Source organism: Microbacterium pumilum (genome assembly GCF_039530225.1).
GTDB lineage: Bacteria > Actinomycetota > Actinomycetes > Actinomycetales > Microbacteriaceae > Microbacterium > Microbacterium pumilum.
Genome location: NZ_BAAAOH010000001.1, coordinates 2,919,095 through 2,976,765 on the forward strand (window position 1 = coordinate 2,919,095; position 57,671 = coordinate 2,976,765).

Consider the following 57,671-nt stretch of genomic DNA (forward strand, 5'->3'; position numbering starts at 1 on the left):
GCCGTATTGCACGAGAGCCTTCTCATCGAGCTTGCCCGCCGCGTCCTTGACAGCCTTCTTGGCAGCGGCCTCGGCGGTATACAGCCTCGTGACGTGCGTCAGCGCGGCGATCTCCTCCGCCTCGGCATTCTCCGCCTTGGCGATTTGTAGGCGCTTCTTCGCAGTGGCCGCACTGATCTTGTCGTCCTCGACAGCCTCCCACAGCAGGCCATCCTCGACGGCGTGCTCCGCGGTGTACTCCTCGATCGACTGTGTGACGGCTCGGAGGCCTGCAATGAGGTTGTCCACCTCGGCCCTCTCACCGGCGAAGTATCGGGCGACGACCAGGTTCGGCGGGATGAGGTCCATGACCCATCTCTTGGCGTTGGTGCCAGTGCCGAAGCTCAGATGGGAGTCCTCATACTTGGTCTTGTTGTTCTTGTCCTTCCACGTGCGCGCGGCCCGGGGCTTGGCCGCGGCATCCCATCCATCGCCGACGATGAGGGCGACGTCGTCGTGCATCGAGGTGTTCCAGTAGCTCATGAATTGCTCGTAGACGGCGTACTCATCGAGCAAGCGGTGCGAGCGGAACGCTTCGAGCAGTGACTCGCCCAGCTCGAAGGCGAGATCGTTCGGCCGCGTCGTGCCCCCAACCCCTTCGAGCACCGCGCGTCTGGCCTGCCACCAGTCATCGACCTGGCCCGACGTGTCTGCGTTGATAGTTGGGTACTTCGTGGAGCCCAGCACGGCCGACTCGATGCTGCTCGCACCGTCGATCAGTTCCGAGTAGCCCTCGCGCAGGGGCTCGAAGAGTTCCTCGCGCAGGCCAGGGAAGGCGTCCCAGTAGAGCTCAAGGTCATCGAGATCACGCTCCGGGATGCCGCCCTGAAGGTGGGCACGCAGGTCCTGAATGTCCTCCGGCTCGGAGGAATCGATGTAGCGCGGGAGGTTGAGGTTGAAGTCGTTCTTTGGGTCTTCTATCTCGCTGTTCGCCACGAAGCGGGAGAATCGGGCGATGTCCGCCTCGCGCACGTAGGCGTCAACGATCTTGTGCATGTCACGCGGGCGCAGGCGATTCTTCGCACCGTCCTTCTCGAACCCCTTCGACGCATCGATCATGAAGATGCCGGCACGGTTAGCGGCATCTTTCTTGTCGAGCACGATGAGGCAAGCGGGGATGCCGGTGCCGTAGAAGAGGTTCGCGGGTAAGCCGACGATCGCCTTGATGTAGCCGCGCTTGATGAGGGCCTTGCGGATCGTTGCCTCGGCGTTGCCTCGGAAAAGCACGCCGTGGGGCATGACGGTGACGCCACGGGCAGTGGACTTGAGTGACTTCACCATATGCAGCAGGAAGGCGTAGTCGCCGTTCTTGTCGGGCGGGCTGGCGAACCCATCGAACCGGCCGTAGTCCTTCTCCCAACCATTCGTCCACGTCTTGACGGAGAACGGCGGGTTGGCAACGAGGTAGTCGAACGTCATCAATTGCTCGCCGACACGGAACTGCGGCTTGGTGAGCGTGTTCTCCTGGCGGATGTCATGCGTCTCATTGCCGTGGAGGATCATATTCATCCTGGCCAGCGCCCAGGTCGCGTTGTCGTTCTCCTGGCCGTAGATCGTCAGGCCATTCGGGGCGGCGTCGGCGGCCTTGATCAGCAATGAACCCGAGCCGCACGTCGGGTCGTAAAGGGTCGTCCCCTTCGGCGTGTTCGCTGGGATCTGGAGCAGTTCCGCCATGACGCGCGACACCTCGGCAGGCGTGTAGAACTGGCCCTTGCTCTTGCCGGCCTGTGTAGCGAAGTGGCGCATCAGGTACTCGTAGGCGTCTCCGAGGAGATCATCACCTTCGGCCCGGGAGCCAGTGAAGTCCATGCCCTGGAAGATCGCGATGAGGTTGGAAACCTTGTCGACGAGGTCCTTGCCGGAACCGAGCTTGGTCGGGTCGTCAAAGTCGGCGTTGTTGACGACGCCCTGAAGGTTGTTCGCGTCGGCCAACTTGCGGATCGCAACATTGACCTTGTCGCCGATGTCCGACTTGCCCTTGAGCGAGATCAGGTAGTCAAAGGACGCGTCCTCTGGAACCTCGATGAGGGCGAACGGATCGCCCTTCGCCTTGTCGGACACGTACTTCACGAAGAGCATCGTGAGGACGTAGTCCTTGTACTGACTCGCATCCATCGAGCCGCGCAGCTCATCGGCGCTGCTCCACAGCGAGCTGTAGAGATCGGACTTCTTCATTGCCATTAGAGCGCGCCCATCCCGTAGGTCCCGACCGCTGGCCCTCCGGCCACTCGCTTCGACGTGCTCATTTGGTTCCTGAACCCCCATGGCTGACGGCGCGTCCCGGCGGCGCACAGTCCTTCAAACCTACCGAGGAGCACCGACGGGACGCGTCGGCCTCGCATATCGGTTCGCGCGCCAGCGCCTCTGCAATCTTGACGAGGGGAAGCCAACCAGGGTTCTGGCGCAAATCGGACGCGCCCGAGCAGCGCCCAAATGAGGGTCCTTGCGCGGGCGGACAGGAAGCTCGGCGCCGAATTCGGCGTTCGTGCACTCGTTCCGCACGTTTGACCAGTGCAATGACATGAACGGTGAGCGGGCGGCTACCGCGCCGCGACCGCGGGCTGACGCTGGCGCGTTGAGGCTGACTTCTTAGCCGACCGACAGCGATCTGGTCGAGGCCACACCCGCGCCGCGGTAGCGCCGCTCAATAGCCCGCACGCGCGCCAGCCGCACGACAGTGATCGGACCGTTCACAACGAACTTGATCGCGTTCCACAGGCACACCAGTACCAGCAAGTTGATCCAACCAGGCGCTCCTCCGGCCGCCCACTGCGCGAGCGATGCGGCGATCACGACGTAGACGACCGCGAGGAGCATGGCAGGAACGCCCCATTTCAGCCCGCGGCGGGTGTGCGTCGCGCGGATCAGGATGTTCGTCGGCATGGTCCGCTGGAAGAACGCGCAGATGCGACTCACGAAGGCGATCAGCAGTTGGAACATCGGCCTGCCCTCCTTCAGGCGTGGGCTTGCGGTTGCGCTCAGGGTAGGCCCGCCCTTCACGCGCCGATAGGACCACGGGCTACAGGCTGTTGACAACGCGCGTGCGCGCAGGTGCCCGCTGTGGCTGTGCAGGAGCTTCGGTCCGCGACAGCCAGATGGGGCGATCGCGCTCCATGGCTGCGGCCGCGGCATCCATCCGCTGATTCGGCGAGGTGGCGCGAGCGCCGAGCGCGTCATCCTCGAAAACGCTGTACCGGTCACGGTACGCAGCAACGATGCGCGCCTGCTGCCGCCAAAGACCCGCTCGCGCCGGATCGACAGGGACGCGCCCGAGCGGAGTGATCCACCTCTCCCCCGACGCCACCGCGGAATCAACGAGCGCCGACGCTCGCTCCTCGATGAGACGCGCTCGTTCCTCGAGGGCACGCCGCATCTCGGCATCCATCTCCCCCATCGCCGCTGGAATGAGACCGGCGATCAAGCGGCTTCCACTTCCCTGCGAACTGCCGCTCAGCGGCTGCGCGAGAACGCGCTCAAGGCGCCCGTGGAGCACGGCCGCGGCATCCTGAGCATCTTCGAATCCACGCGCGGCGGCGATCCGCGGAAGAAGCGCCTCGACGTTGTGACCGAGCGCTTCGGCGCGTCGAAGGCCCGCGGCCAGTGCCCCGAAGGCGTCCGACGCGATTGCCGCTTCGGCCAGTTCTGCAGGCAGCCCGCACGCGTGGATGAGGCCTGTCCACCGTGGCCGCTGAGCGGACGCCGCGATCGTGTCGTACTCGGCAGCGAGCTGCGCGATCGACCCCCAGCTCTCCTGCTCGGCGGCGATCGTCTCGTGGGCCGACTGCTCGGCGCCGACGTGGCCGAGCACGCCTGCGAGGATGTCGCGAGCTGAGGCATCCGGGCGCTCACCGGGGTGCCGAGCAGAGTGGTTGGCGTCGGGGCGCGCCACGACCACATACGCCGTGTTCGAGACTCTCCCCCGCGTCATCGCGACGTACAGGTTCTCGCGCGTCGTTCCGGGCTCGACGACCGCGTGCGCGGTGTCGGTCGTGATCCCCTGCGCGCGATAGGCGGTCACCGCGTAGCCGAGGTCGACGTTCTCAGCCACGTACCTGGCCGGCAAGGTGAGCGGTCGGGCGCCGGCGCGGTCGGTGTTCAGCACACGCAGCGAGCCGTCGCGACGCACCGTGACGACCTTCCACCGCGCGCCGTTTCGCACCCAGTCACCTCCCGTCCGCAAGCGGCGGTCGTTCTTCCGGGTGATGACGACATCCCCGACGGATGCTGCGGACTCATCCCGCAGGGGTGCTTCGGCTGTGGCATCCACGACGCCCAGGAGGATCAGCTCAGCGCGTGCCCGTCTGTTGAGCGTGGCGACCGCCTCGCCCGTCTCGGCCACGAGCACTGACGACATCCCGGCTGCCATGTCTCGGAGCCATGCGCTGTACGCGGCGTCGGACATGGCGTCGGCGTCGCCACCGATGATCCGGTCGCGTGCGGCGTATGCGTCCAGCGCGTGCAGTCGGCCATTGCGGAGGTCGAGGGATGCCTGCTTCTCCCACGCGTTGCGGAAGCGATGGACATCGGCGAGCTCGGGAGCATCGGAGCGTGCTTCGACGAGCATCCGGAATGCGCCCCCGGCGTCGACCGACTGCACTTGTGCCCAGTCCCCCACCAGGAGCACTTTGGCGCCCTCGTGCGTAGCCAGCGCGCAGATGCGATCCAGCGTGAGCGTGCCGGCGAGGGATGCCTCGTCGATGATGACGAGCTGGCCAGCGCGCACCGCTGTGCGGCCTTGGCCGTGCTCATGTAACCACTTGGCGGTGTTCTCGGTGGCGATGCCAAGGTCGTTGGCGAGTTCGCGTGCGGCCGCTGCGGAAGGTGCGAGCCCGATGACCGAGCCGCGGCCGTGCTCGTGTTCCCATGCGAGGCGCAGCGCGTGCATCGCGGTCGTCTTGCCAGCGCCGGCAGGTCCGATTAGCACGTCGAGCGAACGCGCTGAGGTTGCGATCGATTGGAGTGCCGTGCGCTGATCCTCGCCGAGCACGATGCCGTGATTGCGGCGTGCACGCTCGGCATGCTCGAGGGTTGCAGCGCTGACCACCGGCGCGCCGGTCGCGTGCGACGCGAGCAGTCGCTCCTCGGCGTGCAGCAACGCGATCGATGAATAGCGCTCGGAGTTGCGCGGGCGAAACACGCTCGTACCGTCTGCACGTCGGAACTCGGCGGGTGAAACGGCGAGTTCGGGCGGCGTGAGCTGCACGGAACGACGCTCCGCGGCATCCGTGATCATGCCGACGATCGCCTCGCGGTCCTCGGTTGCGGCGAACCGCCACGCCATCGTTTGGCGCGCGGCTTCGGCGTAGAGGTTCCAGCGGGTCCACGTCGAGCGCCGCTCGCTGGCGGCCTCGACGACGCGCGCTGCGACCTGATTCAGGATGCCGGGCTGAACGTCCTGCGCGCGCAACGGCGTCGATGGGTCTTGGTGGGTCACCGTGTCACGCGCCCAGGTAGTGGCGTCACGCCCGAGCACGCGGCTGGCCCGCGAACGCCACTCGCTCGTGAGATCGACGAGCGATCGGAGTTGCTTCTCGGGACGCGTCGTGAGCGTCGCCTGCTGGCGAAGGCGGATGATCGTCACCTTCGACGGTGCGCGACCGTGTGTGGCGATGTACTCCTCGATGAGCCTGTCCTTCTCGATGTCGATGTGGCGCGAGCGCGATGAGAACTCGGTGACGAGCGACTCGGGCACGGTTGCGATTGCCCAGACCGGGTTGCGGTCGGCTTCGCGGTCGCGCCGCTCCCATCGGACGCCGAGTGCACGCGATAGATGATCGGCGAACACTGCGGTGTGCAACTCGGACAGCGCCACCGTCGCTGCATGCAAGGGTCGACCGTCGAGCGAGCGCCACTTGTCGTCGAACACGGTGCGCACCTTGTTGCTCACCACGACGTGCGTATGCAATTGCGGATCGCCCGCGCGGGAGTCGAAGTGATCGAAAGCTGCGGCGATGAGCCCTGTCACCTCGACCTGCGCGACTGCGCCGTCGCGGCCCGCTTCGCCGGCTCGGGTCGCGGCGAGCTCGCGCTCCATGAAGGCGAGCACTTCGTCGATCGCCTTGTGGTGCGCGGCGGCGATTGTGGCCTGGGTGTTGGCGTCGGCGACCGCCCAGAGGACGGAGGCCGACTTGGGCAGCGAGAAGGTGAAGTCGTAGCCGGCGACGGCGCGACGGCGAGTCGGTGTCGGCGTATCCGCGGCCGGACGGTCGGGGCCCGCCTCGGATGCCGCGTACTCGGGATAGGCCCGGCCGAGCGGTGCGCCGGTTCCGGGGTCTCGGCCCATCCCCAGGAGCAGCTCGAGTTGCGCCTCAGACACCCGCGATCCCGTGGCGATCCTGCCGTCGGCCAGTACTGGCAGCCCGCTGCCGACCCAGCGCCCAGGCGGCGTGCCGGCCTCGGCGTAGTAGCGAGTCAGCGGGGTGGAGAGCGGTCGGTCGCCGTCCGCCGCGGCGACGGTGCGGAGGAGGTACTTGTAGCCATCCCCCGCGCTCATCACCCGCATGGACACCGACACTCGACACCGCCTCTCCTCCGACAGAGAGGTGCGTCGCCGGGCCCGCCTGAGCACGCTCCTCCTTGATCTGCAAGACGTGTGGGCGCAGATGCGCTCAGTGGGCGGTCAAGCGGGTCCCAACATTCCGAGGGGGTGCTGCTCAAACGCGGCGCGGAGCGCGACTCGCAGATCGGTCCAGTCCGCTCTCGTCAACTAGGAGGCAGGAGGCATGCTGGGCATCACGGGAGACCGGCACCGACCGCCTGACAAGTTCGCGCAGGGTGAGAAGGCTAACGTCGCACACCTTCTTGATGTAAAGCTTGCTCACCCCGGTCTTTGTTGGCCGAGACTGCGGGTCGTACCCTCTGCACTGAAGCCTGAACTGCTGCGATGTCTATGCCTGTTGTGCGCGGGGCGATGCCGATCCAAATCGGCCGACCGCCGAGCGCGTCATCTGTTGCACACACCATCGCGCGTACGTCGGTCCGAAGAGGAGGCCGAGCAAGCTCCTGGGGTGCGGCGGACCGTAGTCGATTCGCACCGTGAGACGGCTTCCGGATGCCTGCGGTTCGATGTGGAACCCGAATTGATATGCGCCGATCACGATGAGCTTGACGTCCAAGGTCTGCCAGGTCTTCCCCTCCCCCGGGATGCGTTCGATGACGACTTCCTCGAGGTAGAGATCGAAGCCGAACGCTCGGCCCCGCATGATCACGTGCGAGCCGACTTCCTTTCCGCCGTCTGGTCCGAGGACGAGCTCCATGCGCCCACCGCCCATCATCGGCGAGCTGTTGCTTGAACTCATGTGGACCGCGAGGTTTCGGTGGTCATCGAGGAAATCGAATAGCTCTTGCGGTGCGCAGGCGATATTCGCGGTCTCCTCGGCGTGGTGTTGGAACGCGCCCGTTCGCCGATCGTTCGTCGTCATGGATGCCCTCTTATCCTTGTGCGGCTGAGCTCGGCCGCTCCAGTGCACGAGCGATCTGACCGAACTCCCCCGGGCTGATCTCGCCGCGTTGCAGGCGTTCCTCCGCGATCTGACGGGCCGAGTTCGGCGGGGTCGGTAACGCGCCCGATCGAGCGGAGAATCCTGTCGAGAAGAGACGGACGATGAGCACGATGAGTGCCGCAAGGACGAGGAGCAGAAGGACTGTTCCGACCCACATCCATCCCCACCCGAAGCCGCCGTACATCATGACGGGCCTCCTTCCTAACGCAGGTGTACGGAATCTCAGGATCATGTTGCTCCTGTGGTCACCGGATGGGGCGGGTCCAAGGTCCCGTGGTTAGCGTTGACAATTGCCAGGCATCGAACGCGGATCGCCCAGGTTCCGCAGTCACCTCAGCGGTGAGGCGTAACCGATGTTGCGGACTCTGCTGGGAGGCGAAGTCGTTTGAGGAGCAGCGCATTGACGGCGACGATGACGCTGGATCCCGACATGCTGATCGCCGCGATCTCCGGCGACAGCATGATTCCGAAGGCGGGGTAGAGCAAGCCCGCAGCGATCGGCAGCGCGATCGCGTTGTAACCGATCGCCCATCCGAGGTTCTGACGCATCTTCCGCAGCGTGCCACGTCCGATCCGGATAGCGACGGCAACGTCCATCGGGTCAGACCGCATCAGCACGACGTCGGCGGTCTCGATGGCGACGTCGGTGCCCGCGCCGATCGCAATGCCGAGGTCGGCCTGTGCAAGGGCGGGTGCGTCGTTGACGCCGTCACCGACCATCGCCACGGTCTTGCCGGTCTTCTGAAGCTCGGCGACCTTCGCGCTCTTGTCCTCCGGGAGCACTTCCGCGATGACGGTGTCAATGCCCAGCAGCGCGGCGATTCGCCGGGCCGTCGGCTCGTTGTCACCGGTGAGCATCGCTACCTCGACCCCCTGCTCGTGCAGCGCACGGATCGCGGCTTTGGCGGTGTCCCGCGGAGCGTCGGCGAGGGCAATGGTGCCGGCGATGCTCCCGTCAACGGCGAACAGGATCGCCGTGCGCCCGCCGCCTGCCAGGTCTTCCTGCGCGGCCCGGACCGGCGTGATGTCGATACCTTCGGCGGCCATCAGCCGGGCGTTGCCCAGCACGATCTGGTGCCCGTCTACCGTGGCGGTGGCGCCCTGACCGGTGACGTTGCGGAACGCGGAGGCCGTCAGTCGTGGGATGTTCCGCTCGTCCGCGTACGAGACGATCGCGCGGGCGAGCGGATGCTCGGACTCCCGTTCCGCGGCAGCGACAAGTGAAAGGAGCCGGATGTCGTCAGCCCCGAGCGGGAGGTAGTCGGTGACCTCGGGTTCGCCCTTTGTCAAAGTCCCGGTCTTGTCGAACACGACGGTGTTGACCTTCGCGGCGGCTTCAATACTTCCCGCATTCTTGAAGAGCACGCCTCGCTTGGCGCCCAGACCCGTACCGACCATGATGGCCGTCGGGGTCGCCAGTCCCAGCGCGTCCGGGCACGTGATCACGACCACGGTGATGGCGAACAGCATCGCGGTGGGAACGTCGGCGCCGGCGAGTAGCCAGCCGGCGAACGTTAGGGAGCCGCCGACGAGCGCGACGAGCACGAGCCAGAACGCGGCACGGTCGGCGAGCCGCTGCCCGGGCGCCTTGGAGTTCTGCGCCTCCTGCACGAGCTGCACGATCTGCGCCAGCGCAGTGTCCGCACCCACCTTCGTGGCCCGGACCCTGAGCGTCCCGATGGTATTCACGGTGGCTCCGATGACCGTCGATCCGACAATCTTCGTCACGGGCATGGATTCCCCGGTGACCATGGATTCATCGACCTCGGACTCACCGTCTTCCACCTCGCCGTCGGTGGGGATCTTGGCCCCCGGGCGAACGAGCATCACGTCGCCCGGCACCACCTCGGCGGTGGGCACCTCGATCTCCTCGCCGTCCCGGATGATGACCGCCCGCGCGGGCGCGAGTTCCAGCAGGGTGCGGATCGCGTCATTCGCCCCGCCGCGGGCGCGCATCTCCACCCAGTGACCGAGCAGAACGAAGGTGGCCAGCACGCTCGCGGCCTCAAAGAAAACCTCGCCGCCTCCGGTGAGCGTGACGATGACGCTGTACAGCCAGCCGGTGCCGACACCGACGGCGACGAGCACCATCATGTCCAGGGTGCGGGCGCGCAGGGCCCGCCACGCTCCGTCGAAGAAGATCCACGCGGAGTAGAAGATCACCGGCAGTGAGAGGATGAGGGAGAACATCGCGTCGCTCAGTCCGAATGGCGCCGGGACGGTGAATCCGAACACCTCGCGGCCGATCGGAGACCACAGGGTGATCGGCACCGACAGGACGGCGGCGACGAGGAAGCGGTTGCGCATGTCGCGGGTCATCTCCGCCATCGACATGCCGGCGTGGTGTCCGCCGTGCCCCATCACCTCCTGGGCGGTCCGCACCGAGGTGTCGCGCGCGTGATCATGGACCGCTGCCGGGTGGACATCGTGCACGTGGGCGTCATGATTCATCGACATCTCGGGAGCCGGGTGATCGTGCGTGTGACTTCCTATGGACTGACCATCAACCGGGTGCTGGTGCGTGCGGCTGGTCGGGGCAGTGTGCGTGGACCCTGAGTCATGATCACCGACGTCGGGGTGGGACTCGGTGGTGTGGGCGACGTGCTCGTGCGCGCCGGCCGCATGTGGCGCGTTCCCCTCCGCGGGCGAGTCGTCGTGCGTGAGCGTGGTCGCGCTCGACCCGTGGTGTGCGTCATGGTCGCGGGGGTGATGGTGGGCTTCTTGGTGTCCAGTGTGTTCAGGGTTGTGGCCGGCGCCGTGGGCGGCGGTGGTCGGTTCGGCGTCGGGGTCGCAGATGTGGTCGGGGACGGACTGGCCGGCGCAGTGGTAGCCGCACTCGATGACCCAGCGCCGCAGCTGGTCGACGGAGGTGCTGCTCGGGTCGTACGTGACGTTGGCGGTCTGTGACACGGGGTTCGCGTCGACGGCGACCACGCCGGGCTGCCGGGCGAGGCGGGACTCGACGACGGCCTTGGAGGAGGCTCGGAGGATGCCGGACACCTCGAGGACCACAGTGTTGGTGTTTTCAGTCATGGGTTCCCTCACGCTTCTATGTCGCGGGTGGCGTGGCCCGGGGGGCGTGCCGTCGGGGAGAAGGATCTTTCGCGGAGACGGCGAGGTTGCCGCCACCTCGGCGTCGCTGGTCGTCAGCGGCGGTGCGCGGGCACGGTGTGGGGCGGAGCGGGTGACCGGTCCGCCCCACACGGGTCAGAGTTGGTCGAGGAGGTCCTGCATGGTGGCGATCTCCGCGGTCTGATCCTCGACGATCTTGTGGGCGAGGGCGACCGCGTCCGGGTTCTGTCCCGATTCGATCTCCGTCTCGGCCATCTCGATGGCGCCCTGGTGATGCATGATCATCTGCTCCAGGAACAGGCGGCTCGCCTCGGGTCCCGAGGCGGCGTTCAGCGCGGCCATGTCGTCCTCGGACATCATCCGGTCGCCGTGGTCCATGCCGCCCATGGGGTCGCCGTCGTCGACGCCCCAGTCTTCCAGCCACCCCTGCATCATCTCGATCTCGGGCGCCTGAGCGTCTTTGATCTTGGTGGCGAGTTCGGCCACGTCGGGGTGGACGTCGTCCTTCGCGAGGATGGTGTCGGACATCTCGATCGCCTGCTGGTGGTGCGGGATCATCATGGTCACGAACATGGCGTCCGCGTCGTTGAAGTCGGCCGCTGCGGAGCTGCTCATCATGCCGGACTCGTGGTTCATCCCGGGCATGGTGGACTGCTGCGGCGCGCAGCCGGCAAGTACGAGCGCAGCCGCTACGGCGGTCGAGGCGATCGCGGTAGTGCGAATTCTGTTCATCGTGGGTCCTTATTCTTTTCAGTTCGAGCGGTGTGACTTGGTGCGTTGGCACGTCGAAGCAACCCCGGAAGCGTCCCCGGAGCTGCCTGGTCAGATCACGTTCGACTGATGGACAGGACGAGTAGGGATGGTGGGCGTGCGCGCGCCAGGGTTCGCGCCGCGCGTTCGATGCCGTGCCATGGGAGAAGTTCGCGCGCCTTGAGCCGGCCGACTGTGAGCGGGATCGACAACACCAGAAGCGTGATGAGGAAGCCGAGAACGCAGGCCATCGCGAGCATCGAGTGTTCCTCGGTCGGGGTACCGTGACCACGCTCGTGAGGAGCCGGGGCGGAGCCTTCCGCGTGTGAAGGCATCGAGGCATCCATGGAGGCCACCGCCGCGAGACTGGCGGTGCTGTGGCCGTGGCTTAGGTCACCTCCGCTCAGGGTGTGCATGGCGAGCAGCCCGGCGATGACCCCCACAGCCAGAGCGACCCCGAGGAGCGCGCGCACGAAGAAGGACCGGGGATGCGAGAGCTCGCGGACAGTCCGCATCAGCTGATCCTCCCTTCCTGCTTCAGACTAGACGCGCCGCGCGGCGCGCCCTCAACGGACGGTCACGCCACCACCGCATACCGGGCGGGATCTGCGTCCCATAGCGGCGGACAGTCCGCGCAACAGAACCAGTAGCGCGTGCCCTGATAGTCCCGGTAGAGACCCTTCGCCTCAGCCCGCTCGGGGTTCACCATGTTGCCTGGCATCACCGGGCACTCCACGAGCCGAACGGCTCCCGGTTCTGGGTCGTGGTGGTGGTGGTGCGCGCTGCCGGAGGGCGAGTGGTCATGCGAATGCGCGTGCCCCCGCCCTTCGGCATCCGGGTGGGCGTGCGAGTGGTCATACCCGTGGGCATGGTCATGGCTGCCCTCATGCTGGTGAGGGTGGTCGTGCTCATGGTTCGTCATGCCTTGCTCCTCGTCAGGATGAGACGGTCTGCCGGACGATCGGTGCCGCGGCCGGAACGCCCGGCAGTGGGCGGAAGCGACGCAGGCGGAGGCTATTCGTCACGACGAAGACCGAGGAGAACGCCATTGCCGCCGCAGCGACGATCGGGTTGAGCAGGGCGGCCATGGCGATCGGGATTGCGGCGACGTTGTAGGCGAACGCCCAGAACAGGTTGCCCTTGATCACGCCGAGCGTGCGGCGCGCCAGCCGGATCGCGTCCGGCACCAAAAGGAGATCCCCGGAGATGATCGTCAGGTCACTGGCGGTGATCGCGGCATCCGTGCCGGTGCCCATCGCGATGCCGAGGTCAGCCGCCGCCAGCGCGGCGGCATCGTTGACTCCGTCGCCGACCATCGCCACGACCCGACCCTGTTGCTGGAGTTCACGGATCGCCTCGAGCTTGCCCGCCGGCGTCATGCCCGAGCGGACATCGTCGATCCCGACCGAGGATGCGACCGCGTGCGCGGCACCGGCGTTGTCGCCGGTGAGCAGGATCGGGGTGAGACCGAGCCGGCGAAGGCGCGCGATGGCCTCGGCACTGTGCGGCTTCACCGTGTCCGCCACGCTGATCGCGCCACGTGCCAGCCCGTCCCACGCGACCACGATGACAGTCGCCCCGGCGGCCTCGTCGGCCGCGATCGCTTCGACTAGGTCTGCGGGGATCTCGATCGCCCATCGCTCGGCAAGCCACCGGGCACGTCCTGCGACCACAAGGCGACCGTCGACCACAGCCTGCACGCCTTGCCCGGGATGTGCGGCGAACTCTTCCGCGGTGAGTGGGGTGTCCACGGCGCCGGCGATGGCGCGGGCGATGGGATGCTCGGATCCGTGCTCCGCGGCGGCCGCGATGCGCAGCAGCTCCTCCCCGCTGACGCCTCCAGTGGGGCGGACGGCGCTGATGCTCATCACCCCATGTGTCACCGTGCCGGTCTTGTCCAGCACGATGGCGTCGACGCGGCGGGTCTGCTCCAGCACCTGAGGACCGCGGATGAGGATCCCCAACTGGGAGCCGCGACCTGTCCCGACCAGAAGCGCGGTCGGTGTCGCCAGCCCCAGCGCGCAGGGGCACGCAATGATCAGCGTGGTTACCGCCGCGGTGAATGCGATCTCCAGCGAAGCGCCGCTCAGCGCCCACGCCGCGAACGCGACCACCGCCAGACCGATCACGATCGGGACGAAGATCCCAGACACCCGATCGGCGAGCCGCTGCACTTGCGCCTTGCCGGTTTGTGCGTCCTCGACGAGCTTCGCGATACGCGCGAGTTCGGTGTCCGCCCCGGTGCGGGTGATCTGAATGAGGAGTCGCCCACCCGCGTTCACGGTCGCGCCGGCGACGGAGGCGCCCGGCGCGACCTCCACCGGGACGGACTCCCCTGTGAGCATGCTTTCGTCGACGGCGGACGCGCCCTCCAGCACGATGCCGTCCGACGGGATCTTCTCGCCCGGGCGCACCACCACGGTGTCGCCCACTGTGAGCTGGTCGACGGGGATGCGTCGTTCGACACCGTCGCGGAGGAGGGCGGCGTCCTTCGCTCCCAGTTCGAGAAGCGCGCGCAGCGCCTCGCCGGATTGCCGCTTGGCGCGCGTCTCCATGTACCGGCCGGCGAGGATGAACACTGTAACCAGCGCGGCGACCTCGAGGTACAGCTCGTGCCCGCCCGCCCGCGGAGTTCCGAAGAGCTGGAAGCTCATCGTCATTCCTGTCATGCCGGCGCCGCCGAAGAACAGCGCGTACAGGGACCAGCCGAAGGAAGCCAGTACTCCGACGCTGATCAGCGTGTCCATTGTCGCCGCGCCGTGCCGGGCGTTGATCGCCGCCGCCCGGTGGAACGGCCAGGCACCCCAGACCACGACCGGCGCGGTGAGGGTCAAGGCCAGCCACTGCCAGTTCGGGAACTGCAGCGCGGGGATCATCGACATCAGCGCGACCGGGATGGCAAGGATCGCCGAGATGACCAGTCGCTGCCGCAGAGATGTCAGCTCCGGATCTGCCGCGCGGACCGAATCATCCTCAAGGGGAGCGGGTGGCGCCGGGACAGCGGCAGCGTACCCGGCAGCCTCCACAGCGGCGACGAGATCCTCGACGCGCACCCCGTCGGAGCGCACGTGCGCGCGCTCGGTCGCGAAGTTGACCGTCGCCTCGACGCCCGGAAGCTTGTTCAGCTTCCGCTCGATCCGGGTGGCGCACGAAGCGCAGGTCATCCCAGTGATATCGAGTTCGACGTCGGCGGTGCTCATGAGCGTGCGGCGAGCGCGTACCCGGCCTCTTCGACGGCGGCACGCACCTGGTCGTCGTCCAGAACGGCGTCACTGGCGACCCGGACACGGGACAGGCCGCCTGAATTCAGGTCAACGTCCACCTCGGCGACGCCGGGAATGCCGGAGAGCTCCTCGGTCACGCTGCGCACGCAGTGGCCGCAGGTCATGCCCTCCACCAGGTAGTCGGTCGTCACGACGCCCGACTCGGTCGACTCCGGCGCAGACTGCGCAGAGGATTCGACGGTCGCGTGGCCGCCGGCCGGGGAGCAGCACGCGCAGCCGGCGTTCTTGTCGGTCAAGCCGAGGTCGCGGATCTCAAAAGCGGTCATCAGGATTTCCTTCCGGGCATGTTTTCAAAGCGAATCAGGAGCGAACGAGGCGTGCGATTGCATCGCTGGCCTCGCGGAGCTTCTCGTCAGCGACCGGTCCGCCGGAAGCTGTGGCCTCGGCGACGCAGTGCGTCAGGTGGTCTTCGAGCAAGGCGAGGGCGACAGACTCCAGTGCGCTTTTCGCCGCCGAAACCTGCGTGAGCACATCGATGCAGTACTTGTCCTCTTCGATCATCCGGGCGATACCGCGCACCTGCCCCTCCACTCGACGCAGCCGCTTCAGCAGTGCTTCCTTATCGTCGACATACCCGTGAACATGCATCGCTGGTACCTCCTGCCTCCCATAGTACCCCATGGGGGTATGGGGTAGCGCGGGAGTTCGGACATTCGGGGGATGGTCCGTACGACGAGTTCCTGGCGATGTCCCCGTCCGGTGTCGCGGCGTTCCTCCGAGGCATGGCCGAGATCGTCAAGACCGTGTCCTAGGTCAACTGGCGAGGCGCTCGTAGCGTGAATTCGTAGGGAAGTCGCCGCGGCAATCGTTCGCGGCGAGTTGAGGACGGAGTCCATTGTGTCTAGTAAGTCGGCTCTCATTGAAGCCCCGACCCCAGAGGCGAAGGGACATCGCGAAGCGGCCGTTTCGGGGCCGGCGCGGCGGGGACGCATCGGAGTCATCGTCTTCGGTTCCTTGACCCTCGGATTGGTGACTGCGGTTCTCCTCGTGTTGGTCCCGTTCGGACCAGCGACCCAGAGCGCGGTCATCGGATCCGTGCTGTGCGGGTTCGCGGTGGGTTGGGCGATGCTGGCCGTGCTCGCAGCGCGGTTCACCGATCAGCCGCAGCGATGGGCGTTCGTGCCCGCCGCGCTGATGGGGCTGAGCGGACTTCTCCTGGTGGTGTTCGGACCGGCAGTGCAACCGGCGGTCAACTGGATCCTTCCTGCCGCAATGCTCGCCGCGTCGATTTACATGATCGTGCGCGTCCGGCAGAACTTCAGCGGCTCGCGGGCCCGATGGGTGCTCTATCCCGTGATCGTGGCGCTGGGCCTAGCGTCGGTCGGAGCCGGATACCAGGCGATCGGCGAGGCGGTGGATGCGCAGGCGACCCCGATGCCCGGACAGCTGATCGATGTCGGCGGTCACCGTCTGCACCTGTACTGCGCCGGCTCGGGCGGCCCCACCGTGGTGCTGGAAGCGGGCGGCGGTGCAGCGGCCGCCGAACTCGAGCTGCTCCGCTCGGCGGTGGAACGCGACACCCGCGTGTGCGTCTACGACCGCGCCGGGCGCGGCTGGAGCGACTCCACCCCGACGCCCGCCCACGGCATCCAGATCGCGACCGACCTCCACACGCTGCTCGAGCGGGCAGAGGTGCCCGGACCGTACGTCCTCGCGGGCCATTCCTTCGGCGGGCTGTACGTGCAGATGTTCGCCGCGCAGTATCCGAGCGAGGTCGCCGGGATGGTGCTCATCGACTCCACTGCGCCCGACGCGACCTCCTCCGGCTACCAGCCGCACCCGTTCGTCATGGACCGTGTCTTCGCGCTGCTCTCCTCACCCGCCCAGCTCGGGTTGGGCCACCTGTTCGGCGGCACCGCGCGCGACCTGCTCAGCAGCATCAACGAGTACGCCGACGCCGCAGACGCCGTCCAGCACGCGGCATCCCTCACCGACTTCGGCGACAAGCCCCTGTTCGTTCTGACCGCCCGCGTCGGAAACGATGCAGGCTGGTTCACGGCGCAGGACCGGATGGCCGCCTTGTCGACCGACAGCGTGCACCGCATCGTTGAGAATGCCAGCCACCAGATGCTGGTCTCGGACGAAGAATCCGCCGCCGTGACGGCTCACGCGATTCTCGACGTAGTCGCCGCAGTCCGCAGCGGCGAGCCCCTCGCGAAGTGAGAGGAGTGCCGGCGCGCGCAGGTCGCGCGCCGGCACTCCCGGCAGTCGGGCTATCAGGCTGGCCCGAAATAGTGCCGGTGCTCGCCGGGGGTCGTGTTGAGCCGCCGGCGGAAGGCGCGGTTCATGGTCTCGGGGGTTCCGAAGCCGCACTCTCGGGCGATCTCCTCCATCCCGAGGAGGGTGGTCTCGAGGAGGCGGCACGCCGCCTCCATTCGCACCGCCTCGACGTGTTCGGCGGGTGTGATGCCGACCTCGGCCTTGAACAAACGACTGAACTGCCGTTCCGAATGGTGGGTGCGCTGTGCCATTGCCGGGATCGAGAGGTCGGCCGTGAGGTTGTCGGGGATCCACGTCAGCAGGTCGCGGATGGGTTCGTCGTTCGCGGACTGGGCAGCCAGCACCGCGGAGAACTGCCCCTGCCCGCCGGAGCGACGGAGGTAGACGACCAGGCGGCGGGCGACGGTCGCAGCCGCTTTGCGGCCGTGGTCGTCGGCGATGAGGGCGAGCGCGAGATCGATGCCCGCGGTGACGCCTGCGGAGGTCCAGACGTTACCGTCCTGCACATAGATCGCGTCCGGTTCCACCTCGACGCCCGGGAAGTCGCGCGCGAGGTCCGCGCATTCCGCCCAGTGCGTCGTGGCGCGCCTTCCGTCGAGGAGCCCCGCCGCCGCCAGGAGGAAGGCACCCGAGCAGACCGACGTCACCCGACGCGACCGAGCCGCGAGCCGACGAATGTTTTCGACCAGCTTTGTGTCAGCGGCCGCAACATCCATGTCTCTGCCCCCGGAGACCACGAGCGTGTCGATGTCTCCCGTGACCTGCTCGATCGGGTCGGTGTCGAACGCCAGTCCGCTCGTGGAGAGAACCGCTCCTCCGCCGACGCTGACCAGCTGCGTCGCGTATCGCGTGATCGGCAGGAACCGCGACGCGGTAGAGAACACCTCCAGCGGTCCCGTGACGTCGAGGATCTGCGCGGACGGGAACCCCACGATCACGATCCGCGGCTCGGCCTGGGGCGGTCTCCGGTGGCCGAGATCGTCAAGAGCGTGTCCTAGGTGGGTAGCCGGCTCCGTCATACCGTGAGATCACCCCCCGAAAGCAGGAATCGAGGCCTCGTGTATCCGCCATACTGCACCGGTTTCCGGTGGATGTCGCTTGTTATCGCGGTCGCGGTCACTGCGACGCTTATCGCATTCCGGCGTTGCGCGAGCAACGAGCGAATCGCCTACGCCATCGCGGCCGGCGCCGTGCGACGACGGGGCGAGTACGCACCATCCACTCTCTCCCCCGGCCAATCGAGTCCGAAGTGATCATCAGGACTGCCCGCGTATTCGGATGAATTGGGCGATGGGATGCGGGCGGGCAGGTCCGCCGGCACCCACTTCCGAGGCGGGTTCACGGCCGAGCCCGCGCGCCCTGACGCTGACGCTGCGAGCTAGAAGCTCTCGGCGTCGGATCCGGATTGGATGCTTCCAAGGACGAGAGCGGCGAGCCGTGGCGCGGCAGATGGAGTGGCTATTGATCCGGCGGCGCTAAGCGATCCCACAGCGTATGCGGCGAGCTCCTCGGGCGAGAGGTCGGCGCGCGCGCGGCCGCCCCTGACATCGTCAGCGATGATGTCTCGCAACAGTTCCCGTACTTCGCTCTCCGCCATAGCAAGCTGCCCCGCCCCATGAAGGGATCCGTCGTCGCTGTGACGGTGGCTCCGAATTCGCGCGTACGCGATGAGGACATTCTTCAAGCGAACTTCATCAGAGCTCTGGCTCGAGATGGCGTGCAGACGTTGCAGATGCCGGGAGATCTCCCGCTGCTGCCACGCAGCCAACGCGGCCGCGACGTCTGGGACGTATCGATAGAGCGTCGCGCGCCCCACTCCGCTCTTCTCCGCCAGAGCCGTCATAGTCAGGCCCGTCACGCCGTTGCGGTGGACGAGTTCCGCGGTCGCGTCGAGGATCGCATCCATAACTGCCGACCGATGACCGGCGATGGTTTCACTCCACAGCTTGGGCACGGGAGGATTCTAACGTTCGAGACAGTTTGACTCAATACGGACACTGTGTCTTAATAGCCGCATGTCCCGGAAGTCCCCGATCCCTCGCTGGGTCATCGTTCTTGGCGCCATCATCGTCGCGTTCAGCATCACGGTGCTGGCCCTGCATCTGACCGGGAGCGGCATGGCGGGCATGCACGGATGAGTTCGACAAGAGGGCGCACCCGGTCGGCGATCCGTGCGCTGCACGTAGTCACATCGATCAGCTGGACGGCCGCAGTGGCGGTGTTCCTCGTGATTGCCATCCTCGGCTGGTGCACCCCCGATACTCGGGTCCACGCCGGCATATATGCGGCCCTCGAAGTCACTCTTTGGGTCGTGATCGTTCCGAGTGCCGTCCTGTCATTCCTCACCGGCGTACTGACCTCGGTCCTTTCCCGCTGGGGATTGACGCGTCACTGGTGGGTCCTCTTCAAGCTCGTTCTCACCACGGGCGCGACAGCGTTGCTTTTCGTTCACACGAGAGTTGTGGATGCCGCGGCCGACGCCGCGGTAGGGGTGGGCCATGACATGGAAGCACTTGAGCTTCAACTCGTTATCGACTCGGCTGCTGCGCTCGGCTTGCTAGCACTCATCGGTGGGCTGGGCTACATCAAGCCGCGCGGGATCACACCCTGGTCGGAGAGCTCGAGAGCGGACTGACTTCGCCCACTCCGGGGGTGCGAACTCGAAGTGCCGAGTCAGTCGCGGCACGCCCTATCGGCGCAGTCGCGGAGGGCGTCGAGGTCGAACCCCTGCTCGCGCCACCGCTCCCGGAGCTTGCCAGAGAGTGCACCGTTCTCGAGCAGGCAACGCACCAGGTGGCACCAGTCGCCACCTTCATGCGAGTCGCTGCTGCCGCCGGGCTCGGGGTCGGGCCGGTCGCCGCCGGGCCACACAGCGGCCGTCAGCATCGCTTCCCGGGTGAACGGCACCCCCCGGACCGAGCCTCCCTCCGCGGTGACGGTGAACCGATAGATCCCGGACTGGTTCGCGGGCATCGAGAGGCTGAAGGTGCCGCCGGGCTCCTCGGCCAGGGCCTGCGTTGTCGCCGACCCGTCGGGGTAGGTGACGTGAGCGGCGACCCGCGCCCGACCCTCGACCGGGACGCCGTACTCACTCAGCACGGCGCGCACCATGAGCTCGGATCCAGGGGTGAATCCGCTCTGCGTCAGGCGGGTGCGCATCCGGAGGTTGCTGAGCGCGTGAACGCTCAGGCAGTACGCCGCGCCCTTTGTCCGAAGGTCGCGGAGTTTGGGATCATCGTCGTCCCGAGCCAGCAGCTTCTTGTAGGCGCGCTTGTCGATTCTCAGCACGGCGTGCCAGGTGCCGGCGTGCGCGGGACCCTGCGGCGCAGGCAACGGGAGAGAGAGGGCGACGGTCGTGACCTCAGCGTTCCGCTCGATGTCGAGGCCCGGCACGCCACTCGATGCATCCAGGAGGTCCCCCATCGGCGTCTCGACTGCGACGTGCAACACGGGCAGGGTCGTCAGCAGGATGACCCGCGCATTGATGTCAGCCTCGGTAAGGGCAAAGGGGATCCGGACCTCTGCTCCGGGCAGCACATGTCCAACCGGGTCGACCACGATGTCGGTCTTGCTCACCCCGGCGAGGATCTGCAGGAAGAACTTCCTGACCCGGAACTGGTCATCGAGGCTCGACGACAGCGTGCCGGAGAGCAGCAGCGCCCCGCCCGTCGACCCGGCGATCTGAGTGAGGGCGAGCGTGTTCACCTGCGTCTCGTTACCGAGTCCGACCGCGTAGGTACGGTTGTCGATCGCCGATGCCACGTCCGCGATCGACTGAGGCCGGTTCTCGAGGCCGTCGGTGAAAACGACGATCGCCTTGTCGGTGTACGCGCCCGCAGGCAACGCATTGAGCTCCGAGCGAGCCATTGCCAGACCGTCCCCCACGGAGGTGGCGCCGTGCGCGCCGTGCGCCGCGATCGCATTGAGGGCCAGCCCCCGCACTGGATCGCCGAACCCGTCGCTCGTGATTTCCGAGATCGGCAGACCTCCGAAGGTCGCATGGTTGGGCGGATAGGCGTCATCGTCGAACCGGGTCAGACCGATCCCGTTGTTCTTCTGGATGAGGTTGGCGAACAGCGCCGCCGCATCCTTGAGCACGTCGAGACGTTGCGCCCCACTCGTACCGGCAGGGTCCGCCATGCTGCCCGACTGATCGAGCGAGAGCTCGACGGCTACCGTCGGCCGCGGAATCGTGTTCCCGAGCAGCTCGAGGTCGAAGTCCTGACTTCCGACCGTCACCGTGGTATTGACCGGCCCGAGCGACTGCGGCGCAGTGCCGAGCGCTCCGGCGGTGAACTCGAACCAGACACGGATGTCGCGATATTGCGTCGGTCCCGCTTTCGAAAGGACGGACGGGGTGGCGACGGAGAACGGCGCGGTGGGCGTCGTGCCCGGCTTGATCTGGGCCGTTACATCGCCGCAGGTGCGGACACTGAAGGTGGCCGAACGCCAGGTCGTCTCGAGTTCGGGTACGTCGTTGAAGACGACCTGGTACCTCGAGGTGGCACTGTTCAAGGGGTTTTCCGCCTCGACGATCCGGAAGTCGCTCCCGTTCGAGTCGTAGCACGGCGGCGAGACCACGGACACATCGAGATAGTTGATGACCGCCCGCTTTGTTGGATCCGAGGCCCACGGGTCCAGGCCCGTGCCGCCTGCCCAGGGTTCGACGTGCTCGCTGATGAGCGAGGTCAGTTGGCCGGGAGTGAGCCCGGCGTACGCGGTCGCCGATTGGATGCGCTCGGGGTGCGCGGGGTCGGTCTGCCACTTGGCCCAGAGCCGATCCAGGTTGGAGTGCAGCAGGAACACGAACGGATCGTGGAACGAGTAATGTGCGTCGCTGATCGTCCCGCCGATGTAACTGTGCGCAACGAAGTCATGAGCGGACTTCAGGGCGGAGGCGAACGACGAAAAGTCCGTGTTGAGCAGGATCGACGAGTCGGTCGCGATGTTCGGAGTGCCGTCCGGGTTCGCGTCGCTCACTCCGACCGCCCGCCAGATCTTCGCATGTCCGTTGCCGAGCTCGGCATCCTCCGACGACTCAAAATTCGCCAGCAGGTGGCTCACCTCGCCGGACGCATTGTCCATGAACTGATCTGTGAAGAGCGCCGCACGTGGCCCGGATGCCACTCGAGGATCTGTCGTCCAGTCCCAGTAATGCAACGACAGTGCGGGATCGACCTCGCGAAGGAGCGCCTCCAGGCGATTGACGATGACGCGATGCCACGGGATGAAGGCAGGCCCGCCGTGGACGTCGACACCGTTGAAGTGGGCGTTCTTGTGGATCTCCTCCTGCTTGTCCCAATACGACACGCCATCGGGGAAGAACTTCGTCGTGTCCAGCTTGCGGATCGCTTCAATGAAGCGGTCGCGCTCGATGGGACTCACTTCAGCGATGTTGCGCCGGATCCCGTCTCCGATAGCCATGGCTCTCTCCTTGCACGAAGGGCACCGGAATGGCGCCATGAGTGACGAGGGCCGGCCGGGTCTGCCTGATACATCGCTGGCAGGGGGACGGGATTTCTGTGGGGTGGGTAAAGACCGCTCGATGTGCTGTCAGCTGATTCCGAGCCAGAGGGATCAGGTCGACCCTGTCGCCATTCAGGCGATGGAGCCCTCGCCGACGGCGATGGCGCGCGCGTAACGGTGACCAGTCGCGCGAACGCGGTCTCCCATGGCCACGCCTGTGTCAGACTCCGCGAAGGGACGGCGAACTATCCTGTCAACGATGGGAAGCGACGTGACAGTACGAGCGCATTGGTTGGCGCAACAACACCTCGTCGACGTGCCACAGCGCTGGGCACACGTCCAGGGTGTCGCAGCAACGGCGAGCGATGTTGCACGATTGCTCGATACCGAACACGCCGATGAGATCATCTCGGCAGCCTGGCTGCACGATGTCGGCTACGCGTCCGATCTCGCGAAGATTGGGTTCCATCCGGTGGACGGCGCTCGATTTGCACGAGATATTGGTATGCCCGACCTCGTCGTGCGTCTCATTGCGTTTCACACCGGTTCGGAGTTTGAAGCGGAGCAGCGTGGCTTGCTGGCGGAGCTGTACGAATTCACTCCCCCACCCGGCGAGATCGTAGATGTCGTTACATTCGCCGACATGACGACATCCCCGACAGGCGCGCCCATCGAAGCTCGGGACCGTGTGGCAGAGATTCTCACCCGGTACGAGCCGAACACCCCGGTCTACGACGCCGTGTCAGCGTCAGCGCCCGAGCTTCTGGCCGCGGTCGAACGAGTCAACAACCGCCTCGGTCAAGTCAACGCGAACGGACCTCAGCCAAGATAGGGCTCGCTCCGCCCTTCAAGGAAGTGATCGATTCGCAACTTCATGGAGGGGTGCATCGGAAGGTCGCCAATGGCGTCACGTTCGACCCAGGCGATGTCGGTGGACTCACTGTCGAAGGCGAGTTCACCGCCGAGCAACCTCGTCCGATAGCAGAGCGAGAACTGCTGCCGCACCTCGCCGTCGTCGTATTTCATGACGTGATGGGGATTTGTGTAAACGCCGATGAGGCCCGTGATCTCGACATCCAAGCCGGTCTCTTCCTTCACCTCGCGAACTGCGCAGTCCTCAATCGACTCCCCGAGTTCCATCCCGCCGCCAGGGAGGGCCCAGAGCCCGTTGTCCTTGCGGTGGACGAGAGCGATGCGTCCCTGATCGTCGAGCACCACGCTGGTGGTTGACGGCACGACGCTGTTCGGTTGCGGCGCGGTCGGGTCGTTGTAGTAGTCGATCCGTCCCATGTGGCTGCCTTTCGCGTTCAGTAGGGCGGGTACGGCGCGGGGTGCGCGCCGACCCAGATGTGCTCGAACGAATTCGTGTAGCTCTCCCACACTTCGGGGTCCAAGTCGCGCGCAATCACGATGACCGGATTGTCTCCCGCAGGGGATCCAAGGATGTGGTGATTGGCGTACAGCGTGTCATCCATGAAGAACATCGAAACGTACAGCGGTGTCGAGTGTGTTCGGATCTCGACACCGTCGAGATCGTGGATCGGAGCCAGCCGCGAAAGCGTAAGCCTGCACCGGCCAGCGAGCGCATCACCGATGCCCTCTTCAACCCCGCGCTGATGAACGGCGGTTGAGCCCGGGTCGCCGACCAGGATGCGAACCTGAACGCCCCGCTCCGCTGCGTCTCGAATCAAGCGCAGGAATCCGTGGACGGTGTCAAAGAGGAACGTGCCGCCGTACACGCAGAAGTCGATGCGGGTCGTCGTGCCTGCCAAGGCATCGCGCCAGACATCGGCCGGTATCTGAGCACGCGACGGAAAGAGTCGCGCGGTGAGGGCAGCCGGCGACAGATGGTCCTGACCGACACGGGGCCAGATTTCGTCAGGCTCACAATCCAGGACGGCCGCGATGCTCTCGGCGACGCGGAGCTGCGGAGTCGTTGTTCCGTTGAGCGCGCGTTGGATGGTGCGTTCGTCGCAGCCCGCACGATTGGCGAGATCACGGGTGCTGATGTGGCGCCTCTGCATCTGTTCCGCCAGACGGCGTCCACTCTCGGTCCCGTCCGTCCGTTGCGCTGTCATTGGCATCCTCGCGTCACATCTCGTCACTCCACTCTGACTCATTCTGACCGGCGTCTGGTCTGTTTCTGGCGCAATTGGCCCTGTCCACTCGGTGACATGCTCTTCGCCCCACCCGCTCTTATGGCTGCCGCTGCCCCGCCGGGGAGCTGCGGAGCACCTGACCAGCGAGGCCAAACCGGAACGGAGGCGACGACATGAAGGACGAGCTGTTGGCACTGTCGCACGGGGAGGAGAAGCTCCTCGAGGTGCACAACCGCCTAGCGCAAGCCGTTGAGCAGTTGACGACCGGCGACGAGTGGCGGCGGGCTATCGAATTCGCGGCACGATTCCGCTCGCGATCGTTCAACAACACCCTGCTCATCTGGGCGCAACACTCGGCGGCCTACGAAAAGGGGCTGGTCCTGGCGCCGACGCCGACCTTCGTCGCCGGCTTCCGCCAGTGGCAGCAGCTCGGGCATCAGGTGCTGAAAGGGCAGCGCGGGTATGCGATCCTTGCGCCCGTCACGGCGAGCTTCGCGGCCGTCGAACCGGATGACTCCAAATCTTGGCGGCGCCTACCGCGAGGTGAGAAGCCGCACGACGGTGAGACATTGCACTCGCGGATGATCGGCGTGAAGCCGGCGTACGTCTGGGACATCTCGCAGACGTCTGGTCCGCCGGTTCCCCAACAGCAGCTGCCGGCACTGCTCCGTGGTGAAGCACCCGCCGGCTTGTGGGAAGGGCTGGCGCGACTCGTCGAAGACGAGGGCTTCGCTCTGTCTCTCGTGGCGGATGCTGCTGCGATCGGCCGCGCGAACGGCCGCACCGATTTCGTGGCGCGAACGGTATGTGTTCGTGGTGACATGGATGCCGCCGCGCAAGTGAAGACCCTGAGCCACGAGCTCGCGCACATCCGACTGCACGGACCCGACAACCGGGATGCCACACTCCATCGCGGGATCGGCGAGGTCGAGGCGGAGTCCGTTGCTCTGATGATCGGAGCGGCCCACCGTCTCGACACGTCGGACTACACCGTCCCCTATGTGTCCACATGGGCAATGTCCGTCGACGGGAAGACGCCGGTCGAGGTCGTTCAGGCCACGGCCGAGCGGGTGCGTTCCGCCGCTGTCGCGATCCTCTCGCGGCTGGATACGTCTCAGGTGGGATCAGGTGACCCGCCAGGACTGACGAGAGAACCGCACACCCGCCAGCCAACACTCGGGGGCGGGGATGAGATGGGACGCCAAGGCGGCCCTCGTCTTTCGAGGACCGATCGGCGACCCGCGAGCCGGTCGGCGGCAACCGGACGGGTGCTGTGATGGACACCGCTGCCCTGTTTGCGTCCGTAGTGGGCGCTTCGCCGCAGGAGGGCGTGGAGCGGTTCGCTTCGGCGGGAGTGCCGATCTTCCCGTGCAAGGCCGGAGAGAAGCGTCCGCTGACGCAACACGGGTTCCTCGACGCGACCGCCGACCTCGAGCAGATCAGACAATGGTGGGCGCGATGGCCAGACGCAAACATCGGCATGCCAACGGGCGCCCCCTCCGGACTCGAGGTCGTCGACATCGACGTGCACGGCCGGGTGCGCGGATTCGCTACCTTCGAACTTGCGCGCCGTGAGGGCCTCGTGGACCGGTGGCAAGCACTGGTCAAGACAGCATCCGGCGGCATGCACGCCTACTACCCGATTGATCGCCATCGCCCTCAGCCTTCATGGCAAGCGGCGCGGTCCGGCATCGATTTCCGCGGCGAGGGTGGCTATGTCATCGTCCCTCCGTCGCGGTTGATGTTCGAAGGCAACAGGTCGGGCTATGAGCTGATCGGGGTCGGACACGGTGACGCGGTACCTGTCGACGCTACTGCGCTCCGGCAGTTTCTCGACCCGCGGCCGGCTCTCCCGGCGATCGATCGCACCAGCACCCAGCGCGAGGTCGACGCGGATCGGATTGCTGCCTGGCTTGCCACACGAGTCGAGGGCGAACGGAACCGGGCGCTCTACTGGGCAGCGTGCCGCCTCGCGGAAAACGGCGTGCCAGGTCACAACGCACGGAACGTCCTCGGCCCAGCCGCGGAACGCGCCGGGCTGCACCAGCCCGAGATCCTCAGCACGATCCGATCTGCCTACCGGACGGTGATGGGGCCAGCATCGCCCTTTCGAGACCGCGCATCCGATAGGCCGCTGAAGGGGCAGGTGATCTCGTGATCCCTGAATCAGCACAGCCTCGTGCAGGACGAATCGCCGTGTGGACGGCGGTGGCGGGGACGATCTTCATCGCAATCGGCGCCTTCTGGCTATCCTTCACGGCCCTCGCAGATCTTGCACACCGATCCGGCATCGCACCGACTCAAGCGTGGGCATGGCCTCTCATCGTCGACGGGATCATCGTCGTCGGCACGGTTGCAGTCGTCGCGCTTGCCGGCCGCCGAGACGCCTGGTACCCGTGGATGCTTCTCATGGCAGGCGCCTCCGCATCGGTCGCCGCGAATGCTATCCACGCGGTCGTCGCCGCCGACGCGGACGTGCCGCCGGTGCTCGCCGCATCCGTCGCGGCCGTACCCCCGCTCGTCCTGCTCGCGATCACACACCTGACCGTCGTGCTCACACAGAGATTCCGAATTCCTCACTCCTCCACAGCACCTGCCGGCCGAGCGCCTTCCACAGCGATTGTGCAGCTCCGCCAACAGCCGGACGTCCCGGAGAAGGGTGCCCGTAGGGACATTGCGGCGCTGATGCGTCAGCGCGGGATGTCGAACAGGGAGATCGCGAGCGCCACGGGAGTTCACCCGTCGACAGTCGGCCGGTGGTTCACGGGGACGCTCGGCACACCTGAAGTTCAGAAGGGGGCTACGCCATGAACGAATACGACCGAGAGCAGCGTGCGGAGACGCACGACCGCTCGAGCGCGCCGGCTGATCGACGCGACCGCGTTGACAGTTCACCGGGCGACGAGATGTCCGAGTTCGCAAGGCACGGCGATCCTTCCCTCGCAAAGCAGCCCCTCAGCCGGTCAGGTGCCGAGCGGGTACGCACCGAGATCGTATGGATGCGACCAACAGACTTCGTTCCCGTGGTCACGGGCCGTGTCGCCGGTCAAGGCATCGACCTCGAGTCATCTATCGCGCGTCGCGCACGCGCATTGCCTACCCAAGGCGTTGCAGCCACGCGAGGCGCCATCCGCGACCGCGCTCGCCAACTCCCACCCGTCACGGCGTTCGGAAGCGGTCGCCCTGCGCACGACGCGGTCCGCCGCTTCGGAATCGGTCGGTCGTGAGGTTGCCATGGCCAGTGAGAGTTCGTGGTCAGCGGCGGATGCTTCGGCCTCACCGGGTCGGGTCGCGGACATGCCCGAGCCCGAAAGCGCGCGCGAGGCGTTCGAGAGTTCAGAGGGTCTTCGCGCTCTGCTGGAGCGGCTTGCCGCGCAGGATCACGGCGCGTGGCGCCGAGACCGGGACGCCGCGGCGCTTATGGCACACGTCGTGAAGCGGTACGCGAAGTTGGCACGCAAACATGGGCTCGATCCGTGGGACGCGGCGGCCGCCGCGTTCGATGCGATGCGCTCGTCCTCGGTGCGGAACGCCGATGACCCCTGGGCAGTTGTGACGCGCGCTGTTCAAGTCACTCTGATTGCGGAGGAGCGCGCGAACGGCCTGCTGTGCTCGGTGTATCAGGCGCGCCGGCCAGAGTTCTCCTCGTTCCACGACCCAGAGCGTTTCAGTGATCGCGAGAACCCGTTGAGCGACTATCACCCGGCATTGCGCGTGGCGCCGGCGGGAGATGCTGCGGGTTCGGATGCCGCGCGCGAGCGGACTGGGATCCTCGAGGCCGTCGAGAATGCGATCGCGTTCATGACCCTCCTCGGTTGGCCGCGGACACCCGCACGAACCGCGATGGAGTACATCTGCGCACGTCTCAGTGAGGTGCCCTCGCGGGCCACCGCCTGGGAGTCACTACGACGCGACATCCACGGCCGGACCCTCCTCGATCTGTCCTCCGCGTCGTGGAACGGACTCCTCCGCGCCGTCCTCGGAAACCCCGAGCCCGAAGTCGCTCGCACCACAGCAGGGCGCGGAATACTCCTCCGGTTGCTGATCGGTGAACCGCTCCGGTCGCTTCTGACCGACGATGACCTCGTGCTCGCCGTCAGCCTCGCCGCCCCTGCCGAGAGAGCGAGGCCATGAACGTGAGTGCACGAATCGGCCACATCGAACTCGAACGATCAATCTCGTCGATCATCGTCGGGGACCGGCATCGCCACGAGTTCGGGGACATCGACGAGCTCGCGGCGTCGATCACCCGCGACGGGCTGCTGCAGCCCATCACCGTGACGCCGGAGGGCGTACTTGTGTGCGGGGCAAGACGCCTCGAAGCGCTGAAGCAACTTGGCGAGAAGACGATCAAGGTCTGGGTGAGATCGGGCGTCTCGGATCGGCTCGCCGAACTGCTCGCCGAGCAAGCCGAGAACGTGCTGCACAAGCCACTAACGCCCACCGAAGCGACGACGCTGTACACGGAACTGAAGAAGTACATCGCTGAGGACGCGCTGCGCCGCCAGTCTGCGACTCAGTTCAGCCGACCGGCCGCTCCGAGCGGAAACCACGGTGGTGCCACCGTGGCACCACCGCAATTCAAGCCCGGGAAGAGCCGCACGCAGGCAGCTCTGATGGTCACGGGGAAGGCTTCCTACACGACGCTCGACCGCATCGCCGAGCTGCAGCGGCTCGTCAGGAACCTGGGCACTGATCCCGTGCTGAGAGACATGGCGAGCGAAGAACTGCGGCTCATCGATGGTGGCGGCAGCGTCACAGCCTCACACGCGCGAATCCGGGAGTTCATGGATCCGGAGTCGCCTAGAACGTTCGAAGATTTCGAAGCACCCGAGGACTTCGACGCGCCGGATGAACTCGAGCAGCTTGCGAACGCAGCGCTCGCCAGAGTCAAGGAGACCAAGCGCGGACGAAACGCACACAAGGCGCGAAAGGCTTCCACGCACGTCTTCCCGGTTCGCGCGTTCATACGCGTCTGGGAGGACCTCGACCTGTGGTGGACCCACTTCGACGTCGCGGCAGTCGCCACAGAGCTGACCGATGAGCAGTTCGCAAAGTTCGAGGAGACTCTTGCCTCCACCGTTGAATTCTTCGCGCAGTTGCGAAGTGCACGTACCCAATTGGGACGGGAGATCGCGTGATGGTAGCCACGGAACATCCGAATCGTCGACGGCTTGTACTTCTCGTCGCCATCAGTTTCGGGGTGCTCGCGGCGCTGGTCGGAGTCGGGCTCTACGGCCTTGTTCTTTCGCCCGTACCTGACAGCGCAGCACCGACAGTCGACGCGACAAGGCGGGTTGACGCGCCCGATGCCCCGGGGTCCCCGTCGTCGAGCAGCACGCTCCCCGCGATTCGTTCGACGAGGGATGCGGAGGCCTTTGCGCGCGATGCGGCTGCGGCCCTGATCACTTGGGACACAACTGAGTTCGAACTGACTGAGTATGAACAGGTCATCGTTGACGTGGGCGATCCGTCGGGCGACGAGTCCGCGGCGCTCGAGTCCGACATCCGCACCTACTTCCCGACGGCGGACGCATGGTCGAAGCTGCGAACCTACGGCACGCGCCAGTGGTTGACGATCGACGACGCGTTCATCCCTGCATCCTGGGATGACGCGCTCGATCAAGCGGCCGAAGGCGACCTTCTCCCCGGAACGATCGCCTACACGATCTCCGGAACGCGCCACCGCGCTGGGATCGTCGGCACCGAGTCGCAAGAGACGTCCCGGCCGATCGCGTTCACGCTGTTCATCGCGTGCGCGCCCAGTTTCGATGAATGTCACCTGCTTCGGCTATCCGAGGTCGACAACCCCCTTCGATGACGGCGCCGACATGAAGAAGCTCGTGGTCGGCCTCGTGGTGGCGTTGCTCGTCTTCCCCGTAGCGGGATTGCTCGCTGTGCCGATCGTCCTCTCCCCCGCTGCGCTTGCCGCCTGCCAGGCTTCCGGCCAGTTCGTCGTCACTGATGTGCCGGACAAGCTCACCGCGACACGAAATGACGGCGTCTCGGTGACCATGGGGCACGCACAGCTCACGCATGCGGCGACCATCATCACCGTTGGAAGCGGCATCGAGGGTGTCGGGCGGCAGGGAGTGTTGGTCGGTCTGATGGCGGCGCTGACCGAGTCGACACTGAGGATGCTGGCGAACGTCGCGCATCCCGCATCCCTCGACATGCCCCACGACGGCGTCGGGAGCGACCACGACTCGCTCGGGCTCTTCCAGATGCGGCCTAGCTCGGGGTGGGGCGCCGTTGCAGAGCTCATGGATCCGACGTACCAAGTGCGAGCGTTCTTCGGCGGACCCGACGGTCCCAACCACCCGTCGCCAGCAGGACTCCTCGACATCACAGGGTGGCAGACAGCAGATCCCGGTGCCGCGGCACAGGCGGTCGAACGCTCCGCCTTCCCCGACCGATACCAGGACTACCGGCCCGTTGCCGAAGCCATCATCGCGGCGCTGACCAAGCTGGCAAGTCCTGGAAACCACGACGCCGCGCCGATAGAAGCCGTCGCTGAGACGACCCGCGTCGTGTTCCCCTTGCCGAGCGGCACGTGGGTTCGAACCAGCGGCTATGGCTGGCGCGATGACCCGATGACCGGGAGACGGGCGCTCCACGCGGGCACCGATTACGGGGCCACGGATGGCACACCGATTCTCGCGATCGCGGACGGTGTCGTCACCTGGGCAGGACCGTTCGGGCTGTACGGGCAGCTGATCGTCATCGAGCACACGGTCGACGGCAGGCGGGTGGCATCCGCTTACGCCCACATGTGGGAATCCGGAGTTCACGTGTCCGTCGGCGAGCGAGTATCCGCGGGCGAGCATATCGGCGACGTGGGTGCTTCAGGCAAGTCCCAGGGCGCGCACCTGCACTTCGAGATCCGACCAGGTGGCTCGTTCCAGCCATCGATCGACGCCGAGAAGTGGCTCGCCGAGTATGGCGCCTCCGGGTTGGATGCTGCAACGTCCGGCCAGTCCGCATGCCTTGCGGGCACTTCGGGATGACCGGATGGACGTCTTTCCGGACTTCGGTGCCGTCGGGGGCGCAGATGACCTTCGTGCGATCATCGGCGCTCTCCTGATGTACGTGCTGATCTTTGCGGTGCTCGCGATTCTGGTGTGCGCGGTGACATGGGCGTTCGCGTCGTCGAGCGGCAACTACCAGTCGGCGCTCAAGTCCCGTGCTGGCCTCTTCGTCGCTGTCGGCGCAGCGGTTCTCGCTGGCGGAGGCGTCGCATGGATGAACTTCCTGATTGGGGTCGGCCAGCAGTTGTAGCTGCACCCGGGCCCGTTCACTGAGCAGCGCTGCTGCATCGCGGGGACGCCGCACGCACCTTATTCGCAGGTTCGTTTCTGCCCAGACAAGGAGCAAGACCGTGATTGATATCACACCCAACGGGTCGGGGCTTCCCGGCATCGAGCAGCTGCGCGTCATCGTCGGCGCGGTGATGACGGTCGGACTCATCCTCGCCGTGCTCGCTCTCATCATCGCCGCCGTCGCCTGGGGATACGGAGCGAATTCGTCGAATCCACATCTGGCGTCCCGCGGGAAGCTCGGCGTGCTTGTCGCGTGCGGGGCGGCAGTCATCTGCGGCGCTTCCGTCACGCTCGTGAACTTCTTTTGGGGCGTCGGCCAGTCGGTGTGAGCCGACGAGGTCGACAAGAGAGGCAACGCGAGTGGGTGGCGTGTGCGACATCCCGGCCATCGCCGACGTGTGCCAGACCGTCGGCTCGGGTGTTGTGTCGCTCGTCGCCACGCCGTTCGACTGGCTCGCCCACACGCTGGGCGCCGCAGCGGCATGGTTCTTTGAGGCGCTCTGGGCGGTCTTCGACACGACGACCATCGTCGACGTCACCAGCGGACAATACCTCCGGGTGTACAACCTGCTCTTCGGCGTCGCCCTGTTCGTCATGCTCGTCTTCTTCTGTCTGCAGCTGATCACCGGATTGGCGCATCGCGATCCGACCGCACTCTCGCGCGCCGCGATCGGACTCGGCAAGTCCGTCCTCGGGTCGTTCGTCGCGATCACGCTCACAGCGACCTTGCTGGAGATCACGGACCGCTTGGCGATCGGCATCGTCCGGGCGACAGGAAACACGATGGAAGGGATGGGCGACAGGATCGCCCTATTGGCGACAGGCCTGATGGCGATCAACATCACAAGCCCTGGCGTCGGCGCGATCATGACGATCTTCCTCGCCGGCCTCGCGATCTCGGCGACGGCGATCGTGTGGTTCTCGCTGCTGATCCGAAAAGCCCTTCTGCTCGTCGCGATCGTGTTCGCCCCGATCGCCTTGGCGGGATTCTCCTGGGATGCCGCGCGCGGGTGGTTCGGCAAATGGGTGGCGTTCGTCGTCGCGCTCGTGTTCTCGAAGCTCGTGCTTGTCGTCCTCTTCCTCGTCGCCGTCAATCAGACCGCCGCCCCGATCGATCTCGACCTCGCCTCCATCAGTGACCCTGTCGCCGGCGTTGTCCTCATGCTCGTGGCGGCGTTCGCTCCCTACATGACCTACAAGTTCATCTCCTTCGTCGGCGTCGACATGTACCACGCCATGTCGACAGAGCAGGAGGCGAAGGGCGCAATGAACCGCCCCGTGCCGGTCCCGGTGACACCCGCCACCGCGAGGTCGGCGAAGTCGATCCTTGATGGCGGTGGCGCGCCGAAGGTTTTGGGCGCGCCGGCGACGAGCGGCGGGGCGGCTACTGGCGGACCGGCTGCCAGCGCGGGCGCAACAGGCGCCGCTGGCGCAGGAGCCTCCGGGGTCGGAGCCGCAAGCGCGGGGGGAGCTGGCGCCGCCGCGACCGCAGGACCCGCCGCAGCCGTCGTGATCGGCGGCCAGGTGGTGACCAAAGCCGCGACCGCCGGACCCAAGCTCGGTAGCGCCGCCGGCCTCGCCGCCTCCGGGCACGCCGAAGGGGCCGCCGGGACAGCGCCGGCTGGCGCACCCGTCCCGCAGGCAAAGCCAGCACCCACTGCCCTACGTCCGCTCCCCACACCCCGCGAGAGGACACCCGCATGACAACGACCAACACTCATCGAGCGAATCATCTCCGCCCGGTGCAGTTCTCGCGGCTGCCAAAGCGCGGAGTGCTGCTCGGCCTCTCGCTCGCGCAGCTCGTGACGCTCGCCATCGGTCTCATCGCGTTCATGACCGCCGTCTACATGGGCGGCGGCATCCTGTTCGGCGTGACCTCGCCGATCTGGGCGGCCAGCCTTCTGCTCTCGTTCGTCCCTGTCGGCGGACGCAAGATCATCGAGTGGCTTCCCATCTCGGTCCGCTGGGTGTGGCGAAGCATCGGAGGTCAGCTTCAATTTCGAGCTGACCTCGTCAGGCCGCGTCCCGCCGGAACGCTCGCCCTGCCCGGAGATGCCGCAGCGCTGCGCGAGTGGGTGGATCCGGAAACCGGCGCTGCGATGATCCAGGATCCCCATGCCCAGACGTTGACCGCCGTCGTCAACATTGCCCATCCGGCGTTCGTCCTGCTCGACAGCGGAGAGCAGGAACGTCGAGTCGCTGGCTGGGGTCGAGTACTCGCGACAGTGTGCCGATCGGGCCGGATCGCCCGGGTGCAGATCTCCGAACGGACCGTCCCGAGCTCGGGAAGCGGGCTCGCCGAGTGGTGGGCCCGACACGGCCTCGATGACAACTCCTGGCCGGCAGTGACCTACAAGGAGCTCATCGAGCGGGCCGGCCCCGCTGGCGAACGGCACGCCACCACGATCTCTCTCGCACTGGACATGCGCGCGGCCGCCCGCCAGATCCGGGCCGCTGGCGGTGGGATGAAGGGAGCGGCGAGCGTCCTCCGGCAAGAGATGACTACCTTCGCGACCGCGTTGCGTGCCGCCGACCTGACACCCAGCGAATGGCTCACACCGGGCGAAGTCGCCGTCGCACTCCGCTCCGCGTACGACCCTGCTGTCGCTCCCGCGCTCGAGCGACACGGCGACATCGGCAGGTCGCTCGCAACCGCCGGTCCGGTCGCCGTCACCGAGTCCTGGGATCGTCTTCGCACGGACTCCGCCCACCATGCGGTCCTCTGGATTTCGGAGTGGCCGCGTTCGCAGGTCTTCCCCGGCTTCCTCTCTCCGCTGCTGCTGACCTCCGGCATCCAGCGCACCTTCACACTCGTCTGCACCCCGGTCCGCGCAGATGTCGCGGCGCGAGACATCCGGAGAAAGAAGGTGGGACTCCTCTCGGATGCCGCGCAGCGCGCGAAGATCGGTCAGATCGAAGACGCCGCGCGAACGGCCGAGTACAACGACGTCATCCAGCAGGAGACAGATCTGACCGCTGGCCACGGCGTCCTGCGCTACACCGGTCTTGTCGCCGTCTCGGCCCGCTCCACCGACGAACTCGACGCAGCGGTCGCCGCCCTCGAGCAAGCGGCAGTGCAAGCGGCCTGCGAAACGCGGAGGCTCGTCGGGCAGCAGGCGCAATCATTCGCGGCCGCCGCGCTACCCCTTTGCCGAACGATCTGACCGTGATGTAACCGACTACTGACACCGAATCCACCCCGGGGAACCCGAAAGCACCTCATCAAAGACTCCGCTGCAAGGGAAGCGAAATGCCCACATTCGAAGATCCCGTCGTCGACGGCGAGGAAGCGTGCCACGCGCTCCGCGCTCTCGCACACGCAACGCGCTCGTTCGAGCAGCCGGCCGAAACCTACGTCGTCGTTGGAGACGTACTGGGAGGCCTCCGTTCGCTGGGACACGTGCTCGACCAGCTCGCCTCCGCCCACACCAGCGAAAGCGCGATCCCCCGCTCCGAGGACGGCGATCAGTGGGCGGGCATCGAGGAGGCGTACGCAGCCGCAAGCGCGCTGCGCCGCGCCTCGACCCTTGTCGCGCGAGCCGAGATGGCTGTGGATCGAGCATCCCAGCACTCCGGACGGATCGTATGGGACTCCGCCACCCCGACTGCGCTCTCCCCCCTCCCCGAGGCGATCGCGCCCAGGATCAACGCGGATGACTCCTTCCAGCGCATCGCCCCCTTCAGCACCCCCGGCTCGAGACCCAAGAGCCGCCGACCGAGCGGGATGTCGCTGTGAACGGGCGCGAAGACCAGAAGGTTCACACTGCGGTACTCGTCGACCCGGCCGGCGATCGGCGCAAGGATCGTCGCGCCAGGCGGACGGCATCCCATCGACTCACCGCTGACTCCCGCGCCGCCGCCTCGGCAGCCCAACGCGCCGAGTTGGACGCGCTGCGCGCCGATCAGCGTGCGACCACGTTTCTGCCCGCGGCGGGCGAATCCCGACCTGCGGCGCTGCGAACCCCCGGCCGCCTCCGGATCCCGCGTCACCAAGACACCAGCGCGACGCTCGCCGGCGCTTACCCGTTCCTCGCGGAGGGCGGCCTCGGCTCTCAAGGAGTCTTTGTCGGCCAAGACCTGTACTCGGGTGCGTCGTTCGTCTACGACCCCTGGGTGCTGTACTCCCGCGGGATGATCACCGCCCCGAACATCGTGCTCGCTGGCATCGTGGGCTCGGGTAAGTCGTCGCTCGTGAAGAGTCTTTACACGAGATCGATCCCCTTCGGCCGCCGAGTATACGTACCCGGTGATCCGAAGGGAGAGCACACCGCCGTCGCCGAAGCTGTCGGTGGGCAGGCAATCGTGCTCGGCCACGGCATGGCGAACCGCCTCAATCCGCTCGACGAGGGACACCGCCCATCCGGCCTCACCGACGAAGGCTGGGCCGGTCAAGTCGCCTCCCGTCGTCGCGACCTCATCGGAGCACTCACCGAGACAGTGCTCGAACGACCGCTGAGCCCGCTCGAGCACACCGCGATCGACCTGGCGCTTGCCGACACCGTCCGTTCGTGCGAGACGCCGATCCTTCCAATGGTCGTCGAACGGATCCTCTCGCCCGACGCATCTCACGAAGCCGACCATCGACTCGTCGAAGACGGCAGGGTCGTCGGTCACGCACTCCGCCGGCTCGTCGCTGGCGACCTCGCGGGGCTGTTCGACGGACCCAGCACGGTCACGTTCGACCCGAACCTCCCGATGATCTCGCTCGACCTTTCGCGGGTCGCCGAGAACGCGACGCTGGTCTCCGTGCTCATGACGTGCTCCTCAGCGTGGATGGAGTCGGCGCTCCTCGACCCGCACGGCGGGCAACGATGGGTCATATACGACGAAGCCTGGCGTCTGATGTCGCACCCTGCGCTCCTGCGACGGATGGATGCACAATGGCGACTCGCCCGCCACTACGGCATCGCCAACCTGCTGGTTTTCCACAAGCTGTCCGACCTCGACAACGTCGGCGATCAGGGCTCAGCGATGCGGGCGATCGCCTCCTCCCTGCTCGCGAACGCCGAAACACGGATCATCTACCGACAGGAAGCAGATCAGCTCGGAGCCACCGCGAACGCGCTTGGCCTGACCGGAACCGAGCAGAGTCTCTTGCCGGGGCTTGGGACGGGTCAGGGTCTCTGGCGGATCAAGGACCGCAGCTTCGTCGTTCAGCATCAGCTGCATCCGGCGGAGCTCGCAGCATTCGACACGACGAGCCGGATGACGGAGGGCGTGAAATGAGCACAATCCCTGCGGTACGACCCGAGGCAGCGGCGATCGCTGTGCCGCCGGTCCTTCCCGTGATCGCAATGACGGTTTCCACCGACGGCACCATGGCTGTCACGGTCGACGGCGTACCGTGCGAACCGCCGCGGTTCGGACCGCCGTGGGAGCGGTCGTCGTTTGCAGCAGTCATCGATTTGGTCCTGGAGAAACGAGGGTCGCCAGTACGCGTACTCGTCTACGAAGCGGACGGCACGGTCTTCACCGATCTGGTCACCCAGCCGCTGCAGAGGACGCTGGATCCGTCCGCACCGTCGGCGCGTCGGGAACCTGGCGCCTCGAGTCTGGCGCCCGTCGACGATGGCCTCTTCGATCCGGCACCGCTGATCGCGCCGCCGCGCGTGGTGTTCGGTGAGGACGGGTTTATCCCCGGGGAAGAGATCGCGGTCGCGATCATCGTGCGTCACACAAAGGCGTCGGCGGATGGCTCTGCCCGAGCCCTGCTGGAACCGGGCGTCTGCCGACTCAGCTTGGAGGGCGAGGTCATCCTCGTCGGGCGGATCTCTGGCACGTGCGTGGTCGCGGGTCTGACGTGAGCGCCAACAACGGCCTCGATGTCTCCGGTCACGACGGACTCACAAACCTCGCCTTGCTCGCACTCGGGGCGATCGTCACGATCGCAGGAGTACTTCGCGTAGCCGGCAACCTCGCCGCGTTGGTAACAGGGACTGAGCAACCGACGGGTGGACTCGCTGCCGGACTCGGGGTGTTCGGCGCGCCCGGCGATCCCGGGGTACCGCTGGGCTCCGCCGGACTCAACCCGATCGCCTACTGGGCAGCCGTGACCGTGCTGGTCGGACTCGTTGGCGGCGCCGCGTGGTGGGTATGGCGCCTCATACGCAGTCTCAGTCGCCACGCGCGCTCCGATCCCGACCGCATTGCCGGGATCGCATCCTCAGCCGACGTACGCCGCGCGGCGTCGGATCGAGCATTGCTTTCGCGCGCCGCGCACCTTCGCGCGTCCGTCACGAAGCCTCAGCCCAGCGACATGGGGTACCTCGTCGGGCTGGCGCGAGGATCGAAGGTCTGGACGTCGGTCGAGGATTCGATCCTTGTCATCGGCCCGCCCCGCTCCGGTAAGGGCGCGCACATCGTCATCAACGCGATCCTCGACGCACCGGGGGCGGTCGTCACAACGTCCACGCGGCCGGACAACCTCACCACGACGATTCGGTCACGGATGCGGCGCGGCCCGGTCGCGGTGTTCGACCCGCAGCATCTCGCCCCAGGTGTCCCGGCGGGCCTGCGGTGGTCACCGGTGCGCGGGTGCGAGGTTCCGCTCACGGCGATGATCCGAGCTGCGGGACTCGCGGCCGGCACCGGCCTGTCGGGCGTCGGAGTCGAGAACGGCGGCTTCTGGGAAGGGAAGACACGGACCGCGCTCCAGGCGCTCCTGCACGCTGCTGCGCTCGATGGCCGTTCGCCCGCCGAACTCTACAGGTGGACGCTCGACCCGACAGCAGCGCAGGACGCGGTGGCGATCCTGATGACCAACTCGTCCGCGGCAACGGGCTGGGCGGAGTCGCTCGAGGCGATGATCGACGCCGACCCTCGGACGCGCGACTCGATCTGGCAAGGCGTCTCGCTCGCGCTCGCCGCGCTGGCAGACCCGCGGGTACTGGATGCGGTCAGCCCGGGCGAGGACGAGCATTTCGATCCGGAGGCCTTTCTCCGTCACAACGGCACCTTGTACCTTCTGGCGACCGGCGCCGGCGCCGGCGCCTCTTCTTCGCTGGTCGCAGCACTCGTCGAGGACCTCGTCGAGACAACCCGGCGAATTGCGGCGCGCTCCCCCGGTGCGCGCCTGGACCCGCCCGTTCTTCTGGCGCTCGATGAGATCGGAAACCTCGCACCTCTGCCGTCGTTGCCTGTGTTGATGGCAGAAGGCGGCGGCACCGGGATCACCACGATGCCGGTGCTCCAGTCGCTCGCGCAGGCTCGGCAGCGGTGGGGCGACAACGCGGCGACGGCGATCTGGGATGCGAGCATAGCCAAGATCGTGCTGGGCGGCGCATCAGGGTCTCGGGACCTCCAGGACATATCCACGCTGATCGGCGACCGCGACGAGGTCACGGACTCCATCACGGTCGGTGAGCGTGGTCTGCGTTCCAACCAGCGCTCGACACGGCGGGTGCCGATCATGCCGCCCGATGTGATCCGAACGCTGCCGTATGGCACTGCCCTTCTCATGCTGAGGGCGGCGCCGCCGATCGTCACGCAATTGCGTGAGTGGACGGCACGTCCCGACGGCGCCCGGCTGCGCGCCGACCGTGCGCGGGTCGAGGAGCAGCTGCAGCGGGGATAGCGGACGCACCTCTTTGGTGATGGCCGAACCGCGGCCGCCTCGGTAGGAGCATCCGATGACGATCCAGACTCAGCAATCTCTCTCCGGCTTTCTCGCATCGGAGCCGCAGCTCGCATTCAATGCGAAAGGCGAGGCCCGCTTCTGGGTACGCGTCGGGCAGGAGCACTTCGAACGCAACGAAGACGGCACCTTCACCCAGACGGAGACCACGTACCACGACCTCGTCATGTTCCGCCGCAACGCCGAACGCGCTTACGCGATGTTCAACAAGGGTGACGCCTTCATAGCTGAGGGCTACACCCACACCTCGGCACGAGAGCGCGACGGACAGGCGGTCGAGACAGAAGAGTTCGTCGCTAAGCGCCTCGGCCACGATTCCGCCCGCACGAATTACACCCTGCAGCGCCGCCGTACCCTCCCGCCGCTGCCGCCTGCGGCGCCGGCGAGCACGAGGCCCGCCATCAGGCCCGTCTCCCTCTGAGGCAACTGATGACTCTCGACGAGCCGCTCCGATTCCCTGGCTACCAGTTCGACCCACCCCCGCCGGACGCGCCCGATGCCGCGGCAGACGGCCTTCCCTCAGTCCCGCGGCCTGTGAACTGGAATCTGCTCACGTCAGACCAGGCCGCCTTCGAGTGGGTCGAACTCGATCGGTGGGTGAACTGGCTGCGCCGCACCTACGGACTCGGGCCTTCGATCATCCCGCCGCTCTGGCATCGCCACCCCGAACTCGTCTGGGAGCTCTCCGCCCTGCACCTCCATTGGCTCTGCGCCTACGACGAGCAACAGAACGGCTCCGCACCACTCGGGTGGCACCGGGACTTCGCCGAGACGCGCGAGCGCCTTCACGACTGGGTCGCCGCGTGCGGCTCACGCCTCGATCGCGATCGAGCCACGCGACAGACCTCTTGGCCCGGCGAGGACCCGGTGCCAACGATCGCCGAAGCGCCGATTCACGATCGATCCGCCGACTTCCGCAGCTTCGTGGTCGAAGACGTCGCCCGCCGCCGGGCCGTGGAGGACACCTTCATCGCCGCCGATGCGAGCCGCTCCGAGTAGGCGCCGAGCCGCTTGACTGCGCTGGCGTGAGGGCCGAGATCGGCGCGATGGCGATGCTCGGTAAGCCATCGGTGTTCGCAACGGTATGCGTGCCGCTCATGCGATCGAACCGTCCATCCGACGGATCCGCACAGATCAACGCCGCAGCTCGGGGACGTCATCACCCGGCATCACCGATGGCCCACCGGCAACCGCACGTACTGAGCCCGACAAGCCACAGACGTCAAACGCGCGTTGCGCTCATGCGGCCCTTCATCCGAGCGACAGTCGCACGGTCTGCGGGCCTCCGACTCAATCTAAATTCAGCGCGCTCGGCGACCACCCAGAAGTCGTGCGGAATTACTTGATCGAGTGGTTGCTCACGAAGTGCCGACAAAGACGTCGGAGTGTGGCCAGAGCGCCTGTCCGGAGAACGAAGCCACGAACGCCACGTCCATTGACTCAACAGGTATCGGAGCGGAATGGCCACCGCCGATGGTCGACATTCCGTTCTCTCCGTCGTAGATCGCCTCGACCGAAACGCCCCAGGCCGCCGCAAGACGTGGCGCGAAGTCGCTCCATACCCATGTTCCATCGAAGCCGCCAGGCGATCCGGTGACTACCGTCGCGACGCCATCTTGTGCGATCACCGCATGTGAGAGGTCTTGCCACGACGATGCGGTCATGTACGCGAGTCGCGCATATGCCTCGCGAAACTGCGTTGGGTGGAGCGCAAAGCTCCTTGCCGCGTCGATGTGAGGTTGCTGGACACCCTCGGACCGACCCCAGTCCTGCAGGACTGCGATCACGCCTATGCGGCCCATACGAATCCCCAACATCGGGACGAAGAGGTCGTCCATGTAGTCGAACCGCCTGCGTGGCTGATCGCTATCAAGACACTCGAAAAAGTGGAATGTCGCCGGCCCAGGTTGCGCTGGCTCCCACCGAACGGCCCCAGAAGCCGCCTGCAGCAAGAAATGATGGAACGCCACGCTCCTGAGGTGCTCGGCAGGAACGAGTCTTCGTCCCTCGGCTTCGCGAACGTACAACGGCTGCAAACTCTCCTTGTAGACCAGCCCGTAGTAGATCTTGCCCAGCCACAAGAACAGGTCTCGGCGATCGAGCGACCTAAACGCGTCCGGACCCACGTCGAAGGCGATCCTGACGCGGCTCTCGATCTCACTTAGGTCGACGCCGTTGCAAACGGAACAGCACGGGACTGTGAGTTGGCGGTAGCGGAGCGGACGGCCGTCAATCTGATTGACGGATGCATCCCACATGTCGAGTGCACGGAGCAGCCACTTCGGAAATACGTGCTCACGGGTGCGATCTGCGGAGCCGAGCGGGACGTGCTTACCGCAAAGGAAGCAGTGTTCCTCCCCAAACTGTTGGGTGCGATCTGTCAAGAACTCCGCGTGGGGCGATCCAACCTCAGGCGTGGGTTCCGGCATCTTCCTATTGTCGGCGAGGAGGCTCTCGTGTGCGGGCATCGACATGGTCGCCTGGCTTAGGGCCCTATTGCGCGCGATCAGCGACCCTCTCGCGGGCATCATGCTTGCGAGGACCGTGTCTGCGATGTAGGGCGAGGAAAACGATCCGCTACTGGTCTGCGGCGATGCGCGCCTCGGCCTTGGCAGAGATCGTCTCGGGGAACCGCTGCTTCATGTATCCGAGAAACTCAGACGTACCAGCCTCTTGGCTGTATCCATTGATATCGACGGTGGGCAGGTCGAGCACCGCGTCGATGTCGGCCTTGCTCAACGCATCGGCGACGACCTCAAGACGCATCAGCACGATGTTGCTGTGGTCGAAGCTCCGAGTGAAATCAGCTTCGCCGAGCCACTTGTCCTTCAAGACCCGACGGACGGACGCCGAGGACAGCTCGGGCGGCAAGGTGATTCTGTTGAGCCACCGTCCATCCTCAAACACGCGATAGAACCGCGTCGCCGAGTACGAACGCCGCTCAGCGGTGATCTGGTCCTCGACCTGCGTGATCAACTCCTCGCTAACGTAGCGAGTGATCAGGTCGTAGGACAGGCTCGCAAGCGAGATGTAGTGGAGCGCGAGGTTCCGTTCCATCGAAGTCGCGAGTGTGTGGGACTTCTCGTTCCGAAGGAACTGGATGGCCATGTTGAGGTACTTCACGCCATCGAAGAAGTCCTTCTCCGCCTGTCCCGATGGTTCGTGCCCGAAGAGAGCCGGAAAATTGTCGGGCTTGAACGCGTCGGTGGCCTTCTCGCTCCCGGTCTTCTCACGGAGCGCTTCCCGCACAACCTTGTACGACTCCTCGACCGCGTGGAAATAGTCCTCCGTCGCGAGATAGCGGCTGATGTGCGTGTAGATGTCCTCGTGTATCTCGATCTGGATCTTGTTGTTTGTAACGGTCGCCTTTGTCGTGAAGCTCACGCTCGGCAGCGCACTTAGGGCAGCCGATTCCGGTTCCGCTAGCCCATCTGCGATGGCGCGCACGCGCTCCATGCTCGCGTCGTTGATCTCGTAGCGCAGAAGGCCCGTAAGGCGCTTCGCCTCGATGTACTCGATGAGCGCGCGCAGCGACGTTGTCACCTCATCCGAAGTACCGCCGCGCCAGAGCGCGCGAAGGCGGTTCGCTTTCGAATCACCGAACCCTGGATAGCGCTCGGTGTCGTAAACATCGATCCCGAGGTCGTGGAAAAACGCCGCGAACGACTCATTGCTGAAATCGAGAACGTAACCGTCAGACATACCGAGGACGGATTCGAGGGCGACCTTGTCCGAAACGCTCAGTACGCTCACGGTGCGTCCTCCGTCTCCGTCGAGTCCACTGGACGGGCGTCCTCGATCCTCGAAGCAGAGACAGGTCGGCGCGCATCTACCGCTGAGTAGTGCAGCGACGTGCCTGTCGCGCTCGCCACCCCGGCCACCTCAACAGGGAGCGCCTTCAGACGCTCGACCGCCGTGCGGTTGCTGCGGTACTGAACGGCGATCAGCCAGCCCTCGCTCGCACCGTCAGAGTTCATGTAACTCGGGAGTTGGTGGCGCAGTCCGTTCCAAAACTTGCCGTTGTGGAGCTTCTTGACTTCGATAAGCAGACGCGCAGAGGTCCCAGACGACGCCTTGAAGTCGACGGGGCCGCGACCGAGCTCCACCTCCCGATCCAGTTCGACATCGAACTGGCGCAAGTAAGGTTGCGCAAGGCCAAGAAACAGGAGCTGGATCGCCTCTTCGGGCTTTTCGGACCGATCGTCGTTCCAGAGCAGGCTCCACCCGCGCTGTTCCTCAACGAAGTGGCTGAATCGCTCGACGACCTCGCCCACGAGCTCCGCGAGATCTTTGGTGGTCGCTACGGGGCGTGCAGGCAACGGGTGTTCCACCGCAAAACGCGCGGGTTCCCGGTCCCATTGGACGACTTCAAGCGGGTCACCACCGAAGTCGTAGCCAATAAGGTCTTCGCGGCTGGTCTGTGCGCGAGCCCACTCGCGGACCCGTTCGGGTCGCTGACGAGCGAAGGCCACGATGCTGGCCTTTGATACGGCCTGCCCCACCGTGAGATTCAACGAGAGGCGGATGTCGTCGTTGAAGTGCGAATCGAACCAGTCGTCAGCGTTTAGTGTCGGGAGTCCCCCAAGGATGAACTCCGGCACCAGAATAATCGGCCGTCCCGTCGAAGGATTCGTCGGCAGCTCGACTTCCTCGTCGTGCCATCTCGCGGCGTCGAGCGAAACGCGGGCATGCCCGACGTTGTGCGTCGCCAAGGGCAGGTCGTGTCTGCGCGCAGTTTCCTGTGTGTACGCGAACAGTCGTCCCTTGAGGACATTGGCAGTGGCGTCCGAGATTCGATCGGCTCCAATGCCCTCATTCAGGATGCCGATCTCTTCGATGTGCTCCGGTTGAGTAAGCCCCGCGGCGATGGCGACAGCGATGCCGTCCGCCATCCGCGCCGCAAATCGATCTCCGGCGCCGGAACCCCGTGTTCCGACCGCCGTGTAGCCGAGTCCCAGTTCGAACGGTTCCGGAAAGGTCAGGAGTCGGCGGGCGGCTTGCGCGGAGACGGACTTGGGGCTCGCTGCCTTCGCGACAAGGCTGTAGCAGTGCACGAAGTGGGCGATCAACTCATCATGCGCCGTTGCCCATACACCTCCGGCTTCAAGAAGTAGCAGCGGGTCGATGAACAACTTTGTATCGACCGTCAGGTGCGGGTCGAACCAGTCGTCCTCGGCAACGCGCTCAATGCCGAACGCCTCCGTGAACCTCACGACTTGACTCCAACGACCGGCACTCGGGATGCTGCGATCTCGTACAGCCCGACGGGCAGCCCCGACCCGGCGAGGAACGATTCCTCGTCGACGCCAGCCTCACGCAGCACCTCGCGCGCGCGCGGCAGCAGCGACGGCATCTCGAGCGACGAGATCCGCCCCGGTTCCGCACGGCGCCAGCCGTTCTGGGACATGCGAATGATCGCATTGCGGTACGAGACATCGCTCATAGTTCCCAGCGCCCGCGCCCGGTAGAGAAGTGCTGCGAGACTGACGCCCCAATACTCCTTGAGCTCTGCGAACTGCGCCCACGCCTTGCCCGCGGTGGAGGTGGGCAGGGATGGCGCGATCTCCTCTGCCGGCATCAGGAATTCAGCCGCGAACCTGTTGGCCTGCTCCTCGGCGACCTTCCCGCCCGGCTCCGCATCGTGATGCATGATCAAATGCCCGAGCTCGTGCGCCGCGTCGAAGCGCTGACGGTAGTAGTCGTCTTTCACCGGATTCAGCACGATAATCGGCCGGGGCGCCGAGTGCAGGGAGTAAGCGTCGATCGCGGCCACGCCCGGCTCGCCAAATACGACGACGACACCATTACGTTCGACGAGGCGCACGACATGCTGCACTGGCCCCGGCGCGACGCCGAAGAATTCTCGCGCCTCGCGAGCAGCCTGTTCGGGTGTCATCGAACGCTCATCGGGATCGATCGGTAGGTCTGGCAAGAACGCGTCGGGGAACTCGACGGCGTTCTCCAGCATGCCCGTGATTTCCGCGACGAACCGGCCGTACGCCTCGGCTTCATCCTGCGCGACCTGCGTCGTAGAGCGGAGCGATCTGAAGTTGGGCTTGTTGATCTTCGGCGGCGCTCCTCCCCCGAAGAACTGCGGCTCAACCTGCAACGCTAGGGCGAGCTTCGCCACAGTCGCGCGGTTCGGTTGCTTGGCGCCGCTCTCCCAAGCTGTCACTGACGCCGGCGACATCTCGATGAGGGTCGCCAGGTGGGACTTCTTGAGCCCCTTGAGCTGACGGGCCATGGTGAGACGCTCACCGTTGAAGAATGAGGCTGCGGCGGCGAGCGTCTGGGACGGCCGACGCACCTCAGCCATTCGCGGCGCCCCACCCTTCGCCCGCACCCATCCGCTTGAGCCGCACCGGCACGTCCTCGACATCGGTCGAGGCGCCACCGCTCGGCATCTGAGGTGTGACCGGCAGTCCGTTCCCGCCAATCGGGGTGCCGCCGGAGAGCAGCAGCTTCCTCCAGTGCCAGCAGGAGTCTCCGGGGTACTCGGGATTCTTGCTCTGGCCGATGTAGAGCTCGAATTGCTTGGCCGTAGGGTTGAAGGCGTGCGCCGCGATGAGCGTCACGCCGACGAAGTCGTCATCGTCCGGGATGCGCGGGATGGACTCCAAGCCGAACTCCTCGTCGTCGAACAGCGTGTCATCGCCGACGAACAGCTGGTCTGCGACGCGCTTCTTCGCGTCGCTGCGCTGCACCCACTTGATCTCGTCGATCTTGTCGAAGGGGTATGACTGGAGCAGCACGCGGTAGCCCTCGATCGCCCAACCCGGGGACTGCTTGTAGTTCCGGCGGGTGACCACGTCCGCCGGAAGGCTAGGCAGTGAGTCGAAAGCCTCCGGCGTGATGCCGCGCTTGAGGACGTCCTCCCCAATACCGCCGAGCCCGTCGGCCAGCTTGAAGCGCCCGTTCGCGGTGGCCCGGTCGATGAGATCTCGAAGGTGCTTGAAGTTGAGATATCCGACGACGCCCTGGTCGTGGCCCTGCTCCTCGTCGTAGAGCTGATCGGTCGCAGCGAACGCCACGGGCGCACCCCACTTCAGGACACTGAGCAGTCCAGAAGCCTGGAGAGCGGAGAGAGCGTCGTCTTCTGAGGTCACTACGCCAACGTACACGATGCTCAGTACATGACGTTCTAGTTTTTACTCTCGGCGTGGCGCGAGCGAACGATCTGTGCTGGAGAGGCATCGCTCCACTCGAGGGATGAGGGTCGGGAACGAGCCTGCTGGGCGCCGTACGCTTGGTACCTGCACCGGGCACTGCCCGGATGGGGATCCGCCGTCAGCGGGAAGTTGGTCGCCCTCGGTCGTAGGATCGGAGCCTGCGAATGAGGGAGCCGACCATGAGGATCAGCGCACGCAACCAGCTGAAGGGCACGATCGTCGAGGTGACCAAAGGCGCCACCACGGCCCACGTGCGCATCGACATCGGGGGCTCGATCGTCACCGCGTCGGTGACCAACGCCGCCGTCGACGACCTCGGCCTCGAGGTCGGCCAGCCCGCGTACGCCGTCATCAAGGCATCCGATGTGATGGTCGCTGTCGACTGACACCATCACTCAACGCACGCGGAATCGACGGACGCCGAGGCCACAGTCACCGAAGTCTTGGATCGAACCGATACAGGGATAGCCCGCGCTGGTGCACGAGAGTCGCGCATCGAGACTGTGGCAGATCCGACTCACGTGCGTTAGGGCGCATTGGCTTTTGGGCTTCGCAGCAGGATGCTGCCGGCGCCGGTGGCGAGGAGGGCGACGAGGCCCATCGTGGCCAGAGCGAGGGGCAGCGAGCCGGCTGCGGCGATGGCGCCGACGAGGATGGGTCCTCCGGCGTCCCCGACTTCTCGTCCGAGTTCGGCGCTTCCCATCGTTCGTCCCATCCGGTCGGGTGGGGTCGCGGCGGCGAGGACCGCGAATCCCAGCGGGGTGATGACTCCCACCCCGACCCCGATGAGGATCGCCGCCAGGTAGATCGTGACCAGACCGGGGGCCACGGCGACCGCGGCGAGTCCCGCCGTGAGGAGCACGCCCGCTGAGGTCATGAGGGTGCGGGATCGGTGGGGGGCGGTGTCGTGCCGGCGACCCATGCCGGGCTGGATGACGGCGGAGATGAGTGCGAGGACGGTGACAGCCGCCATGCTAGCGAGCGGTTCCAGCCCGGCCTGGGTGCCGAGGTAGGGCAGGAATCCGACGGCGACCCCGAGCACCGCCGTGGTCGTGGCGAGCAGGATCACGGGGCCGAGGAAGGACCGGGCGGTGGACTGTCGGACGAGTTCGGCGAGGGTGGCACGCACCTTGGGGAGCACGGTGATCTGCGGGATCCCCCACGCCGCCCATCCCGCCGCGACCACGGAAAGGACCGTGAGGACGATGAACAATGCGGGGAGACCGGCCCACATGATCAGCCCCGCGCCCAGGAGTGGCCCGGCGGCGTACCCGAGTCCTTTCCACGACCCGTACCGACCGAAATAGCGCCCCGCCGCGCCGGCCCCGGCCAACCGTGCCACTGCCGATGAAGAGGCCGGTGAGAAAGCGGCGGCGGCCGCGCCCTGCCCCAACCGGGCCAGCGCGAGCAGGATGGGTGTCGACGCGAACACACCGAGCAGGCACGCCCCAGCGAAGACCGCGAGTCCCCCGACGATGACCGGCTTGACACCGATCCGGTCGCTCAACGCACCGAACAAGGGCTTCAGGATCACCTCGGCGATGTCGTAGATCGCGAGAATCAGACCGAGCCCGAGGAACGACAGCCCGAGCTCATTCGTCTCGGTCCCGATCGCCGCGGCCACCCCGTGCGCGCCAAACGCCGTGGTGAACCCCGCCAGATACAGCGGTCCCAGGTTCACCCGACTGCTCACGGCCTCATCCACCCGACCGACCGTGGTCGGCCGAGCAACACACGCGGGGGGATGCCCGTGGACATGTGGGCAATAGAAGGGCACACCTCTGCAGGAACAGCCTGCGGTGGCCGATGCACCGTCGTGACACGATGTGCACGTGACCGAGTCGACACCGCGCGAGTTCCTGTACAAGGACGGCAGCGTCCAGGGACGTGGACACATGCGCGACGACGAGATGGACGGCTATTGGGAGTGGTTCCGACGCGACGGCAGCCGACTGCGCAGCGGCACCTTCGACCGCGGCCGCCAGATCGGAACCTGGACCACGTACGACCGATCCGGGGCACCCCACAAAGTGACCCACTTCGGCGCCTGACTCCGTCCCTCGTCCGCGCACCGCCCACACGGGGATCGCCTCGGGGAGCGTGTCCGCACCGTCGGGGAGGATCGTCGGTGAAGCGGTAAAGGAAGTCGCGCCGCACCGACCGGGTGCAGCGGCCCCGTATTTGATCTCGTGCCCCTGAGCGGGTGTGGACGAGCCTGTCGAGAACGAGCGTCTCACTTGTCGCGGGAGCGGCTATTCGGTCGCCGCCGCGGCGAGGTTGGCTGCGTAGACGAGCTGCGCAAAGCGATCCAGAGCCACGGTCGCGCTCTCGATCGCGGTGTCGGCGTCGTCGACTTCGGGGAGGGGCACGGCATTGCGTTTGAGCAGGTCGCGTTGCCAGCGGCGTAGCCGGTCGAGGCTTTGTTCCTCCTCTTCCAGCTCACCGAATGTGAACTTCTCCTTCGCGATCTCGCGCTCGACCTCGGCTGTGAACTTGGCGGTATCGGCGATCAGTTCGCGCCATTCGTCACGACGTGCGGCGACGAAGGCGTCGACGAGCGCGGCCATGTCCGTGTCGTCCTTCGGGACCGCGGTGAACACCGAGACCGAACCTCCGCCGCGTTCCGCCGCGTCCTTCGCCGCGAGCAGCCCCGCGGTGAACCCGGGAAGGTCGGGAAGCGTCCAGGTCCCTGACGATACCGGCACAGCCCCCGCCCGACGCAGCTCCCGCCACACCGCGACACGATGCCGCGACGGCTCGGTGGGCACGTTCGGAACAATCAACAGCCAACTCGAGATGGATTCAGGCACAATCAGAACTGTAACAGACGTTACATACACACTCGTGCGTTTGTTGGATTGTGTGTGCGAGTTGCGAATTTGCGCTCCTGATGCCGACTCCTGCGGAGGTTCGGCGCAGGCCGGGATGGTCAGGGGTTGCTGTGCTCAGGAATGGTGACGAGGGCCTCAAGGCCCCCACCGGGGGCGTTGTCGAGGCGAATGGTGCCGGATGCGTTCGCGACGATGGCGGCGACGATGGCCAGTCCGAGTCCGCTGCCGGTCTCGTCGGTCCCACGTCGCGTGCGGGCACGGGTGAACCGGTCGAATGCGGTGGCAGCGAATTCTGCGGGCACGCCCGGTCCGGAGTCCTGAACGGTCAGTTGCAGTGCCGTGTCGATCATCGTGAGTTCGACGTGGATGCGGCCAGCTGACGGCGTGGCGCGGACGGCGTTGCTGAGGAGGTTGTCGAGCACTTGACCGAATCGGACGTCCGAGATCCGGTAGTCGATGTCGAGGCTGTCGTCGACGTCGCTGTCGAAGTCGATGTCGATGTGCTTGTCCGGTGCGAGCAGGCGTGCCCGGTCGGAGGCGCTTCGGAATTCCTCGATGAGAGCCCGTGCGGTGGCGAGGGTGGTGTCTTCATTCGCTTCGAGGGTGGACAGTTGGAGGAGGTTCGTGGCGAGCCTGGACAGTCGTTCGGATGTGTCCCGCGCGGCGGTCAGATCGCGGCGGTGCGCCGCCGGGTCGCCGATGCTCGATTGCGCGAGTTCGAGTTGGCCGCGCAGGACCGCGATGGGGGTGCGCAGTTCATGGCTCGCGTCCGCGACCATCTGCTTCTCCCGGGCGGCGCTGGTGCGCACGTTGAGGAGGAGCGAATTCAGCGTGGTGGCCAGGTCGGCGAGCTCATCGTCTGCCTCGCCGACGGGAAGTTCCTCGGCAGACCCGGTTTCAACGAGCGATTCGGCTTTCGCGCGCATCCGTGAAACGGGCCTCAGGGCCGCGGTGGTCAGCAGCCAGGAGGTGAGTCCGAGGGTGACGAGAAGGATGCCGGCCGCGAGGAACAGGATGTTGGTGAGGTTCGCAAGTACGGTCTTCGCGAACCGCTGATCGTGTGATGCGACGACGTGCCAATCGCCGTCATTGGTCGCGACGGTGCGGACGACGGCGAGGTACTCGTGCCCGCCGGCCGTGACCAGATGGGAGCCGGAGCCCATCCCGACCAGCTCATCGAGTTGCGCCGTCAGGCTGTCCGGAAGGTTGTTCACCGGCGCGCTGCCGTCTGGGCGGACGACGGCGAGGTGCTGTTCGCCGCCGGGGGGATCGATCTGATCGGGGTGGCCCTGGATCTCGGTCAGGTACGACGTGGTGGCGTCGTAGAGGAGCTTCTTGTCGGCGCTGAGCAGCACCTGTCCGATCTGGGCATGGAAGACGATCGCCGCGACGGCGAGCAGGAGCGCCCCGATGAGCACGCTGCCGATCGTTATCCGCCAGCGGATCGACAGCCGTCGCGTCAGCCTTCTCACGTCGTGACCTCAGCCCGGTATCCGGCCCCGCGAACCGTGACGATCGAGACAATGCTGGACTGCGCGGTGAGCTTCCTTCTAAGCGTGCTGATGTACTGGTCGACGATGTTCGGGTCGATGTGCGGCGAGCCCCACACCGCATCCAGAATCTCCGGCCGGCCGACGGTGCGCTCGGACTGGGAGATCAGCAGTCGGAGCAGGAGGAACTCGTTCGGGCTCAATGCCAATGGCCGGTCGCCGACCCGGGCCCGCCGCGTGGGTGCGTCCAGGGTGAGATCGCCGAACGATACGAGAGTCCACTGTTCGGCGGCGTCCCGTCGGATCAGGGCGCGAAGCCGGGCGGCGAGTTCGTCGAAGCTGAACGGCTTGGTGAGGTAGTCGTCTGCGCCGGAGTCCAGCCCGAACACTCGGTCGTCGATTCCGTCGCGGGCGGTGAGCAGCAGGATCGGGACGGTGCTGCCGGTTTCGCGGATGCGACGGCATACCTCGAAGCCGGTCATTCCGGGGAGCATGACGTCGATGACCGCGGCCGCGTACTGCTGGCGTGCGACGTGGATGAGCGCCTGAACGCCGTCGGTGACGAGCGTGGCGTGGTAGTCCCGCTCCCCGATTCCTCGTTCGAGCACCGGCCCCATCTCGGGGTCGTCCTCGACGATCAGCACCGACCTCACGCGCGTTCCCACCTCCATTGGAGAGGGTATCCGGGGGCGCGATGCGTGTCCGCGAACCTTTGCGAACCTTCAGCGTCGGAGTCCTGAAACCGCAGGATCACCGAAGGTGGCCTGCTGACGATGGGATCGACAGAAAGGCCGCCGTGATCGTGACATCGACAGTCGTCATTCCCGGACCGGTGGTGATGAGCGCGCCGCCGTCGAGGCGCTCGTCGCGCGTCATGATCGCGGTGCTGGGCGTCGCCGGCGGTGTGCTGGTTGCGCTCGGCATCGGAGTCCCCTCGTTCTGGGGCGACGAGGCGGCCAGCGTGATGTCCGCACAGCGGCCACTGCCCTCGCTTCTCGGAGAGCTCACCCACGTGGACGCCGTCCATGGTCTCTACTACGTCCTTCTCCACTTCTGGATCGGCGTTGCGGGGACCTCCGAAACCGCCGTCAGGTTTCCCAGTGCCGTTGCCGCGGGCTTCGCGATCGCCGGAACGGCCGCGCTCGCTCGTGAACTCTTCGGCGACAGGGTGGCGCTCCTGTCCGGGATGGCCGCGATCGCCATCCCGGAGCTGACGAGGATGGCGATCGAAGCACGCTCCTACGCGCCCGGGATGGCCGCCGCCGTATGGCTGACCTGGCTGCTGGTGCGGCTGGCGCATCGTGGTGAAACCCGACGCCGCATGTGGGCGCTCTACGCCATCGGAACCGGGCTGAGCATCGTGCTGTTCATCTACCTCGGACTGATGCTCTTCGTGCACGCGGTCGTGATCCTGGTGAGCAGGCCATCCCGGACGGTCGTGACGGTATGGGTTCGGTCGGTGGTCGCCGCCGTCGCGATCGCTCTCCCCGTCCTCCTGCTGTCACTGGCCCAGCAACGGCAGATCGCCTTCCTCGCCCACCGCCACTACGCGACACCCGCCAACGTCCTGGTGCGACAGTGGTTCACCGTATGGCCGGTCGCTGCGATCGCGTGGACCCTGATCCTCGCGGGGGCGGTCGCCATGCTCCGCCGAACAGCACAGCCTCGAACCCGCGGGAACGCGCTCATCATCTGGGCGTGGCTGATCCTCCCCACCACGCTGCTGCTGATCGGGAACGCATGGGTGCACCCCATGTACAACATGCGCTACGTCGCGTTCTGCGTCCCCGCCGTCGCCATCTGCATCGCGCTGAGCATCAACGGGCTCACCGCCCGCGCCAAAAGTCAGGCTTCGCGCCGCCTGATCACCGGCGCCCTGGTCATCACGCTGCTGATCGCGGCCATCCCGACCTTCACGGCACAACGAACCCCGTTCGCCAAGGATGGCGGCAGCGATCTGCGTCAGATCGCCACCACAGTTCGGCAGCATGCCTCCGCGGGAGACGCGGTGATCTTCGACGAATCCGTGAAACCCCGCCTGAAACCCCGACTCGCCCTCGACCTCTACCCCGGAGCCTTCACCGGGCTCGACGACATCGCGTTGCGCACCCGGGCGGCCGACCATGCGGCCCTGTGGGACAGCGTCCGGCCGCTCGACGCCATCACTGCCGCGGTCGTCGCGCACCACACCGTGTGGGCCGTGGAATCCGGGCACGGATCCCGCCGCGACCTCGATGTGCTGGAGGCGCTCGGGTACCACATCACCGAGACCTACCGCCTCCACCGCACGACGCTTTTCGAACTCGAGAAGGAGCCCTCGTGATCCGTACTCTGATCGTCATCCCCACGTACAACGAAGTCGGCAACCTGCCTGGCATCCTCCACCGCGTGCACAACGCGACCGGTGAGACCGACGTCCTCATCGTCGACGACTCGTCGCCCGATGGCACCGGAGCCCTGGCAGACCAACTCGCGTCTGTCGATCCCCGCATCCACGTCCTTCATCGTGCGCAGAAGGACGGGCTGGGTGGCGCGTATCGTGCCGGCTTCGCGTGGGGGCTCGCGCGCGACTACGACCGGCTCGTCGAGATGGATGCGGACGGCTCCCACGACCCCGCACACCTTCCCGCACTGCTCGAAGCCCTCGACGACGCCGACGTCGCAGTCGGATCCCGCTGGATCGACGGCGGCCGCGCCGAGGGCTGGCCGCTGCATCGCCGTCTGCTCTCGCGTGGCGGCAGCGCCTACGCCCGACTGATGCTGGGGATCACACAACGAGACGTCACCGGCGGATTCCGGGCGTATCGCGCCGATGCGCTGCGCGAGATCGACCCCACCCACCTGGTCAGCCAGGGGTACAGCTTCCAGATCGAGATGCTCTGGCGAGCGGCGAATGCCGGACACCGCATCATCGAAGTGCCGATCACCTTCGTCGAACGCCTTCACGGCACATCCAAGATGAGCAGCACCATCGTCACGGAGGCACTCGCGCGGGTCACCCGGTGGGGCCTCGCGCGCCCACTCATCAGACAGATCCTCACCTTCATCGGCGTCGGCGCAATCGGGCTGGCCGTCGACGTAATCACCTTCAACCTGCTTCGCGCGACCATACTTTCTCCCGAAGCAGTCCCCGGTGGAGCCCTCGCCGCAAAAGTGATCTCGGTGACACTGGCGATCGTCGCCAACTGGCTCGGCAACCGGTACTGGACATTCGCCGAACAGCGCCGCAGCGACGTCGGGCGAGAGGCAGTCGACTTCCTCCTCGCCAGCGCACTCGGAGGACTCGCATCCCTCGTCACTCTCGGCGTCTCGCACTACGCGCTCGGACTTCACACCGCCATCGCCGACAACATCTCCGCAAACGTCATCGGCCTCGCTCTCGGCTCCGCTGTGCGCTTCATCACCTACCGCGAATGGGTCTTCGCAGGGTCGCCCCCTGCCCGACGGCACCTCACAACATCAAGCGCCAATAGCCCGAACGAACACGCCGGTGCCAGCCAGCCCCCAGCCATACGGGGGTGACGCTCCCCGCGCGCGACCGCCACGCATGGTCTCGAGTCGATCAACCCTCGCGCGGCGAACCGCGTCCCAAAAGAGGTTTAGTCGCACCGCCCACAACGGTCCGCCATCCGGGCATTGCCCGTTAAGGGATCCATCAAAGCGCGATGTCGGGTCCCCGTTTGGCAAGATCGGTCGTGAGCCAGCGAAACACCGTCAAGGACGACGCCGGAGAAGCGACAGAGGCACGGAGGTAGCCCCGGCTCGCGAACTCCAACGCGTGACGACGCGGCTCTGTATACACATCGAGGGGCAGCATCCCGCCACGGAACCTCGCCCGGGATACCTCTGCGACTCGCGCTCGCAACTCGACCTCATGTTCGGCGAAGTACTCCTCGGCGATTGCAAGGATCTCCTGGACGACACGACGGTTCTCCGAGCGCTCTTGAAGAGCGTGAATCAAGTTCGGAGGAGTCGGCTCGTCCTGATCTCTGATTCGGGCGATCTTCTCGCCGGTGCGCTTCTGCGCGAAGAACAAGTCCGCCGCGGCATCGTTGTGACGTCGCTCCGGCGCGAGTACCCGGTGAAGCTTGCGCTCGGGCAGCCCTGCACGCGCACGGCGGCGCTGCAGCCGCCTCGCCTCGTTTTCCCGCTCACGATAGATCGCGCGCTGATCAGGAGTTGGCCTCCATGCCGAGCCTCGGCCCTCGGCCCGTGCGCGATCGGCGGCGCGGCGTCGCGCCTCGTTCGCCTTGTCCGGGTCTGCAGCCTCACGTGCTCGCCTGCGCTCGGCGATCGCCTCGCGATTCCGGTAGTAGTACTCGCGCTGAGCCTGCTCATACGCCTCTGGGTGCTTTTGCTTGTACCGCTCGCGCGCTTGCTGCCGCTCCTCCGGGTGCTCCGCTGCCCACGCCCGCGCGCGATCGATCCCCTTCTGCCGCCGGGCCTTCTCTTCCCGCTCGCGCTGAGCACGATCACGCTCCCGCTCGCGGTTCTTACGGCGGATGTCCTCACGGTTCCTCGCGCGGTATTCGTCGTAGTACGTCGGGTGCGCGTCGTTCCATGCCTTCCGCTGTGCGGCGAGCCGCGCTGCACGCTCGTCGTCGCTCAGCTTGGCGTCACTCATCGTGATCCGCCACAAGCACGCCGTCGAGCCCAGCGAGCGCCGTGAACAGTTCTTCGCGCGTGGCGGTGGGGTCGCTGATCGCGCGCGCGAAGAGCGCACGCATCCGTTCCCTCTCGAGGTCGGACACGTCACCGAGTCGCGCGAGACACCATTCGATGTCGTGGGCGAGGCTGTAGGTCGGATCGTCCACCTCGATGCCGGGGTAGTACAGGAACGCGAGCACAGCCACGTGCTCCAGGACGGCGTCAGCGTGCTCACGATCGCTCATGCCAGGAAGGTGCACGCCCCGCGCCCCACAGTCCGCGCAGCGATGTCGGCGACCCGCTCTACGCTCACTGGTGCACCATCCTTGTGTCGGTAGTTCTCGATGGATTACCGATGCACCTTGGGTGCTGCCGGGTCACCGCCCAGCTCGCTTGCCGCTTCGGATGGCCAGCATGAGTACTGCGAGTCTCGGCAGTCACCCGGGTCGTGGAGACCGTCGACAGGGCTGAGCGCCTCCGAGCGCCGATCAGTGAGCGATGCGGCAGACACGCCCCGGCACCCGACAAAGGTGCCTCCCCACTGGAGCTAGCAGCGAGGAGGCTGACGTGAAGTCTGCCAGCAACATCCTTCCCTTCCAACCCCGCGACACCGTCACGGTCGGTATCGACTGGGCGCGCGATGACCACGTGATCGCGGTCGTCGATCAGACCGGCCGCGAGGTCGACCGACGTGTCATCGCTCATTCCGACGCGGGCATCCACGAGCTGCTGAAGCTGCTCGACCGGCACGGGACAACCGAAGTCGCGATCGAACGAGGTGACGGCCCACTCGTGGACGCCCTGCTCGAGCACGGCACCACGGTCGTGGTGATCAGCCCGAACCAGGTAAAGAACCTCCGCGGCCGCTACGGGTCCGCCGGCAACAAGGACGACCGGTTCGACGCGTTCGTGCTCGCCGACACTCTGCGCACCGACAGGCCACGACTGCGTCCCCTCGAGCCCGACTCCGAAGCCACTCAGACGCTGCGTCGCACCTGCCGCGCCCGCAAAGACCTCGTCGCCCACCGCATCGCCGTCGCCAACCAGCTGCGCGCCCACCTGAGCCGCGTGTTCCCCGGCGCAGTCGGGCTGTTCGCCGACATCGACTCCGCGATCAGCCTGACCTTCCTCGCTCGCTTCACCACCCAGGACCAAGCCGACTGGCTGTCGGTCAAGCGACTGACCGCATGGCTGCGATCGGTCGGTTACTGCGGCCGTGTCAGCCCCGCAGTCCTGCACGCCCGACTGACCGCCGCGCCCCGCGGCGTGACCGGAGACGCCAGCACCAGCGAAGCGCACGTCACCCGCGCCTACCTGGCTGTTCTGAACACCCTCACCGCGCAGATCAAGACCCTCGCCACCCAGATCGACGAGCAACTCTCGCTGCACCCCGACCAGCACATCTTCACCAGCCTGCCCCGCGGCGGACGCATCCGCGCCGCCCGACTGCTCGCCGAGATCGGCGACGCCCGCGGCCGATTCCCGACACCCGAGTCGCTCGCCTGCCTCGCCGGCGTTGCACCCTCCACCCGACAATCCGGTATGAGTCGCCACGTCGGCTTCCGCTGGTCCTGCGACAAACAACTCCGCGACGCGATCTGCGACTACGCCGCAGACTCCCGCAGAGCCAACCCCTGGGCCGCAGACCTCTACCAGCGCGCCCGCGCCCGCGGGCACGATCACCCCCACGCGACCCGCATCCTCGCTCGCGGCTGGCTTTACGTGATCTGGCACTGCTGGCAGGACGGCGTCGCCTACGACCCCGACCAACACAGAGCCCTCCAACGCCTCACCCAACCCCAAAACGGACAGGCAGCTTGACACAGGGCTACTCATGCGTGTTCGGCCGGCGGAGGAGGAACGCCCTATGGTCGAACCGGGCCGATGGCACCCGATCCTCGCAGCGCAGGAAGGTCCCACTGGCACGTGGAGCTTGGCCGACGGGTTCGACCGGGTGTACGGCACCATCGAGATCCGCCGAGTGAATGCCACCGACGTCCGTTACCGCGCCAGCTTCCAGGGCGAGGTCATCGGTTGGTCAACAACCCTCCGCCTCGCGTGTGAGCGAGTACACGCCGCATTTCTGCGCAGCCACGGCCCGAATGGCGGACCGATTGCGAGTTGGGGCGCGAGCGATCGAGTTCGATGGC

General features: G+C 66.3%; 54 protein-coding genes (1 of these 54 cut by a window edge). 26 read left to right on the forward strand and 28 right to left on the reverse strand.

Going from position 1 to position 57,671, the window contains the following annotated elements; translation table 11 throughout:
* The 12 genes from ABD188_RS13050 to ABD188_RS13105 all read right to left on the reverse strand — a co-directional run.
* Positions 1–2,220, reverse strand: the 5' portion of a protein-coding gene (locus ABD188_RS13050) for a type I restriction-modification system subunit M (protein WP_344062941.1). Its footprint begins 228 nt before the window's first position; 2,220 of the gene's 2,448 nt are visible here — the first part of the coding sequence; it begins with the start codon at positions 2,218–2,220; its stop codon lies beyond the left edge, outside the window.
* A gap of 408 nt (positions 2,221–2,628) precedes the next feature.
* Entirely contained in the window at positions 2,629–2,979 is a 351-nt protein-coding gene (locus tag ABD188_RS13055) for a sulfate permease (RefSeq protein ID WP_344062944.1), read from the reverse strand.
* 79 nt (positions 2,980–3,058) lie between these two features.
* Positions 3,059–6,541: a MobF family relaxase gene (gene mobF, locus ABD188_RS13060; RefSeq protein WP_486348060.1), complete on the reverse strand. Its 3,483-nt coding sequence runs from the start codon at positions 6,539–6,541 to the stop codon at positions 3,059–3,061.
* Between the two features lie 385 nt (positions 6,542–6,926).
* Entirely contained in the window at positions 6,927–7,337 is a 411-nt protein-coding gene (locus ABD188_RS13065) for a hypothetical protein (RefSeq protein ID WP_344062950.1), read from the reverse strand.
* A gap of 133 nt (positions 7,338–7,470) precedes the next feature.
* Positions 7,471–7,728, reverse strand: coding sequence for a hypothetical protein (locus ABD188_RS13070; protein ID WP_344062953.1), 258 nt, complete (start codon positions 7,726–7,728; stop codon positions 7,471–7,473).
* A gap of 146 nt (positions 7,729–7,874) precedes the next feature.
* Positions 7,875–10,574 (reverse strand): heavy metal translocating P-type ATPase, encoded by a 2,700-nt coding sequence (locus tag ABD188_RS13075; protein WP_344062956.1) that lies wholly within the window; start codon positions 10,572–10,574, stop codon positions 7,875–7,877.
* A gap of 174 nt (positions 10,575–10,748) precedes the next feature.
* On the reverse strand, positions 10,749–11,345 hold the full coding sequence (locus tag ABD188_RS13080) for a DUF305 domain-containing protein (RefSeq protein ID WP_344062959.1): 597 nt from the start codon (positions 11,343–11,345) through the stop codon (positions 10,749–10,751).
* Positions 11,346–11,440: 95 nt separating this feature from the next.
* Positions 11,441–11,878 carry a DUF6153 family protein gene (locus ABD188_RS13085; protein WP_344062961.1) on the reverse strand — a complete coding sequence of 146 codons (438 nt, stop codon included), beginning with the start codon at positions 11,876–11,878 and terminating at the stop codon, positions 11,441–11,443.
* A gap of 62 nt (positions 11,879–11,940) precedes the next feature.
* The gene (locus ABD188_RS13090; protein ID WP_344062963.1) at positions 11,941–12,285 is read right to left on the reverse strand and encodes a hypothetical protein; all 345 of its coding nucleotides are present in this window, start codon (positions 12,283–12,285) and stop codon (positions 11,941–11,943) included.
* A 13-nt stretch (positions 12,286–12,298) separates the two neighbouring features.
* A complete protein-coding gene (locus tag ABD188_RS13095) occupies positions 12,299–14,563 on the reverse strand; it encodes a heavy metal translocating P-type ATPase (protein ID WP_344062966.1) in 2,265 nt (754 codons plus the stop codon).
* Entirely contained in the window at positions 14,560–14,913 is a 354-nt protein-coding gene (locus ABD188_RS13100; protein ID WP_344062970.1) for a heavy-metal-associated domain-containing protein, read from the reverse strand. Before ABD188_RS13100 ends, ABD188_RS13095 begins: the two co-directional genes overlap by 4 nt.
* 34 nt (positions 14,914–14,947) lie before the next feature.
* Positions 14,948–15,235: a metal-sensitive transcriptional regulator gene (locus ABD188_RS13105; RefSeq protein ID WP_344062973.1), complete on the reverse strand. Its 288-nt coding sequence runs from the start codon at positions 15,233–15,235 to the stop codon at positions 14,948–14,950.
* 381 nt (positions 15,236–15,616) lie between these two features.
* On the opposite strand from ABD188_RS13105, the gene ABD188_RS13110 reads away from it, so the two are divergent.
* Complete coding sequence (locus tag ABD188_RS13110; RefSeq protein WP_344062976.1) at positions 15,617–16,810, forward strand: alpha/beta fold hydrolase; 1,194 nt, start codon at positions 15,617–15,619, stop codon at positions 16,808–16,810.
* Positions 16,811–16,863: 53 nt separating this feature from the next.
* Here ABD188_RS13110 and ABD188_RS13115 read toward each other — a convergent pair whose 3' ends face one another.
* Both ABD188_RS13115 and ABD188_RS13120 read right to left on the reverse strand, forming a co-directional pair.
* A complete protein-coding gene (locus ABD188_RS13115) occupies positions 16,864–17,799 on the reverse strand; it encodes a GlxA family transcriptional regulator (RefSeq protein WP_344062979.1) in 936 nt (311 codons plus the stop codon).
* A gap of 446 nt (positions 17,800–18,245) precedes the next feature.
* Positions 18,246–18,821 (reverse strand): TetR/AcrR family transcriptional regulator, encoded by a 576-nt coding sequence (locus tag ABD188_RS13120; protein ID WP_344062982.1) that lies wholly within the window; start codon positions 18,819–18,821, stop codon positions 18,246–18,248.
* Positions 18,822–18,882: 61 nt separating this feature from the next.
* Between ABD188_RS13120 and ABD188_RS13125 the strand changes: the two genes are divergently transcribed.
* Together ABD188_RS13125 and ABD188_RS13130 are read left to right on the forward strand one after the other, a co-directional pair.
* A complete protein-coding gene (locus ABD188_RS13125; RefSeq protein WP_344062985.1) occupies positions 18,883–19,005 on the forward strand; it encodes a hypothetical protein in 123 nt (40 codons plus the stop codon).
* Positions 19,002–19,502, forward strand: a complete 501-nt coding sequence (locus tag ABD188_RS13130; protein ID WP_344062988.1) for a hypothetical protein — start codon at positions 19,002–19,004, stop codon at positions 19,500–19,502. Before ABD188_RS13125 ends, ABD188_RS13130 begins: the two co-directional genes overlap by 4 nt.
* 38 nt (positions 19,503–19,540) lie before the next feature.
* Here ABD188_RS13130 and ABD188_RS13135 read toward each other — a convergent pair whose 3' ends face one another.
* Entirely contained in the window at positions 19,541–22,291 is a 2,751-nt protein-coding gene (locus ABD188_RS13135; protein ID WP_344062991.1) for a tyrosinase family protein, read from the reverse strand.
* Positions 22,292–22,592: 301 nt separating this feature from the next.
* On the opposite strand from ABD188_RS13135, the gene ABD188_RS13140 reads away from it, so the two are divergent.
* Positions 22,593–23,165, forward strand: coding sequence for an HD domain-containing protein (locus ABD188_RS13140; RefSeq protein ID WP_344062993.1), 573 nt, complete (start codon positions 22,593–22,595; stop codon positions 23,163–23,165).
* Here the strand turns inward: ABD188_RS13140 and ABD188_RS13145 are convergent.
* Both ABD188_RS13145 and ABD188_RS13150 read right to left on the reverse strand, forming a co-directional pair.
* Positions 23,153–23,623: an NUDIX hydrolase gene (locus ABD188_RS13145; protein ID WP_344062995.1), complete on the reverse strand. Its 471-nt coding sequence runs from the start codon at positions 23,621–23,623 to the stop codon at positions 23,153–23,155. The genes ABD188_RS13140 and ABD188_RS13145 overlap by 13 nt on opposite strands.
* A gap of 17 nt (positions 23,624–23,640) precedes the next feature.
* Complete coding sequence (locus ABD188_RS13150; RefSeq protein WP_344062998.1) at positions 23,641–24,585, reverse strand: helix-turn-helix domain-containing protein; 945 nt, start codon at positions 24,583–24,585, stop codon at positions 23,641–23,643.
* A 20-nt stretch (positions 24,586–24,605) separates the two neighbouring features.
* Between ABD188_RS13150 and ABD188_RS13155 the strand changes: the two genes are divergently transcribed.
* From ABD188_RS13155 to ABD188_RS13235, 17 genes are all read left to right on the forward strand, one after another.
* Positions 24,606–25,709 carry an ArdC family protein gene (locus ABD188_RS13155; protein ID WP_344063001.1) on the forward strand — a complete coding sequence of 368 codons (1,104 nt, stop codon included), beginning with the start codon at positions 24,606–24,608 and terminating at the stop codon, positions 25,707–25,709.
* Positions 25,709–26,590 carry a bifunctional DNA primase/polymerase gene (locus ABD188_RS13160; RefSeq protein WP_344063004.1) on the forward strand — a complete coding sequence of 294 codons (882 nt, stop codon included), beginning with the start codon at positions 25,709–25,711 and terminating at the stop codon, positions 26,588–26,590. Before ABD188_RS13155 ends, ABD188_RS13160 begins: the two co-directional genes overlap by 1 nt.
* Positions 26,591–26,628: 38 nt before the next feature.
* Positions 26,629–27,243 (forward strand): DUF2637 domain-containing protein, encoded by a 615-nt coding sequence (locus ABD188_RS13165; RefSeq protein WP_425561375.1) that lies wholly within the window; start codon positions 26,629–26,631, stop codon positions 27,241–27,243.
* A gap of 486 nt (positions 27,244–27,729) precedes the next feature.
* Entirely contained in the window at positions 27,730–28,566 is an 837-nt protein-coding gene (locus tag ABD188_RS13170) for a hypothetical protein (RefSeq protein ID WP_344063010.1), read from the forward strand.
* Positions 28,563–29,573 (forward strand): ParB N-terminal domain-containing protein, encoded by a 1,011-nt coding sequence (locus ABD188_RS13175; protein WP_344063013.1) that lies wholly within the window; start codon positions 28,563–28,565, stop codon positions 29,571–29,573. Before ABD188_RS13170 ends, ABD188_RS13175 begins: the two co-directional genes overlap by 4 nt.
* Positions 29,574–29,893: 320 nt before the next feature.
* Positions 29,894–30,253 carry a hypothetical protein gene (locus tag ABD188_RS13180; RefSeq protein WP_344063015.1) on the forward strand — a complete coding sequence of 120 codons (360 nt, stop codon included), beginning with the start codon at positions 29,894–29,896 and terminating at the stop codon, positions 30,251–30,253.
* 10 nt (positions 30,254–30,263) lie between these two features.
* Positions 30,264–31,439 carry a M23 family metallopeptidase gene (locus tag ABD188_RS13185; RefSeq protein WP_344063018.1) on the forward strand — a complete coding sequence of 392 codons (1,176 nt, stop codon included), beginning with the start codon at positions 30,264–30,266 and terminating at the stop codon, positions 31,437–31,439.
* Positions 31,440–31,443: 4 nt separating this feature from the next.
* Entirely contained in the window at positions 31,444–31,710 is a 267-nt protein-coding gene (locus ABD188_RS13190; RefSeq protein ID WP_344063021.1) for a DUF6112 family protein, read from the forward strand.
* A gap of 100 nt (positions 31,711–31,810) precedes the next feature.
* On the forward strand, positions 31,811–32,080 hold the full coding sequence (locus ABD188_RS13195; RefSeq protein ID WP_344063024.1) for a DUF6112 family protein: 270 nt from the start codon (positions 31,811–31,813) through the stop codon (positions 32,078–32,080).
* Between the two features lie 31 nt (positions 32,081–32,111).
* A complete protein-coding gene (locus tag ABD188_RS13200; RefSeq protein WP_344063028.1) occupies positions 32,112–33,455 on the forward strand; it encodes a conjugal transfer protein TrbL in 1,344 nt (447 codons plus the stop codon).
* Complete coding sequence (locus ABD188_RS13205; RefSeq protein WP_344063031.1) at positions 33,452–34,915, forward strand: SCO6880 family protein; 1,464 nt, start codon at positions 33,452–33,454, stop codon at positions 34,913–34,915. Before ABD188_RS13200 ends, ABD188_RS13205 begins: the two co-directional genes overlap by 4 nt.
* Before the next feature lie 86 nt (positions 34,916–35,001).
* Positions 35,002–35,487, forward strand: coding sequence for a hypothetical protein (locus ABD188_RS13210; RefSeq protein WP_344063033.1), 486 nt, complete (start codon positions 35,002–35,004; stop codon positions 35,485–35,487).
* Positions 35,484–36,977 carry an ATP-binding protein gene (locus ABD188_RS13215; RefSeq protein WP_344063035.1) on the forward strand — a complete coding sequence of 498 codons (1,494 nt, stop codon included), beginning with the start codon at positions 35,484–35,486 and terminating at the stop codon, positions 36,975–36,977. Before ABD188_RS13210 ends, ABD188_RS13215 begins: the two co-directional genes overlap by 4 nt.
* Positions 36,974–37,555 carry a hypothetical protein gene (locus ABD188_RS13220; protein ID WP_344063038.1) on the forward strand — a complete coding sequence of 194 codons (582 nt, stop codon included), beginning with the start codon at positions 36,974–36,976 and terminating at the stop codon, positions 37,553–37,555. The genes ABD188_RS13215 and ABD188_RS13220 overlap by 4 nt, the downstream gene beginning before the upstream one ends.
* Positions 37,552–39,324, forward strand: a complete 1,773-nt coding sequence (locus ABD188_RS13225) for a TraM recognition domain-containing protein (RefSeq protein ID WP_344063041.1) — start codon at positions 37,552–37,554, stop codon at positions 39,322–39,324. Before ABD188_RS13220 ends, ABD188_RS13225 begins: the two co-directional genes overlap by 4 nt.
* Before the next feature lie 55 nt (positions 39,325–39,379).
* Entirely contained in the window at positions 39,380–39,805 is a 426-nt protein-coding gene (locus ABD188_RS13230) for a single-stranded DNA-binding protein (RefSeq protein WP_344063044.1), read from the forward strand.
* 8 nt (positions 39,806–39,813) lie between these two features.
* The gene (locus tag ABD188_RS13235; RefSeq protein ID WP_344063047.1) at positions 39,814–40,383 is read left to right on the forward strand and encodes a hypothetical protein; all 570 of its coding nucleotides are present in this window, start codon (positions 39,814–39,816) and stop codon (positions 40,381–40,383) included.
* Positions 40,384–40,742: 359 nt separating this feature from the next.
* On the opposite strand, the gene ABD188_RS13240 is transcribed toward ABD188_RS13235, so the two are convergent.
* From ABD188_RS13240 to ABD188_RS13260, 5 genes are all read right to left on the reverse strand, one after another.
* Entirely contained in the window at positions 40,743–41,813 is a 1,071-nt protein-coding gene (locus ABD188_RS13240) for a hypothetical protein (protein WP_344063050.1), read from the reverse strand.
* Between the two features lie 148 nt (positions 41,814–41,961).
* Positions 41,962–43,137 (reverse strand): TIGR02391 family protein, encoded by a 1,176-nt coding sequence (locus ABD188_RS13245; protein ID WP_344063052.1) that lies wholly within the window; start codon positions 43,135–43,137, stop codon positions 41,962–41,964.
* Positions 43,134–44,597 (reverse strand): hypothetical protein, encoded by a 1,464-nt coding sequence (locus ABD188_RS13250; protein WP_344063055.1) that lies wholly within the window; start codon positions 44,595–44,597, stop codon positions 43,134–43,136. Before ABD188_RS13250 ends, ABD188_RS13245 begins: the two co-directional genes overlap by 4 nt.
* Entirely contained in the window at positions 44,594–45,700 is a 1,107-nt protein-coding gene (locus tag ABD188_RS13255) for an XRE family transcriptional regulator (protein ID WP_344063057.1), read from the reverse strand. Before ABD188_RS13255 ends, ABD188_RS13250 begins: the two co-directional genes overlap by 4 nt.
* On the reverse strand, positions 45,693–46,490 hold the full coding sequence (locus ABD188_RS13260) for a hypothetical protein (RefSeq protein WP_344063061.1): 798 nt from the start codon (positions 46,488–46,490) through the stop codon (positions 45,693–45,695). Before ABD188_RS13260 ends, ABD188_RS13255 begins: the two co-directional genes overlap by 8 nt.
* A 242-nt stretch (positions 46,491–46,732) precedes the next feature.
* On the opposite strand from ABD188_RS13260, the gene ABD188_RS13265 reads away from it, so the two are divergent.
* Complete coding sequence (locus ABD188_RS13265) at positions 46,733–46,939, forward strand: TOBE domain-containing protein (protein WP_344063065.1); 207 nt, start codon at positions 46,733–46,735, stop codon at positions 46,937–46,939.
* 140 nt (positions 46,940–47,079) lie between these two features.
* Here ABD188_RS13265 and ABD188_RS13270 read toward each other — a convergent pair whose 3' ends face one another.
* Positions 47,080–48,246, reverse strand: coding sequence for an MFS transporter (locus ABD188_RS13270; RefSeq protein WP_344063068.1), 1,167 nt, complete (start codon positions 48,244–48,246; stop codon positions 47,080–47,082).
* Positions 48,247–48,385: 139 nt separating this feature from the next.
* Between ABD188_RS13270 and ABD188_RS13275 the strand changes: the two genes are divergently transcribed.
* The gene (locus ABD188_RS13275; protein ID WP_344063071.1) at positions 48,386–48,604 is read left to right on the forward strand and encodes a toxin-antitoxin system YwqK family antitoxin; all 219 of its coding nucleotides are present in this window, start codon (positions 48,386–48,388) and stop codon (positions 48,602–48,604) included.
* A gap of 201 nt (positions 48,605–48,805) precedes the next feature.
* On the opposite strand, the gene ABD188_RS13280 is transcribed toward ABD188_RS13275, so the two are convergent.
* The 3 genes from ABD188_RS13280 to ABD188_RS13290 all read right to left on the reverse strand — a co-directional run bounded on the left by ABD188_RS13280 (position 48,806) and on the right by ABD188_RS13290 (position 51,527).
* Positions 48,806–49,363: a Chromate resistance protein ChrB gene (locus tag ABD188_RS13280; protein WP_344063074.1), complete on the reverse strand. Its 558-nt coding sequence runs from the start codon at positions 49,361–49,363 to the stop codon at positions 48,806–48,808.
* A 119-nt stretch (positions 49,364–49,482) separates the two neighbouring features.
* Positions 49,483–50,856, reverse strand: coding sequence for an ATP-binding protein (locus tag ABD188_RS13285; protein ID WP_344063077.1), 1,374 nt, complete (start codon positions 50,854–50,856; stop codon positions 49,483–49,485).
* On the reverse strand, positions 50,853–51,527 hold the full coding sequence (locus tag ABD188_RS13290; RefSeq protein ID WP_344063079.1) for a response regulator transcription factor: 675 nt from the start codon (positions 51,525–51,527) through the stop codon (positions 50,853–50,855). Before ABD188_RS13290 ends, ABD188_RS13285 begins: the two co-directional genes overlap by 4 nt.
* 143 nt (positions 51,528–51,670) lie before the next feature.
* On the opposite strand from ABD188_RS13290, the gene ABD188_RS13295 reads away from it, so the two are divergent.
* Complete coding sequence (locus ABD188_RS13295) at positions 51,671–53,197, forward strand: glycosyltransferase family 39 protein (RefSeq protein WP_344063082.1); 1,527 nt, start codon at positions 51,671–51,673, stop codon at positions 53,195–53,197.
* Positions 53,194–54,396, forward strand: a complete 1,203-nt coding sequence (locus ABD188_RS13300; RefSeq protein ID WP_344063085.1) for a glycosyltransferase — start codon at positions 53,194–53,196, stop codon at positions 54,394–54,396. The genes ABD188_RS13295 and ABD188_RS13300 overlap by 4 nt, the downstream gene beginning before the upstream one ends.
* A 133-nt stretch (positions 54,397–54,529) precedes the next feature.
* On the opposite strand, the gene ABD188_RS13305 is transcribed toward ABD188_RS13300, so the two are convergent.
* Both ABD188_RS13305 and ABD188_RS13310 read right to left on the reverse strand, forming a co-directional pair.
* Positions 54,530–55,498, reverse strand: a complete 969-nt coding sequence (locus ABD188_RS13305) for a hypothetical protein (RefSeq protein ID WP_344063088.1) — start codon at positions 55,496–55,498, stop codon at positions 54,530–54,532.
* A complete protein-coding gene (locus tag ABD188_RS13310; protein ID WP_344063091.1) occupies positions 55,491–55,766 on the reverse strand; it encodes a hypothetical protein in 276 nt (91 codons plus the stop codon). Before ABD188_RS13310 ends, ABD188_RS13305 begins: the two co-directional genes overlap by 8 nt.
* A 322-nt stretch (positions 55,767–56,088) precedes the next feature.
* Here ABD188_RS13310 and ABD188_RS13315 point away from each other — a divergent pair, with 322 nt between their 5' ends.
* A complete protein-coding gene (locus ABD188_RS13315) occupies positions 56,089–57,342 on the forward strand; it encodes an IS110 family RNA-guided transposase (RefSeq protein WP_344063094.1) in 1,254 nt (417 codons plus the stop codon).
* Positions 57,343–57,671: the final 329 nt, after the last annotated feature.

What these genes read in the sequence shown, in the direction of transcription:
- ABD188_RS13190 (WP_344063021.1), top strand. Translation starts at nt 31,444, where the DNA reads ATGGACGTCTTTCCGGACTTCGGTGCCGTCGGGGGCGCAGATGACCTT.
- ABD188_RS13305 (WP_344063088.1), bottom strand. Translation starts at nt 55,498, where the DNA reads ATGAGTGACGCCAAGCTGAGCGACGACGAGCGTGCAGCGCGGCTCGCC.
- ABD188_RS13160 (WP_344063004.1), top strand. Translation starts at nt 25,709, where the DNA reads ATGGACACCGCTGCCCTGTTTGCGTCCGTAGTGGGCGCTTCGCCGCAG.
- ABD188_RS13085 (WP_344062961.1), bottom strand. Translation starts at nt 11,878, where the DNA reads ATGCGGACTGTCCGCGAGCTCTCGCATCCCCGGTCCTTCTTCGTGCGC.
- ABD188_RS13090 (WP_344062963.1), bottom strand. Translation starts at nt 12,285, where the DNA reads ATGACGAACCATGAGCACGACCACCCTCACCAGCATGAGGGCAGCCAT.
- ABD188_RS13170 (WP_344063010.1), top strand. Translation starts at nt 27,730, where the DNA reads ATGCCCGAGCCCGAAAGCGCGCGCGAGGCGTTCGAGAGTTCAGAGGGT.
- ABD188_RS13210 (WP_344063033.1), top strand. Translation starts at nt 35,002, where the DNA reads ATGCCCACATTCGAAGATCCCGTCGTCGACGGCGAGGAAGCGTGCCAC.
- ABD188_RS13175 (WP_344063013.1), top strand. Translation starts at nt 28,563, where the DNA reads ATGAACGTGAGTGCACGAATCGGCCACATCGAACTCGAACGATCAATC.
- ABD188_RS13135 (WP_344062991.1), bottom strand. Translation starts at nt 22,291, where the DNA reads ATGGCTATCGGAGACGGGATCCGGCGCAACATCGCTGAAGTGAGTCCC.
- ABD188_RS13055 (WP_344062944.1), bottom strand. Translation starts at nt 2,979, where the DNA reads ATGTTCCAACTGCTGATCGCCTTCGTGAGTCGCATCTGCGCGTTCTTC.
- ABD188_RS13140 (WP_344062993.1), top strand. Translation starts at nt 22,593, where the DNA reads ATGGGAAGCGACGTGACAGTACGAGCGCATTGGTTGGCGCAACAACAC.
- ABD188_RS13205 (WP_344063031.1), top strand. Translation starts at nt 33,452, where the DNA reads ATGACAACGACCAACACTCATCGAGCGAATCATCTCCGCCCGGTGCAG.
- ABD188_RS13125 (WP_344062985.1), top strand. Translation starts at nt 18,883, where the DNA reads ATGTCCCGGAAGTCCCCGATCCCTCGCTGGGTCATCGTTCTTGGCGCC.
- mobF (WP_486348060.1), bottom strand. Translation starts at nt 6,541, where the DNA reads ATGCGGGTGATGAGCGCGGGGGATGGCTACAAGTACCTCCTCCGCACC.
- ABD188_RS13255 (WP_344063057.1), bottom strand. Translation starts at nt 45,700, where the DNA reads ATGGCTGAGGTGCGTCGGCCGTCCCAGACGCTCGCCGCCGCAGCCTCA.
- ABD188_RS13155 (WP_344063001.1), top strand. Translation starts at nt 24,606, where the DNA reads ATGAAGGACGAGCTGTTGGCACTGTCGCACGGGGAGGAGAAGCTCCTC.
- ABD188_RS13185 (WP_344063018.1), top strand. Translation starts at nt 30,264, where the DNA reads ATGAAGAAGCTCGTGGTCGGCCTCGTGGTGGCGTTGCTCGTCTTCCCC.
- ABD188_RS13130 (WP_344062988.1), top strand. Translation starts at nt 19,002, where the DNA reads ATGAGTTCGACAAGAGGGCGCACCCGGTCGGCGATCCGTGCGCTGCAC.
- ABD188_RS13100 (WP_344062970.1), bottom strand. Translation starts at nt 14,913, where the DNA reads ATGACCGCTTTTGAGATCCGCGACCTCGGCTTGACCGACAAGAACGCC.
- ABD188_RS13230 (WP_344063044.1), top strand. Translation starts at nt 39,380, where the DNA reads ATGACGATCCAGACTCAGCAATCTCTCTCCGGCTTTCTCGCATCGGAG.
- ABD188_RS13065 (WP_344062950.1), bottom strand. Translation starts at nt 7,337, where the DNA reads ATGAGTTCAAGCAACAGCTCGCCGATGATGGGCGGTGGGCGCATGGAG.
- ABD188_RS13105 (WP_344062973.1), bottom strand. Translation starts at nt 15,235, where the DNA reads ATGCATGTTCACGGGTATGTCGACGATAAGGAAGCACTGCTGAAGCGG.
- ABD188_RS13220 (WP_344063038.1), top strand. Translation starts at nt 36,974, where the DNA reads ATGAGCACAATCCCTGCGGTACGACCCGAGGCAGCGGCGATCGCTGTG.
- ABD188_RS13095 (WP_344062966.1), bottom strand. Translation starts at nt 14,563, where the DNA reads ATGAGCACCGCCGACGTCGAACTCGATATCACTGGGATGACCTGCGCT.
- ABD188_RS13070 (WP_344062953.1), bottom strand. Translation starts at nt 7,728, where the DNA reads ATGATGTACGGCGGCTTCGGGTGGGGATGGATGTGGGTCGGAACAGTC.
- ABD188_RS13240 (WP_344063050.1), bottom strand. Translation starts at nt 41,813, where the DNA reads ATGCCGGAACCCACGCCTGAGGTTGGATCGCCCCACGCGGAGTTCTTG.
- ABD188_RS13310 (WP_344063091.1), bottom strand. Translation starts at nt 55,766, where the DNA reads ATGAGCGATCGTGAGCACGCTGACGCCGTCCTGGAGCACGTGGCTGTG.
- ABD188_RS13075 (WP_344062956.1), bottom strand. Translation starts at nt 10,574, where the DNA reads ATGACTGAAAACACCAACACTGTGGTCCTCGAGGTGTCCGGCATCCTC.
- ABD188_RS13145 (WP_344062995.1), bottom strand. Translation starts at nt 23,623, where the DNA reads ATGGGACGGATCGACTACTACAACGACCCGACCGCGCCGCAACCGAAC.
- ABD188_RS13080 (WP_344062959.1), bottom strand. Translation starts at nt 11,345, where the DNA reads ATGAACAGAATTCGCACTACCGCGATCGCCTCGACCGCCGTAGCGGCT.
- ABD188_RS13235 (WP_344063047.1), top strand. Translation starts at nt 39,814, where the DNA reads ATGACTCTCGACGAGCCGCTCCGATTCCCTGGCTACCAGTTCGACCCA.
- ABD188_RS13265 (WP_344063065.1), top strand. Translation starts at nt 46,733, where the DNA reads ATGAGGATCAGCGCACGCAACCAGCTGAAGGGCACGATCGTCGAGGTG.